General features: G+C 75.0%; 51 protein-coding genes (2 of these 51 running past the window's edge). 26 read left to right on the top strand and 25 right to left on the bottom strand.

Annotation, left to right across the window (positions count from 1 at the left end; genetic code table 11):
- A protein-coding gene (locus tag ACGF7U_RS03405) for an ABC transporter ATP-binding protein (RefSeq protein WP_393102461.1) crosses the window boundary here: on the top strand, positions 1-379 show its 3' end. The gene continues 1,628 nt to the left of window position 1, outside the view; only the last 379 of its 2,007 coding nucleotides appear in the window; its start codon lies beyond the left edge, outside the window; the stop codon is at positions 377-379.
- A gap of 74 nt (positions 380-453) precedes the next feature.
- Here ACGF7U_RS03405 and thrS read toward each other — a convergent pair whose 3' ends face one another.
- Complete coding sequence (gene thrS / locus ACGF7U_RS03400; protein ID WP_393102460.1) at positions 454-1,671, bottom strand: threonine--tRNA ligase; 1,218 nt, start codon at positions 1,669-1,671, stop codon at positions 454-456.
- A 538-nt stretch (positions 1,672-2,209) separates the two neighbouring features.
- Here thrS and ACGF7U_RS03395 point away from each other — a divergent pair.
- Positions 2,210-2,878 carry a DedA family protein gene (locus tag ACGF7U_RS03395; RefSeq protein ID WP_393102459.1) on the top strand — a complete coding sequence of 223 codons (669 nt, stop codon included), beginning with the start codon at positions 2,210-2,212 and terminating at the stop codon, positions 2,876-2,878.
- Positions 2,879-2,950: 72 nt separating this feature from the next.
- On the top strand, positions 2,951-3,646 hold the full coding sequence (locus ACGF7U_RS03390; protein ID WP_393102458.1) for a DUF998 domain-containing protein: 696 nt from the start codon (positions 2,951-2,953) through the stop codon (positions 3,644-3,646).
- Here ACGF7U_RS03390 and ACGF7U_RS03385 read toward each other — a convergent pair.
- Positions 3,624-5,027 carry an NAD(P)H-quinone dehydrogenase gene (locus ACGF7U_RS03385; RefSeq protein WP_393102457.1) on the bottom strand — a complete coding sequence of 468 codons (1,404 nt, stop codon included), beginning with the start codon at positions 5,025-5,027 and terminating at the stop codon, positions 3,624-3,626. The two genes, ACGF7U_RS03390 and ACGF7U_RS03385, sit on opposite strands and share 23 nt — an antisense overlap.
- A gap of 165 nt (positions 5,028-5,192) precedes the next feature.
- On the opposite strand from ACGF7U_RS03385, the gene ACGF7U_RS03380 reads away from it, so the two are divergent.
- Entirely contained in the window at positions 5,193-5,648 is a 456-nt protein-coding gene (locus ACGF7U_RS03380; protein ID WP_091097949.1) for a gamma-glutamylcyclotransferase, read from the top strand.
- Positions 5,649-5,739: 91 nt separating this feature from the next.
- Here ACGF7U_RS03380 and ACGF7U_RS03375 read toward each other — a convergent pair whose 3' ends face one another.
- From ACGF7U_RS03375 to ACGF7U_RS03360, 4 genes are all read right to left on the bottom strand, one after another.
- Positions 5,740-6,702, bottom strand: coding sequence for a GNAT family N-acetyltransferase (locus ACGF7U_RS03375; RefSeq protein ID WP_393102456.1), 963 nt, complete (start codon positions 6,700-6,702; stop codon positions 5,740-5,742).
- A gap of 188 nt (positions 6,703-6,890) precedes the next feature.
- Complete coding sequence (locus tag ACGF7U_RS03370) at positions 6,891-7,634, bottom strand: hypothetical protein (RefSeq protein WP_393102455.1); 744 nt, start codon at positions 7,632-7,634, stop codon at positions 6,891-6,893.
- Between the two features lie 37 nt (positions 7,635-7,671).
- Complete coding sequence (locus tag ACGF7U_RS03365) at positions 7,672-8,622, bottom strand: hypothetical protein (RefSeq protein WP_393102454.1); 951 nt, start codon at positions 8,620-8,622, stop codon at positions 7,672-7,674.
- A gap of 5 nt (positions 8,623-8,627) precedes the next feature.
- Complete coding sequence (locus ACGF7U_RS03360; protein WP_393102453.1) at positions 8,628-9,257, bottom strand: MBL fold metallo-hydrolase; 630 nt, start codon at positions 9,255-9,257, stop codon at positions 8,628-8,630.
- 117 nt (positions 9,258-9,374) lie between these two features.
- Here ACGF7U_RS03360 and ACGF7U_RS03355 point away from each other — a divergent pair, with 117 nt between their 5' ends.
- Positions 9,375-10,358: a DUF4349 domain-containing protein gene (locus tag ACGF7U_RS03355; protein WP_393102452.1), complete on the top strand. Its 984-nt coding sequence runs from the start codon at positions 9,375-9,377 to the stop codon at positions 10,356-10,358.
- Here ACGF7U_RS03355 and ACGF7U_RS03350 read toward each other — a convergent pair.
- Positions 10,315-11,574 carry an amidohydrolase gene (locus tag ACGF7U_RS03350; protein WP_393102451.1) on the bottom strand — a complete coding sequence of 420 codons (1,260 nt, stop codon included), beginning with the start codon at positions 11,572-11,574 and terminating at the stop codon, positions 10,315-10,317. The two genes, ACGF7U_RS03355 and ACGF7U_RS03350, sit on opposite strands and share 44 nt — an antisense overlap.
- A 664-nt stretch (positions 11,575-12,238) precedes the next feature.
- Positions 12,239-13,822 carry a methylmalonyl-CoA mutase gene (locus tag ACGF7U_RS03345; RefSeq protein ID WP_393102450.1) on the bottom strand — a complete coding sequence of 528 codons (1,584 nt, stop codon included), beginning with the start codon at positions 13,820-13,822 and terminating at the stop codon, positions 12,239-12,241.
- Between the two features lie 206 nt (positions 13,823-14,028).
- Here ACGF7U_RS03345 and ACGF7U_RS03340 point away from each other — a divergent pair, with 206 nt between their 5' ends.
- Positions 14,029-16,137 (top strand): protein kinase, encoded by a 2,109-nt coding sequence (locus ACGF7U_RS03340; RefSeq protein ID WP_393102449.1) that lies wholly within the window; start codon positions 14,029-14,031, stop codon positions 16,135-16,137.
- 48 nt (positions 16,138-16,185) lie between these two features.
- Entirely contained in the window at positions 16,186-17,910 is a 1,725-nt protein-coding gene (locus ACGF7U_RS03335) for a phospho-sugar mutase (protein WP_393102448.1), read from the top strand.
- Positions 17,911-18,011: 101 nt separating this feature from the next.
- Here the strand turns inward: ACGF7U_RS03335 and ACGF7U_RS03330 are convergent, their stop codons facing one another.
- The 4 genes from ACGF7U_RS03330 to upp form a co-directional block, all read right to left on the bottom strand.
- Complete coding sequence (locus ACGF7U_RS03330) at positions 18,012-18,689, bottom strand: GPP34 family phosphoprotein (protein WP_393102447.1); 678 nt, start codon at positions 18,687-18,689, stop codon at positions 18,012-18,014.
- 137 nt (positions 18,690-18,826) lie between these two features.
- Positions 18,827-19,870: a CU044_5270 family protein gene (locus ACGF7U_RS03325; protein WP_393102446.1), complete on the bottom strand. Its 1,044-nt coding sequence runs from the start codon at positions 19,868-19,870 to the stop codon at positions 18,827-18,829.
- 13 nt (positions 19,871-19,883) lie between these two features.
- Positions 19,884-20,423, bottom strand: coding sequence for an RNA polymerase sigma factor (locus tag ACGF7U_RS03320; RefSeq protein WP_393102445.1), 540 nt, complete (start codon positions 20,421-20,423; stop codon positions 19,884-19,886).
- Positions 20,424-20,697: 274 nt separating this feature from the next.
- The gene (upp, locus tag ACGF7U_RS03315) at positions 20,698-21,330 is read right to left on the bottom strand and encodes a uracil phosphoribosyltransferase (RefSeq protein ID WP_091097998.1); all 633 of its coding nucleotides are present in this window, start codon (positions 21,328-21,330) and stop codon (positions 20,698-20,700) included.
- 133 nt (positions 21,331-21,463) lie between these two features.
- Between upp and deoC the strand changes: the two genes are divergently transcribed.
- From deoC to ACGF7U_RS03265, 10 genes are all read left to right on the top strand, one after another.
- The gene (gene deoC, locus ACGF7U_RS03310) at positions 21,464-22,423 is read left to right on the top strand and encodes a deoxyribose-phosphate aldolase (RefSeq protein ID WP_393102444.1); all 960 of its coding nucleotides are present in this window, start codon (positions 21,464-21,466) and stop codon (positions 22,421-22,423) included.
- A gap of 6 nt (positions 22,424-22,429) precedes the next feature.
- Positions 22,430-23,860: an aldehyde dehydrogenase family protein gene (locus ACGF7U_RS03305; RefSeq protein WP_393102443.1), complete on the top strand. Its 1,431-nt coding sequence runs from the start codon at positions 22,430-22,432 to the stop codon at positions 23,858-23,860.
- Positions 23,853-24,677 (top strand): aldehyde dehydrogenase family protein, encoded by an 825-nt coding sequence (locus ACGF7U_RS03300; RefSeq protein ID WP_393102442.1) that lies wholly within the window; start codon positions 23,853-23,855, stop codon positions 24,675-24,677. The genes ACGF7U_RS03305 and ACGF7U_RS03300 overlap by 8 nt, the downstream gene beginning before the upstream one ends.
- Before the next feature lie 537 nt (positions 24,678-25,214).
- Positions 25,215-25,682, top strand: a complete 468-nt coding sequence (locus ACGF7U_RS03295; protein WP_393102441.1) for a BlaI/MecI/CopY family transcriptional regulator — start codon at positions 25,215-25,217, stop codon at positions 25,680-25,682.
- Positions 25,683-25,692: 10 nt separating this feature from the next.
- Positions 25,693-26,598, top strand: a complete 906-nt coding sequence (locus ACGF7U_RS03290) for a M56 family metallopeptidase (protein WP_393102440.1) — start codon at positions 25,693-25,695, stop codon at positions 26,596-26,598.
- Between the two features lie 149 nt (positions 26,599-26,747).
- Positions 26,748-27,998, top strand: a complete 1,251-nt coding sequence (locus ACGF7U_RS03285) for a cytochrome ubiquinol oxidase subunit I (RefSeq protein WP_393102439.1) — start codon at positions 26,748-26,750, stop codon at positions 27,996-27,998.
- Positions 27,999-28,007: 9 nt separating this feature from the next.
- Entirely contained in the window at positions 28,008-29,015 is a 1,008-nt protein-coding gene (gene cydB / locus ACGF7U_RS03280; protein WP_393102438.1) for a cytochrome d ubiquinol oxidase subunit II, read from the top strand.
- On the top strand, positions 29,012-30,691 hold the full coding sequence (cydD, locus tag ACGF7U_RS03275) for a thiol reductant ABC exporter subunit CydD (RefSeq protein ID WP_393102437.1): 1,680 nt from the start codon (positions 29,012-29,014) through the stop codon (positions 30,689-30,691). Before cydB ends, cydD begins: the two co-directional genes overlap by 4 nt.
- Positions 30,688-32,499, top strand: a complete 1,812-nt coding sequence (cydC, locus tag ACGF7U_RS03270) for a thiol reductant ABC exporter subunit CydC (protein WP_393102436.1) — start codon at positions 30,688-30,690, stop codon at positions 32,497-32,499. Before cydD ends, cydC begins: the two co-directional genes overlap by 4 nt.
- Positions 32,500-32,589: 90 nt before the next feature.
- Complete coding sequence (locus tag ACGF7U_RS03265; protein ID WP_393102435.1) at positions 32,590-33,258, top strand: permease prefix domain 1-containing protein; 669 nt, start codon at positions 32,590-32,592, stop codon at positions 33,256-33,258.
- A gap of 43 nt (positions 33,259-33,301) precedes the next feature.
- Here ACGF7U_RS03265 and ACGF7U_RS03260 read toward each other — a convergent pair whose 3' ends face one another.
- Positions 33,302-33,643, bottom strand: coding sequence for a PadR family transcriptional regulator (locus tag ACGF7U_RS03260; RefSeq protein WP_393102434.1), 342 nt, complete (start codon positions 33,641-33,643; stop codon positions 33,302-33,304).
- A 118-nt stretch (positions 33,644-33,761) separates the two neighbouring features.
- Here ACGF7U_RS03260 and ACGF7U_RS03255 point away from each other — a divergent pair, with 118 nt between their 5' ends.
- The 3 genes from ACGF7U_RS03255 to ACGF7U_RS03245 all read left to right on the top strand — a co-directional run bounded on the left by ACGF7U_RS03255 (position 33,762) and on the right by ACGF7U_RS03245 (position 38,440).
- Complete coding sequence (locus tag ACGF7U_RS03255) at positions 33,762-34,712, top strand: DNA primase (protein WP_393102433.1); 951 nt, start codon at positions 33,762-33,764, stop codon at positions 34,710-34,712.
- A 40-nt stretch (positions 34,713-34,752) separates the two neighbouring features.
- Positions 34,753-37,089: a transposase gene (locus ACGF7U_RS03250; protein WP_393102432.1), complete on the top strand. Its 2,337-nt coding sequence runs from the start codon at positions 34,753-34,755 to the stop codon at positions 37,087-37,089.
- Between the two features lie 127 nt (positions 37,090-37,216).
- Positions 37,217-38,440, top strand: a complete 1,224-nt coding sequence (locus tag ACGF7U_RS03245) for an ABC transporter substrate-binding protein (protein WP_393102431.1) — start codon at positions 37,217-37,219, stop codon at positions 38,438-38,440.
- 79 nt (positions 38,441-38,519) lie between these two features.
- Here the strand turns inward: ACGF7U_RS03245 and ACGF7U_RS03240 are convergent, their stop codons facing one another.
- From ACGF7U_RS03240 to ACGF7U_RS03225, 4 genes are all read right to left on the bottom strand, one after another.
- Positions 38,520-39,113, bottom strand: a complete 594-nt coding sequence (locus tag ACGF7U_RS03240; RefSeq protein WP_089011241.1) for an ATP/GTP-binding protein — start codon at positions 39,111-39,113, stop codon at positions 38,520-38,522.
- Between the two features lies 1 nt (position 39,114).
- A complete protein-coding gene (locus tag ACGF7U_RS03235) occupies positions 39,115-39,492 on the bottom strand; it encodes a DUF742 domain-containing protein (protein WP_350685443.1) in 378 nt (125 codons plus the stop codon).
- Positions 39,493-39,588: 96 nt separating this feature from the next.
- Complete coding sequence (locus ACGF7U_RS03230; protein ID WP_067370442.1) at positions 39,589-39,993, bottom strand: roadblock/LC7 domain-containing protein; 405 nt, start codon at positions 39,991-39,993, stop codon at positions 39,589-39,591.
- On the bottom strand, positions 39,990-43,601 hold the full coding sequence (locus ACGF7U_RS03225) for a nitrate- and nitrite sensing domain-containing protein (RefSeq protein WP_393102430.1): 3,612 nt from the start codon (positions 43,599-43,601) through the stop codon (positions 39,990-39,992). Before ACGF7U_RS03225 ends, ACGF7U_RS03230 begins: the two co-directional genes overlap by 4 nt.
- A 277-nt stretch (positions 43,602-43,878) precedes the next feature.
- Here ACGF7U_RS03225 and ACGF7U_RS03220 point away from each other — a divergent pair, with 277 nt between their 5' ends.
- Positions 43,879-44,400 carry an ATP-binding protein gene (locus ACGF7U_RS03220; protein WP_393102429.1) on the top strand — a complete coding sequence of 174 codons (522 nt, stop codon included), beginning with the start codon at positions 43,879-43,881 and terminating at the stop codon, positions 44,398-44,400.
- 20 nt (positions 44,401-44,420) lie between these two features.
- Here the strand turns inward: ACGF7U_RS03220 and ACGF7U_RS03215 are convergent, their stop codons facing one another.
- From ACGF7U_RS03215 to ACGF7U_RS03200, 4 genes are all read right to left on the bottom strand, one after another.
- On the bottom strand, positions 44,421-45,500 hold the full coding sequence (locus ACGF7U_RS03215; protein ID WP_393102428.1) for an adenosine deaminase: 1,080 nt from the start codon (positions 45,498-45,500) through the stop codon (positions 44,421-44,423).
- A gap of 114 nt (positions 45,501-45,614) precedes the next feature.
- Positions 45,615-46,028, bottom strand: a complete 414-nt coding sequence (locus ACGF7U_RS03210; protein WP_393102427.1) for a PPOX class F420-dependent oxidoreductase — start codon at positions 46,026-46,028, stop codon at positions 45,615-45,617.
- Positions 46,025-46,594 (bottom strand): NADPH-dependent FMN reductase, encoded by a 570-nt coding sequence (locus ACGF7U_RS03205; protein ID WP_393102426.1) that lies wholly within the window; start codon positions 46,592-46,594, stop codon positions 46,025-46,027. The genes ACGF7U_RS03210 and ACGF7U_RS03205 overlap by 4 nt, the downstream gene beginning before the upstream one ends.
- On the bottom strand, positions 46,582-47,211 hold the full coding sequence (locus tag ACGF7U_RS03200; protein ID WP_393102425.1) for a YitT family protein: 630 nt from the start codon (positions 47,209-47,211) through the stop codon (positions 46,582-46,584). The genes ACGF7U_RS03205 and ACGF7U_RS03200 overlap by 13 nt, the downstream gene beginning before the upstream one ends.
- A 59-nt stretch (positions 47,212-47,270) precedes the next feature.
- Between ACGF7U_RS03200 and ACGF7U_RS03195 the strand changes: the two genes are divergently transcribed.
- From ACGF7U_RS03195 to ACGF7U_RS03175, 5 genes are all read left to right on the top strand, one after another.
- A complete protein-coding gene (locus tag ACGF7U_RS03195) occupies positions 47,271-47,744 on the top strand; it encodes a MarR family winged helix-turn-helix transcriptional regulator (protein ID WP_393102424.1) in 474 nt (157 codons plus the stop codon).
- A 114-nt stretch (positions 47,745-47,858) separates the two neighbouring features.
- Positions 47,859-50,048 (top strand): MMPL family transporter, encoded by a 2,190-nt coding sequence (locus tag ACGF7U_RS03190; protein WP_393102423.1) that lies wholly within the window; start codon positions 47,859-47,861, stop codon positions 50,046-50,048.
- The gene (locus tag ACGF7U_RS03185) at positions 50,045-51,262 is read left to right on the top strand and encodes a sensor histidine kinase (RefSeq protein ID WP_393102422.1); all 1,218 of its coding nucleotides are present in this window, start codon (positions 50,045-50,047) and stop codon (positions 51,260-51,262) included. The genes ACGF7U_RS03190 and ACGF7U_RS03185 overlap by 4 nt, the downstream gene beginning before the upstream one ends.
- The gene (locus ACGF7U_RS03180) at positions 51,250-51,894 is read left to right on the top strand and encodes a LuxR C-terminal-related transcriptional regulator (protein WP_393102421.1); all 645 of its coding nucleotides are present in this window, start codon (positions 51,250-51,252) and stop codon (positions 51,892-51,894) included. Before ACGF7U_RS03185 ends, ACGF7U_RS03180 begins: the two co-directional genes overlap by 13 nt.
- 1 nt (position 51,895) lies before the next feature.
- On the top strand, positions 51,896-52,771 hold the full coding sequence (locus ACGF7U_RS03175) for a putative RNA methyltransferase (protein ID WP_393102420.1): 876 nt from the start codon (positions 51,896-51,898) through the stop codon (positions 52,769-52,771).
- Positions 52,772-52,831: 60 nt separating this feature from the next.
- Here ACGF7U_RS03175 and ACGF7U_RS03170 read toward each other — a convergent pair whose 3' ends face one another.
- The 4 genes from ACGF7U_RS03170 to ACGF7U_RS03155 form a co-directional block, all read right to left on the bottom strand.
- Positions 52,832-53,512, bottom strand: a complete 681-nt coding sequence (locus tag ACGF7U_RS03170; RefSeq protein WP_393102419.1) for a DUF4272 domain-containing protein — start codon at positions 53,510-53,512, stop codon at positions 52,832-52,834.
- Between the two features lie 111 nt (positions 53,513-53,623).
- Positions 53,624-54,904 carry a thymidine phosphorylase gene (locus ACGF7U_RS03165; RefSeq protein WP_393102418.1) on the bottom strand — a complete coding sequence of 427 codons (1,281 nt, stop codon included), beginning with the start codon at positions 54,902-54,904 and terminating at the stop codon, positions 53,624-53,626.
- 134 nt (positions 54,905-55,038) lie between these two features.
- Positions 55,039-55,740, bottom strand: a complete 702-nt coding sequence (locus ACGF7U_RS03160; RefSeq protein ID WP_393102417.1) for a cytidine deaminase — start codon at positions 55,738-55,740, stop codon at positions 55,039-55,041.
- Positions 55,741-55,753: 13 nt separating this feature from the next.
- Positions 55,754-57,019 carry the 3' portion of an ABC transporter permease gene (locus ACGF7U_RS03155; protein WP_393102416.1) on the bottom strand. It continues 15 nt past the right edge of the window, so only the last 1,266 of its 1,281 coding nucleotides appear in the window; the start codon falls outside the window, past its right edge; the stop codon is at positions 55,754-55,756.

Genomic DNA, 57,019 nt, shown 5'->3' with positions numbered 1-57,019 from the left:
CGGCTACGACACGGTGATCGACGAGGAGGGCAGCAACGTCAGCGCGGGCGAGAAGCAGCTCGTCACGATCGCCCGGGCGTTCCTCGCCGAGCCGTCACTGCTGATCCTGGACGAGGCGACCAGCTCGGTGGACACCCGCACGGAGGTGCTGCTCCAACGGGCGATGGCCGCCCTGCGCTCGGACCGCACCAGCTTCGTCATCGCGCACCGGCTCTCCACCATCCGCGACGCGGACCTGATCCTGATGATGGAGGACGGCCGGATCGTGGAGCAGGGCACGCACGACGAGCTGCTCGCCGCGCGGGGCGCGTACCACCGGCTGTACCGGTCGCAGTTCACCGCCGCGACCCGGCCCGACCCCGAGCCCGCGTCGATCTGACGGTGACCGCCATGACGACGCGGCCACCGGCCACGACAGGCGGCCGGCCGACGGGCCCGCGGCCGGACGGGGCCTCAGCCCGCCGGGAGGAGGGCCGCGCCGCGTGCGGAAACCACCGCGCCGATCAGCCGCAGGGCGTCGGCGGCGGGCATCGGGTCCAGGGCGCGGCCCCCGCGCAGGCGCAGCGAGACCGCGCCCTCGGCCGCCTCGCGGGGGCCGAGCACGGCGGCGTACGGGATCCGGGCGCGGGCGGCGTCACGGATGCGGACGCCCAGGGAACCGGACGACTCCACCTCGACCCGCAGCCCCGCGGCCATCGCGTCGCGGGCGAGCCGGGCCGCCGCCCCGGCCTGGGCGTCCCCGACCGGCAGCACGACCAGCTGCACCGGGGCGTACCAGGCGGGGAAGGCCCCCTCGTGCACCTCGATCAGGTACGCGAACAGCCGCTCCATGCTGCCGACGAGGCTGCGGTGCACCATCACCGGCCGACGCCGCGCCCCGGCCGGGTCGGTGTACGACAGGTCGAACCGCTCCGGCTTGTCGAAGTCGAGCTGGACGGTGGAGAGGGTGAACTCCCGCCCGGCGGCGTCACGCACCTGAATGTCGATCTTCGGCCCGTAGAACGCGGCCTCCCCCGGCGCCTCGGTGAACTCCACCCCGTGCAGCGCCGAGCGGAGCAGTTCCTCGGCCCGCGCCCACTGGGCGTCGTCCCCGACGTACTGCTGGCCGGGCCCCCGCAGCGACAACCGGAACCCCGCCGGCCGGACGCCGAGCGCGGCGTGCGCCTCGCCGATCAGCCGGAGGATCTCCGCCACCTCCTCGCCCACCTGCTCCAGTGCGCAGAAGTTGTGCGCGTCGTTGAGCGAGATGGCCCGCACCCGGGACAGCCCGCCGAGCACCCCGGAGCGCTCGGCGCGGTACATGCCGCCCAGCTCGGCGATCCGCAGCGGCAGCTCCCGGTAGGAGCGGCCCCGGGCCCGGTACACCAGGGCGTGGTGCGGGCAGAGCGCCGGCCGCAGCACGAACTCGTCGTCGGCGGAGAGCCGCAGCGGCGGGAACATGTCGTCGGCGAAGTAGCCGAGGTGGCCGGAGAGCTCGAACAGTTCCCGTTTGCCCAGCGGCGGGGTGTACACGTGCCGGTAGCCGGCCCGGCGCTCCAGATCCCGGACGTACTCCTCGACGGCGTGCCGGGCGGCGGCGCCGGCCGGCAGCCAGAGCGGCAGCCCGGCGCCGGCCAGCGGGTCGGAGTCGAACAGGTCCAGCTCCCGGCCGAGCCTGCGGTGGTCGATCATGTCGCGCTCCTTGATCGGGTACGACCCGGAGGCGACCCGGTCACCGGACGCCACGAGGCCCCGGGGCGGATCGCCCCGGGGCCTCGTCGACGGTCAGGTCAGTGCGGCGCGCCGGGGTCTCCCGGCGTCGTGGTCAGCACCGCACTGCTCATGCGGCGACGGTACGCCCGCCCGCGCGGGGGCCGCAGCCGGATTTTCCCCGGCGCGGCGCCGCGGGCGCTGCTCGTGGACCGGCACGGCCCGGAAATCGGGGGCGGGCCGCCGGCACGGGACCTGCCGGCGGCCCGCGGCGGCCCGGTCGTCAGGAACGGGGGACCCGACGGTTGGGGGGCCGCGCGCCGACAACGGTACGCCGACCGGCGCCGATCCGCCGACCCCCGGAAGCACGCGGTGGCGTCACCTTCGCCGGCGCCCGCTCGTTGGGCCCGGGTAGCCCTGCCGTGTCGGCGGTCACCACGAGCCGGGGCCGTGTCCGGTGACGCCGGACACGCCGTCAGGCTCGGTACACCGATCGGTCCCGTCCGGCGAGGTGGCAGTGGTGCCCGAACTACTCACTGAGGTCGCTTCGCCGACCTGGGCCTACCTCGCGCTGCTCGGGCTGCTGGTGGCCGACGCCTTCGTCCCGGTCATCCCCACCCAGGTCATCATGATCACCAGCGGCGCCCTGACCGTCTACGGCGGGCTGAACCTGCCGCTGACCATCGCCGTCGGCGCGCTCGGCGTCTTCGCCGGCGACCTCGCCTGCTACCTGCTCGGGCGGGGCGCGCCACACCGCCGGGCGCACCGCGACGCCGCGCCGGGCCGGGCCCGCCGGGTCGCCAGCCGGGTCACCCAGGGGCTGCGCCGGCCCGGCCCGCTCGTGATCCTGCTCTGCCGCTTCGTGCCCGGCGGCCGGATGGCGGCCTGCTTCTCCGCCGGCCGCAGCCGGTACCCGTACCGGCTGTTCCTGCTCTACGAGGGCCTGGCGGCGCTGGGCTGGGCGACGTACGGCGGGCTGGTCGGGCACCTGGGCGGGACGGCGCTGACCGAGTCGGCGTGGCGGCTGGCGGTGATCGCGGCGGTCGCGGCGGCCGGGTTCGGCGCGGCGGGCTGGGCCATGACCGTCGTCGGCGCCCGGCGGGCGGCCGTACCGGATCCGGCGGTGCCGGTCGTCGTCGCGGGCACGGACGCACCGGGGCGGACCGGCGGCGGCGCCCACGCCGCCTAGGGGTGGTCCCCGGGGCCGATCTCGGTGGACCGCCCGGATCCGTCTGGGGTGTCCCGCGCGACAGGCTGAGGCATGCCTGGAACCCGGAACAGTGGACTGCTGGCCCTCGGCGGGATCGCCGTGGCGGCGCTGCTCGCCGTGATCGGCCACGTCGAGGTGAACGACGACCTGAACCCCTGGGCACTTACCGTCAGCGACTTCGCCGTCTCCGACCGCGGGGGCGTGATCGACGCGGCCATGGTGGTGCTCGCCGTGGCCACCGCCGTGCTCCTGCCCGCCCTGCGCCGCGCCCACCGGTCCCCCGGGCGGACGGCCGAGGTGCTCCTGGCCGCCTGGGTCGGCGGGCTGCTGCTGGCCGCGGTCGTGCCGACGAACGAGCCCGGCTCGCCCATGGACACCGCCGCCTACGTCCACCGGTACGCCTCGGTGGTCGCCTTCCTGGCGCTGCCGGTCGCCGGCTGGCTGCTCGCGACCCGGCTGCCCGTCGGCGCCCGCGCGGTCCGCTGGCTCGTCCTGGCCAGCCTGGCCCTCGCCGCGGCGATGGTCTGGTCGGCCTACGCGGGCGACCGGCTGCTGATCGGCCTGATCGAGCGGCTGCTCATCCTCGCCGAGGTCGCCGTGCTCGCCGTCGTCGCCGGCACCCTCCTCCGCCGCCGGGCGGACCGCGCGGCGGCGGGGCCCGGCGGAACCCGCGAGGCGGGCCGGAACGCCCACCGCGCGTCCGTGGTCGGCGCGGCGGGGGCGGTCACTCCAGCTCGTGGAGCATGAGCTGGCGGGCGGCCTCCGTGATCGAGCCGGAGAGGCTCGGGTAGATCGTGATGGTCTGGGCCAGCTCGTTGACCGTGAGGTTGTTCTCCACCGCCATCGTGATCGGCAGGATCAGCTCGCTCGCCTTCGGCGCCACCACCACGCCGCCGATCACCTGGCCGCTCGCCGGCCGGCAGAAGAGCTTGACGAAGCCGTCGGCGAGGTCGTCCATCTTCGCGCGGGCATTGCCGTCCAGCGCCAGCATCACCTGCCGGGCCGGCACCTTGCCCGCGTCGACCTCGTCCTGGGAGACGCCGACGGTGGCCAACTCCGGGTCGGTGAAGACGTTCGCCGCGACCGTACGCAGCCGCAGCGGCCGGACCGCCTCGCCGAGCGCGTGCCACATCGCGATCCGGCCCTGCATCGCGGCGACGCTGGCCAGCGGCAGCACCCCGGTGCAGTCGCCCGCGGCGTAGATGCCGGGCACGTTGGTGCGGGAGACCCGGTCGACGGTGACGTAGCCGCCCCGGGCGAGCGCGACGCCGTACTCGGCGAGGCCCAGGTCGGCGGTGTTGGGGATCGAGCCGACCGCGATGAGCGCGTGCGAACCGGACACCTTCCGGCCGTCGGAGAGCTCGACCTCCACCCCGTCGGCGGTGCGGCGCACGGCGTCGGCCCGGGAGTTGTTGAGGATGCTCATGCCCCGGTTGCGGAAGACCCGCTCGATGGCCATCGCCGCGTCGGCGTCCTCGTGCGGCATCACCCGGTCGCGGCTGGAGACCAGGGTCACCTGGACGCCCATGGCGAGGTAGGCGCTGGCGAACTCGGCGCCGGTGACGCCGGAACCGACCACGATCAGGTGCTCGGGCAGCTCCGGCAGGTCGTACACCTGGCGCCAGGTCAGGATGCGCTCGCCGTCCGGTACGGCGGTGGGGAGCTGACGCGGGGTGGCGCCGGTGGCGACCAGCACGGTCGACGCGTCGATCGTGTGCTCCGCGCCGCCGTCGGCCGGGGTGACGATCACCCGGTGGGTGTGGCCGAGCGTGTCCTCGCCGAGCCGGGCGGTGCCCGCGACGAACGTCACCCCGGCCTTGACCAGCTTGGCGTGGATGTCGGCCGACTGGGCCAGCGCGAGGCGCTTGACCCGCCCGTGCACCGCCCGGGCGTCGACGGTGACCGCCTCCAGCCCGTCGGAGTGCACCCCGAACTCCTCGGTGTCCCGGTAGCCGGTCACCACCTCGGAGCTGGCGATGAAGGTCTTCGACGGTACGCAGTCGGACAGCACGCAGGCCCCGCCGGCACCCTCGGCCTCCACGACGGTGACGTCGGCGTCGAGCTGCGCGGCGACCAGGGCCGCCTCGTAGCCCGCCGGCCCGCCACCGATGATCACGATCCGGCTCACAGGGCCATCCTCTCGTTCGCGACTGCGGGGTTCCGCTCCGCTGCACTCCTCGCGCTCACCGTGCCCGCCCCCGACCCATGCTCACAGTGACTTTCTTCTCCCGAACGCGTCCGACACGCACCGTCGTATTCTCCCCCACCCGGCGGGCGGGCTATCGTCATCGCCGTGCGTCATTACGCCGCCTACGGCTCAAACCTCGATCCCGCCCGCATGCGCGCCTACTGCCCGCACTCGCCGATGGTGGGCACCGGCTGGCTGGAGGGCTGGCGGCTCACCTTCGCGGGCGAGGACGTGATCGGCTGGGAGGGCGCGGTCAGCACCGTCGTCGAGTCCCCCGGCGACCGGGTCTTCGTGGCGCTCTACGACATCCACCCCTACGACGCCGCCCAGCTCGACGAGATCGAGGGGGTGACCGCCGGCACGTACCGCAAGCTGCACGTGCGCGTCTCCACCCTCGACGGGGACGTGACCGCGTGGGTCTACGTCTTCGACGGCTACGAGGGCGGCCTGCCCACCTCGTGGTACCTGTCGGAGATCGCGAACGCCGCCGAGAAGGCGGGCGCCCCGGACGACTACGTCACCGAGCTGCGGTCCCGCCCCACCGGCACCGCGTCGGCCTAGCCCGTATCGTCGGCCCAGCGCGTATCCCACGGCCCCCAGTCTGCTCCGGAGCCGGGCGGGGCCTCCAGCCGGCCCCGGTCGGCGTCGTCAATCACACACCGGCGGCCGGGACGACCAACTCGTACAGGTCGACCCGGCGCACCTCGCGCAGCCCCACCGAGACGTAGAGCGACAGCGGGGCGGTCGGGTTGGCCAGGTCGACCCCGAGGCCGGCGGACTCCCGGCCCTTCGCGGCGTACCGGGCGAACGCGTGGCTCAGCAGCGCCGCGCCCACCCCCCGGCGCCGGTGACCGGGCAGCACGGCGAGGTTCCTGACCCAGCCCTCGTTGCGGTCGAGCGCCTGGTCGGAGGACTGGAGGACGCCCGCGGGCCGCCCGTCCACCTCGGCGACGAACCACTCGTCCCAGGCCGTGTCGGCCGCGATCCGAGCCCGCCAGCGGTCGTAGGCCAACGGCTCGTAGTCGGGGGTGTCGCGGAAGGCGGTGTCGTAGACCCGATGGAAGTCGCGCAGCTCCGACTCGTCGCCAGGACGCAGCGGACGGACCGTCACCCCGGGCGGCGGTGGCGGCGGCTCGCCGGGCACCCCCGCCAGCGACCGGCTCATCACCTGGTAGCGCTTGACGAAGCCGAATCCGGCGGCGACCAGCTCTTCGACCCACCGGCGTTCGCGCGGGTAGGCGGGACACCGCACGGTCAGGGCCGGCAGGCCACGCTCGGCGGCCCGCCCGGCCACCCGCTCCACCTGCCGGGCCAGCAGCGGCGCGCGCACCGACGCGCCCCGGTCCGGGTCGACGAACACGTCGACGAACTCCCGTCCCGCCCCGGTCGGGTTGTCCAGGATCGCCCAGGCGACCAGCGTGCCGTCGGGACCGGTCACCACCCAGGAGTCCCGCTCCGGGTCGACGTTGGGCGCGGTCAGCGCGCCGCGCACGTCGTCGGCGGCGAAGTCCGGGTGGCCGATCGCGAAGGTGTCGGCGGCGTGCACCACGGCCAGGATCGCCGGTACGTCGTCCAGGGTGGGGCGGCGGGCGTGCCAGCCGGCGGGGAGGGTCACGGGGGCGACCCTGACAGGCGGGCCACCGGGGCGCCACCGATTTTCGCGCGGCCCGGCCCGGCTCGCCCCCGCCGGCGGCGCCGGTGCCGGCGACCCGGCTGGCCGGGCACCTGACGGTCGGTGCCGGGACACCACCACCGGCTCACCGCGCGCCATTCGGGCGGCGGGCACCGGTGCGGCGTCCCGGCTCAGCCCTGGCCGCTCAGGTGGGCGCGGGTGGCGAAGAGCAGTTCCACCAGCTCGGCGCCGTCCGCCGGGCCGAGGGCCGCGAACGCCGGCGAGGCCAGCCGGTCGGTCACCGCCTCGGCCCAGAGCCGCCGCCGGACCAGCGGCCCGACCGCCGGGTACGGCGGGGGCCAGCCGCAGGCCACCGCGCCCGCCTCCCCCTCCGGCCCGGCGAGCACGGCCTCCAGCGGGGTCATCCCGCCGGCCCGGACCGCGAGCAGGTACGCCCCGGCGAAGTGCTCCCGGAGCAGGCGCAGGCCGACGGCGGCCCGGGCGCCGGCGGTGCGCTCCGGCACCGGCATCGCCCGCCAGGCGGCGAAGAGCGGCATGCCGCTGGCGTCCGCCGCCTCGACCGCGCGGCGCAGCAGCGCCGCGAGCCGCCCCGCCCCGGGGAGGGCGTCGAGGTGCTCGTCGCCCCACCGGCAGCACTCGGCGAGGGTGGCGGCGGCCACGTCGACCGGCCGGACGGTGCGCAGGGCCGCGTCCCACCCGTCGGCGACCGCGTCGGGGGCCAGGAAGCCGAGGGCGGCGGCGACCGTCTCGGCGCGGACGTCACCGAGGGCGCCGGCCCGGCCGGCGACGTAGAACGCCCAGCCCGAGATCCCGAGCAGCCGGGCCCGGCGCAGCGTGGTCGGGCAGCGGGTGTACGCGTCGCCGAGTTCGAGCACGACCGGCTTGCTGGCCGCGGCGACCTGTTCCGGCGTCATCCGCCCGCTCCCGGATCGACCCGTCCGTCCACAGGGGTCAGTCTGCCCCGCCGTCGCCCGCCTCGGCATCCCCCTCTTCGGCGTCGAGGGCCTCCACCGCCGCCTCGACCTCGCCGGCGCGGCGGCGGGCGGCGGTCACCGTCCGTTCCGCCCCGCGGCGGGCCAGCTTCGCCCGGCTCAGGTCCTGCTCGGCGACGGCCCGCCGCCGCTCCAGCTCGGCCAGCTCCGTCTCGATCGCGTCCAGGGCGGCGGCGCCGTCGCGCTCGGCCGCCGTCGCGTCGGCCAGCTCCGCCTCGGCCCGTTTTTGCTCGGTACGCGCCTTCGCCAGCTCCTTCTCCAGCGCCCGGCGGCGGCGGGCCCGCTCCGCGCGGGCGGCCCGCTCCGCCTGTTCGGCGCGGAGCGCGGCCCGGTCCACGCCGGCCCGCCGCTGGCCGGCCGGCTCCGGCCGGGGCTCCGGTTCCGGTTCCTCACCGCCGGTCACCAGGCGCAGCTGCGGGCGGGGCACCTCGCCGAACCCGGCGTAGTGGGCGGCCCGCAGCAGCCGGCCGGAGCGGACCTGCTCGGCGACCGCGGTGTCGGAGAGCGCGGCGTTGAGGGTGCCCTCCACCTCGGCCAGCGGCAGCTTCCCGGCCGGCGGGGCCCCCTCGGCCTCGGCGGCCAGCTTGCGCACCTCGGCGACGAGCGCGCCGACCACCGCCCGCCGCTGGGCGGACAGCTCCCGCAGCCGGGGCCCGCGCAGCTCCCGCTGGGCGGACCGCAGCGCCTCGGCGAGCTGGGCGAGGTCGGCGACCAGCTCGGGGCGGCGGATGGCCAGCAGGTTGACCAGCCAGGCGGCCACGGTGGGGCGGCGCAGCCGGGCGATCTCCCGCGCGGTCTTCGGGTCGCCGGCCCGGCGCGCCTCGGCGGCGGCCTCGTCGCGGATCGCGACGAACCGGTCCGGTGGGGTGGTGTAGAGCCGGTGCACCAGCTCTCGGGGCGGGCCGGGCATGACCGTCAGGCGTCGATTCGCGTGCCCGGTTCGAGCCGGCGGTAGTCGACTTCGGAGAGCCGGGTGAAGTTGCTGTTCAGCACGCCGAGCCCGTTGTCGTTGAGCAACCCGTCGTGCAGCGCGTACGCCCGGCGGGGGGCGACCGCGCGGAGGAAGTCCAGCGACTCGGAGAACTTCGTCCACGGGGCGTGGATCGGCAGGAAGAGCGTGTCGACCTGCGTGTCCTCGGGGACCACCAGGGAGTCCCCCGGGTGGTAGACCACGTCGTCGAGCAGGTAGGCCAGGTTGTCCACCACCGGGATGTCGGGGTGGATCACGGCGTGCCGGCCGCCGTATGCGCGCACCGGCACCCCGGCGGCCGTGAAGGACTGTCCGGGTTGGACCGGGTCGAGCGCCCCGGCCGCGTCGCCCAGGGTGCCCGCGAGCGAGGCCGGGCCGTGGATGGCGAACGGACGGCGGTCGAGCTGCCGGGTGACCGCCTCCACGTTCACGTGGTCGGGATGCTCGTGGGTGATCAGCACCGCGTCCGCCCCGTCGAGCGCCGCGGGCTCGCTGAACACGCCCGGGTCGATGACGAGCACTCCCCCGTCGTGCTCCACCCGGAGGCAGGAGTGGGCGTACTTGGTGATGCGCATCGTGACTCCAAGATTATCGAATCGTGATGTCCTGAGCGCAGTCTGCCGGAACCGGCGTGCTGGCGCGCCGCGTCTGACGTATCGCCCCGCACGGGGGCGACGACGAGGGGAGCCGGGATGGACGGACGGGAACGACGACGCCGGGGCGTACGGCTGACGGCTGCGGCGCTGATCGCGCTGCTGGGGCTGGCGGCGTGCGGCGGCGGCGACTCCGGCGGGAGCAAGGACTCGGCCGCCAGCGCGCCGGAGGCGGCTTCGGCGGACCGGGACCGGGCCGGCGGCGCGGCGGAGCAGCCCGGCGGAAAGGCCGAGCAGGGCGCCGGCGCGGGCGCGCCGGACCTGCGGGTCGACCAGCGGTCCATCATCTACACCGGCACGATGCGGGTGGAGGTGGACGATGTGGACGCCGCCGCGCGGAGCGCGATCGCCACCGTGACGGCGGCCGGCGGCTTCGTCGGCGGTGACCAGCGGCGCAGCGCCGACGCCGACGCGCGGGCCGAGCTGGAGCTGCGGGTGCCCGCCGCCAAGTTCTACGAGGTCGTCGACGAGCTGGCGAAGCTGGGCCGGCAGCAGCGGCGGGAGATCCACACCGAGGACGTCACCGAGCAGGTGGTCGACCTGGACGCCCGGATCACCACCCAGCGCGCCCGGGTGGAGAGCGCCCGGCGGCTGCTGGCCCGGGCCACCTCGATCAGCGACCTGGTGTCGCTGGAGAACGAGCTGTCCCGCCGGGAGGCCGACCTGGCCTCCCTGGAGGCGAAGAAGGAGCGGCTGACCGATCTGGCCAGTCTGTCGACGATCACCGTGTCGCTGGTCGGGCCGGACGCGAGCACCGCCGACGAGGAGACCGAGGTCGGCTTCCTGGTCGGGCTGAAGGGCGGCTGGAAGGTCTTCCTGGCCTCGATGACGATCCTGCTGACCGTGCTGGGCGCGGTGCTGCCGTGGCTGGTGGCGCTCGGCGTACCGCTGGCGGTGTTGCTGGTGGCGCTGCGCCGGCGGCGGCGGCGCGCCGGCCCGCCGCCGGTGCGACCGGTGGGACCGGGGGCGTCGCTGCCGCCTACCGCGCCGCCGCCAGTGCCCGCAGCGCGGTCTGAACCATGAGCCGCACGCCGACCGGGATGGCCCGTTCGTCGACGTCGAACGAGGCCCGGTGCAGGTCCACGTTCGGGCCGGAGCGGCCCACGCCGAGCCGGGCGAGCGCGCCGGGGACGTATTCCAGGTACCAGGAGAAGTCCTCGCCGCCCATGCTCTGCGGGGTCTCGGCGACGCCCTCCGGCCCGAGCGCGGCGGCGGTGGCGGCGGTCAGGACCTGGATGGCCCGCGAGTCGTTGCAGACCGGCGGACGGCCACGCAGGTATTCCAGGTCGACCGTGGCCCCGGTCGGCGCGATCACGTCGCGGACCACCTGACCCACGATCTTGGGGGCCAGTTCCCAGGTGTCGCGGTCCATCACCCGCAGGGTGCCGGAGGCGCACGCCTCGGAGGGGATGACGTTGTAACGGGTGCCGGCCGAGGCGTGGCCGAACACCAGCAGCAGCCCGCTGTTGGCCGGCACCCGGCGGCTCACCAGGGCCGGCACCTCGGTGATCAGGCGGCCCAGCGCGTCGACCAGGTCGACGGTCAGGTGCGGGCGGGCGGTGTGCCCGCCGGGGCCGGTCAGCCGGACGGTGACGTTGTCGGCGGCGGCGGTGATCGGGCCCACCCGCAGGCCGACCTTGCCGACCGGCTGGTTGGGGTCGCAGTGCAGCGCGAAGATCTGCACCACGTCGTCGAGGCCGCCGGCCTCGATGACCTCCAGCGAGCCGCAGGGCAGGATCTCCTCGGCCGGCTGGAAGATCAGCCGGACCCGGCCGGGCAGCTCGCCGAGGTCGGCGAGCTGGGCCAGCAGCATGCCGACGCCGAGCATGACGGTGGTGTGCACGTCGTGGCCGCAGGCGTGGCAGACGCCGTCCACGGTGGAGCGGTAGGGCACGTCCTTCGAGTCGGTCAGCGGCAGCGCGTCGATGTCGGCGCGCAGCGCAACCACCGGACCGTCGGGGCGGCCGTCGATGTCGCAGATGACCCCGTTGCCCTTGGGGAGCAGGCGCGGGCGCAGCCCGGCCAGGGAGAGCTCCCGGGCGATCAGGGCGGCCGTCTCGAACTCCTCGCCGGAGAGCTCCGGGTGCGAGTGGAGGTGGCGACGGGTGGCGATCAGCCCGGGCACCCGGAGGGCGAGCAGGTGGTCCAGCTCGAACGGCAGGGGCTCGGACCCGGGCGGCGTCTCCGGCCAGGACGACGCCAGCTGGCTGCCGGTCGGCAGCGTCAACGCACTCGTCACGTCGAATTCTCGTTCGCTAGAGATGGATGGATCATCAGGAACAGCAGACAGCCTAGACCTCCGGCGGTGACGCTGCGCAACCTCGTTCCCGTAGTGATCGGGACGCACAGTGTCACGAATGCCCTGCTGAGAGCGCTCGTGGATCTGCGGGACAGCAGGTAGATCGCGGTCGAACGCCGTCATCTGCCCCACACCTCCTACAACGCGTAACCGACTCGGTCGTCACCAAATCGACGCCGATCTCGGGGCCGTCGTTCCGAATTGTCGCATTAGTCGGTCCGATGAACCGACACTCCGACAATTACCCGACCTGTCGGCGACGGGCCCCGAAGACGGTCACACAGCAGGGCACGGAACGCCCGCACACCGTGTGCGTCCGAGTTCACCCGGTCGGGTTACCCCCAAACCCCTCCGGCACACGCCGCGGCCGGGTGGGCCGCACCACCCGCCGAGCGCGGGGGCCCCTCCGGCGACGTCGCCGGGCCTGCTCCCGCGGTCTGCGTCGCCCGATCGGCGACGGAGCTGTCTCGACTGTAGCGCTCGTCCGGCATGCGCCGCGAGCTGCGCAAACGTCCCGACCGACCGGCCCGTGGGGGCACCGGAACGGCCGACGGCCGCCCGCCCGCCGGCGTGGGCGGGGACGGACGGCCGTCGGCCGGAGCGGTCAGAAGCGGTCGGCGGGGCGGTAGAGCCCCCACACCTGGCGCAGGGTGCCGCAGACCTCGCCCACGGTGGCGCGGGCCCGCAGCGCCTCCTTCATCGGGTAGAGCACGTTCCCGGTGCCCTCGGCGGCGGCGCGCAGCTCCGCGAGGGACCGCTCGACCGCGCCGGCGTCCCGCTCGGCGCGCAGCCGGGTCAGCCGCTCGGCCTGCGCCGCCTCGATCGCCGGGTCGACCCGCAGCGGCTCGTACGGCTCCTCCTCGTCGATGGCGAACCGGTTGAGGCCCACCACCACCCGCTCGCCGGAGTCGATCTCCTGCGCGATCCGGTACGCCGACTGTTCGATCTCCCGCTTCTGGAAGCCCGCCTCGATGGCGTCGACCGCCGACCCGTGGTCGAAGACCCGCTCCATCAGCTCGGTCGCCGCCGCCTCGATCTCGGCGGTCATCGCCTCCACCACGTACGAGCCGGCGAACGGGTCGACGGTGGCGGTCAGGTCGGTCTCGTACGCCAGCACCTGCTGGGTCCGCAGCGCCAGCCGGGCCGCCTTCTCGGTGGGCAGCGCGATGGCCTCGTCGAAGCTGTTGGTGTGCAGCGACTGGGTGCCGCCGAGCACCGCGCCGAGCCCCTGCACCGCCACCCGGACCAGGTTCACCTCGGGCTGCTGGGCGGTGAGCTGCACGCCCGCGGTCTGGGTGTGGAAGCGCAGCATCATCGACTTCGGGTCCTTGGCGCCGAAGTCGTCGCGCATCAGCCGGGCCCAGATCCGCCGGGCGGCCCGGAACTTCGCCACCTCCTCGAGCAGCGTGGTGCGGGCGACGAAGAAGAACGACAGCCGGGGCGCGAAGTCGTCCACGGCCAGCCCGGCCGCCAGCGCGGCCCGGACGTACTCGACGCCGTTGGCCAGGGTGAACGCGATCTCCTGCGCGGGCGTCGCGCCGGCCTCGGCCATGTGGTAGCCGGAGATGGAGATGGTGTTCCACTTCGGCACCTCCTTGCGGCAGTAGCCGAAGGTGTCGGCGACCAGCCGCAGCGAGGGCTTCGGCGGGAAGATGTACGTGCCCCGGGCGATGTACTCCTTGAGGATGTCGTTCTGGATCGTGCCGTTCAGGGCCGAGCCGGGGACGCCGTTCTCCTCGGCCACCAGCTGGTAGAGCAGGAGCAGCACCGAGCCGGGCGCGTTGATGGTCATCGAGGTCGAGACCTTGTCCAGCGGGATGCCGTCGAAGAGCAGCCGCATGTCGTCGATCGAGTCGATGGCCACCCCGACCTTGCCCACCTCGCCGTGCGCGATCGGGTCGTCGGAGTCGTAGCCCATCTGGGTCGGCAGGTCGAAGGCGACCGAGAGGCCCATCGTGCCGGCCCGCAACAACTGGTGGTACCGCGCGTTGGACTCGGTGGCGGTGCCGAAGCCGGCGTACTGGCGCATCGTCCACGGACGGGAGGTGTACATGGTGGGGTAGACCCCGCGCGTGTACGGGAACTCGCCCGGCCCGCCGAGTCGGGAGCCCAGGTCCTCCGGAAGGTCGGCCGCCGTGTAGACGCCCTTGATCGGGAAACCGGACTCGCTTGACCGCCGTTCGCTCATTAGCGGATGGTAGGACGCGCGACGGCGTCGGCGGGTGAGGGATACCGCACACCACGTCGCCGGAGATCGACGAGAGGTGAACTTTCGGGCACGTACTGTCGAGTTAGGGAAACGTCCGTCGCGTCGGCTTTCGCATCGGGCGTCGGAACCAGCAAGATAGGGGGGTTGTGTCCCAGCCCCCCTCGATTTCCCCCGGTGGCTTTTCTGTGACTCAGATCCCGACGTGGAGCGGCGGACCAGTCAGTCCCCCCAACGGACGCGCGACACCCGGCACGACCATCGGTGGTCGCTACTCGCTGCGTTCCGCGGTGGGCAACGGCGGCATGGGCACGGTCTGGCGTGCCACAGACACGCTCCTGCGGCGGGACGTCGCCGTCAAGGAGGTCGTCCTGCCCCCGGGGCTGGCCCCCAGCGACCGCGACGCCATGTACGAACGCACCCTGCGCGAGGCCCGCGCGGCGGCCGCCATCCAGCACCCCGCCGTCGTCCAGGTCTACGACGTGGTCACCGAGGCCGGCCGGCCCTGGATCGTGATGGAGCTGCTCGACGCCCGCAGCCTCGCCGACATGGTGATCGAGGACGGGCCCGTCGCGCAGCGGGTGGTCGCCAAGATCGGCATCGCGCTGCTCGGCGCCCTGGAGGTGGCGCACGCGATCGGCGTGCTGCACCGCGACGTCAAGCCGGCCAACGTGCTGATCTGCGCCGACGGCCGCTGCGTGCTGACCGACTTCGGCGTGGCCCGGATGCCCACCGACGTGCAGCTCACCACCCCCGGGATGGTGCTGGGCTCGCCGCACTTCATCTCCCCCGAGCGGGCGATGGGCCAGGAGTTCGGCCCGCCGAGCGACCTCTTCTCGCTGGGCGTCACGCTCTACACGGCGGTGGAGGGGCGCCCCCCGTTCGACAAGGGCGACCCGATCGAGACCATGCACGCGGTGGTCGAGGACCCGCCCGCGCCGCCGCAGCGCAGCGGGCCGCTGACCCGGGTGCTGATGGGCCTGCTGGAGAAGGATCCGGCCCGCCGCCTCGATGTGCACACCGCCCGGGCCATGCTGCGCGAGCTGCTCGCCGGCCCGCTGACCAGCAACGCCGCCGCGGTGAACTCGGTGACCGACCCGTACTCGGTCGTCCCGGTGCAGCGGCCGGTGCCGGCCCCGCCCGCCGCCCAGCCGGAGCAGCCGAAGCCGAGCGGGCAGATCGGCGGGCGGGCGATGCTCGGCCCCGACGAGTCGCTCACCGACCGCCTGGCCGCGTTGCGCCGGGGCGAGCGCCCGGCCCCGGCCGCCCTCCCCGCCGGCTCCGCCGCCACGGAGGACACCAGCGCCGACGCGCTGGCCGGGCCGCTGAACACCCCCACCGGGGCGATGCCGGCCCCGGGCGCGACCGCGCCGGCCGGCCGCACCTACGGCGGCCCCGAGGCCACCCCGCACGCCGGCGCGGCCGACGCCACCCAGCAGCTACGGACCAACGCGGCCGGCCTGGTCGGCTTCGGCGGCCAGCCGGACACCACCCAGCGGATGGCAGCCGGCGCGCCCGTCTTCGGCAGCCCACCGCCCGAGGCCACCCAGCAGCTCGGCGGGACCTACGGCGGCGGCCAGTGGTCGGTGCCCGGCACCGGCCAGCCCTGGACCTCCCCGGCCACCGCGCCGGGCGCGGGCGACGCCGGCGGCGGGCTCCCCGGTCGCGTGCGCGCCGTCGGCGGCCAACTCGTCGGCACGGTCAAGGGCTGGCCCCGCAAGGTCCAGCTCGCCGCCGCCGGCGGCCTGGCCGTGCTGCTGCTGATCGGTGCGGTCGTCCTGTTCACCGGCGGCGACGACGCGGCGCCGACCGTCCCGCAGGCCGCCCCGACCTCGGCGGCCCCGGCCGGGGTGCCCGAGATGAAGGAGCACTCCGGCAAGGGCGTGCGGGTCCTGGTCCCACAGGGCTGGGAGCGTAAGAGCGCCGGCGACTGGGTCGACTACGTCGACCCGCAGGACGAGGGCCGCAAGGTGCGGATCCTGGTGGAGAACTTCCGCACCACCTCGATCCGCTGGGCGGAGGTCGCCGAGGAGGGCCTCAAGACCCGGTCGAAGTCGTGCGTCAAGCCGTACGCCCAGCTCGCCATGAACGAGATGGAGTGGGTCGGCAAGCCGGCGGCCGAGTTCGAGTACACCTGCGGCGAGGGCGAGACCAAGCGGCACGGCGTGTGGCGCGGCGTGGTCCACGAGGGCAAGGCCTACTCGTTCTACCTCACCTCGACCGACGCGAAGTTCGACGAGAGCAAGCCGATCTTCGACGAGATGGTCAAGTCGTTCCAACTCACCGACGCCGGCTGATCGCAGGGGAAGAAGAGGCGGTGATCCGCCGGCGTGCTATCAAGAGGCATGCCGGCGGAAACCACTGACATCGACGACATTCGCGAGCAAGCCCGGCGCTGGCTCGACGACGACCCCGACCCGGCCAGCCGGGAGGAACTGCGGGCGGTGCTCGACCGCCTGCCGGCGAGCGCCCCGGAGCTGGCCGACCGGTTCGCCGGCCCGCTGACCTTCGGCACCGCCGGGCTGCGCGGCCCGCTGCGCGCGGGCCCGAACGGGATGAACCTCGCGGTGGTCACCCAGGCCGCCGCCGGGCTCGTCGCCTGGCTCGCGGCCCAGGGCGGCTCCGGCCCGCTGGTGATCGGGTACGACGCCCGGCGCGGCTCCCGGCAGTTCGCCGAGCGGACCGCGCAGGTCGCCACCGGCGCGGGACGCGCCGCGCTGCTGCTCCCCCGCCCGCTGCCCACCCCGGTGCTCGCGTACGCAGTACGGCGCCTCGGGGCGGTCGCGGGGGTGATGGTGACCGCCAGCCACAACCCGCCGCAGGACAACGGCTACAAGGTCTACCTCGGCGCGGAGCTGGGCGGGGCGCTCGGGGCGGGCGCGCAGATCGTGCCGCCGGCCGACGCCGGCATCGAGACAGCGATCCGCGGGGTCGGCCCGCTGGCCGAGGTGCCGCTCGGTCCCGCCGGGCAGGTCCTCGGCGACGACCTCGTCGCCTCCTACGTCGAGCGGGCCACCGCCGTGATCGACCCGGACGGGCCGCGCGACCTGGCCGTGGCGTACACGCCGCTGCACGGGGTGGGGGCGGCGGTGCTCACGGCGGCCTTCGCCCGGGCCGGCTTCCCGGTGCCCGGGGTGGTGCCCGAGCAGGCCGAGCCGGACCCGGCGTTCCCGACCGTCTCCTTCCCCAACCCGGAGGAGCCGGGCGCGGTGGACCGGCTGATCGCCCTCGCCGAGTCGACCGGCGCGGACATCGCCATCGCCAACGACCCCGACGCGGACCGCTGCGCGGTGGTGGTCCGGGACACCGGCCGGGCGGCGAGCGACCACGGCGAGGTCGCCGGCCCCGCGGCGTCGGACGCCGACCGCCCCGGCTGGCGGATGCTGCGCGGCGACGAGGTGGGCGTGCTGCTGGCCGACCACCTCATGCGGCGCGGTGTCGAGGGCCTCTACGCCACCACGATCGTGTCGTCGTCCCTGCTGCGGGCCATGTGCGCCGCCCGGGGCCTGCCCTACGACGAGACGCTGACCGGGTTCAAGTGGATCGTGCGCGCCGGCGGCGGGGCCGAGCCGCTGGTCTTCGGCTACGAGGAGGCGCTCGGCTACTGCGTCGCCCCGGAGCACGTCCGCGACAAGGACGGCATCACCGCCGCGCTGACCGTGGCCGAGCTGGCCGCCGGGCTGAAGACGCAGGGCCGCACGCTGACCGACCGGCTGGACGAGCTGGCCGCCGAGTTCGGCGTGCACCACACCGACCAGCTCTCGGTGCGGGTGGACGACCTGCGGGTCATCGCCGACGCCATGGCCCGGATCCGCGCCGCGACCCCGACCGCGCTGCTCGGCCACCCGGTCACGCAGGCGCAGGACCTGCTCCCCGAGGCGGACGTGGTGATCCTGCGCACCGAGGCCGCCCGGGTGGTCATCCGGCCGTCCGGCACCGAGCCGAAGCTCAAGGCGTACCTGGAGGTGGTGGAGCCGGTGGCGGACGGCGACGTCGCCGCGGCCCGCACCCGGGCGCAGGCGGCGGTCGCCGCCCTCCGCACCGAGATCTCCGCCGCCCTCGCGCTCTGAGACCCGCCCCGTCCCACCCGCGTCGATCGTGAGGCCGTCGCCGGCCGGAACGCTCTCCGGGGCGGCGACCGCACGGTCGACGGGTGGACGGGGCCCGGGGGTCAGCGGCGAGGGCCGAGGGCGGCGTCCACGGCGCGGCCCAGGGCGGCGACGACGAGGCCCACCGAGGGGCGGACGACCGAGTCGTCGAGGCTGACGTTGCCGGAGAAGCCGGCACCGCCGGCGATCTCCTCCAGCCGGCGACGGGCGTCGCGGGCGGCGTCGCCGCTCAGGCCGAGGGCCGGTTCCATCCGCAGCACCGCGACCAGGGTGGCCAGGGCGGCGGTCCGCTCGTCGGGGAGCTGCCCGTCGGCCAGCGCCGCGGCCAGCCGGCGCCGGGTGTCCGCCTCCACGTCGGGATTCACGGTCGGGTAGCGGTGCACGTGGATGAAGCCCAGCTCGGTCTCGTCCACGTCCCGCACGACGCCCTCGGCGCACAGGTCGCCGAGGATCCTGTCCCGCAGGCCGTGCCGCAGCCGCTGCACCCAGGACGACGGGCTGTGCGGCGTGTCCTCGGCGATGCGGGCGAGCACCCCGTCGACGAGCGGCTCGCCGGTGGGCGTCGGGTCGACCACCGCCAGGGATCCGTCGGAATACACGATCCGCCCGGCCAGGGCCAGCTCGATCAGCACCGCGGCGGCCATCCCCAGGTCGAGGCTGATCCGCGGCATGGTCGCCTTGCCGGTCTCGTCGTCGTACGCGAGGAGAAGCAGCTCTTCGGCGAGCGCAACACCAGTCATGGGCGCAGACGCTAGCGGGTGCGCGCACCCCGCGCACCCACTGCGCGCCGACGACGCGCCGCCGTGGCCGTGCGCCCCGCCGTCGCCGCAGGCCGGGGCGGTCGGGGCACGCGCCCCGACCGCCCCGGCGCGCCCGGTCAGCCCACCGTGTCGGTGCGCCGGGCGTCGAGCACGAGCTCGTAGTGCAGCACGCGACGCTTCGGGGCCGTCTCCAGGTATTCGTACGCGAGCAGTTCACCGGTCGAGGGGTGGAAGACCAGCAGCATCTGCGCCCGCTCCGGGTGCTCCCCCGCCGGCGGGACGAGGTCGGCGGTGACGGCCACGCCCTGGCGGCCGGCCCGGTCGATGACCCGGCCACGCCACACGAAGCCGGGCTTGTCGGCCAGGATGGTGAGGAGGTCGGCCCGGATCCGCTTCGGCACCAGGTAGCTGCCGCTGTAGAGGTGGTACACGCGCATGGCCAGCTCGCCCGCCGGCTTCTCGACCCCGAGCCAGCGCGCGAGTTCCGCCCGGTCGGCCGGCAACGGCCTGCCCTCCGGCTCGCGCGGAATCTCCTGGATCCCTTGCGGCGGCCGGGTGCCCGAGGGGGTGGCGGCGCGCGTCTGCGGCCGCCTGGACCAGTATTCCCGGGACGCCGCGTCGGCGAACTCGACACCCAGAGTCTTGTCGTCCTGCCAGCGGCGACCGTCGTCCGCCGCCCAGTGGCGGCGTTCCCGCACGAAGCTCATCGTGTGGCCCTCCTGCGACGACATCACCGCGCCGCCCCAGGACTTGGTGTGGTGGTAGGAGTAGCGGCCACCGGTTGCGTCCTGCGGGCCGTCGACCAGGCGGGCGGCGAGCGCCCGCAGTTGCCGCCCGGCCGGCTCGCCCTCGACGACCTCGTAGGCCACCGGAACGAGCACGGTCCCAGCGACCGGCTGCGCGGGCACCGCACCGGTGGGCGCGCCGTCCCGGAGCACCTGCGCCACCCCGGCGGAGCCGAGCACGGCCAGCGCGGCGGCCGCGCCGACGAGCATGGCGCGCCGGGACGCGCCGCGCCGCGCCGGCCCGGCCGGGATCGCGGTCGCGTCCTCCGCGCGGAGGATCAGGTCGTGGGCGGTGAGGGGCGACGGGGGTACGACGGCGTGGCGCGCCGGGTCGGCTGGGCCCAGGAACTCCCGGACCTGCTGCTTGGTGTGCATGCTGCTGCTCCTCTCAGACATGGGCGGACGCCGGCCGGGCGCCGCGGGCGGGGGTGGGGGTGGCCAGGGCGGAGCGCAGTCGGCGCCGGGCCCGGTAGAGCCGCACGGCGGCGGCGGACCGGGTGCAGCCCAGGACGACGGCGGCGTCGCCGACGCTCAGGTCCTCCCAGCCGACCAGCCGGAGGATCTCCTGGTCGGCTTCGGGCAGCGTGCGCAGCGCCCGGTGCAGGTCGAGCACCGGCGCGACGGCATCGGGTCCGACGATTCGTGCCGGTACGTGGTCCGCCTCGGCGAGCGGAAGCAGGCTCGGACCGCCACGCCGGGACCGCCACCGGTTCGCCACGACGTGCCGCGCGACGGCGTAGAGCCACGGCAGGGCGCGTTCGGGCACCTCGCCGCGCCGCCGCCAGACGACGACGAACACGTCCTGGGCGAGTTCGGCCGCCGCGTCGGCATCGGGAAGCCGACGCATGCCATACCTGACGATGTCCGGGTAGTGCGCGGCGTAGAGGCTGGTGAACCAGCCCTCGCCCCGCTCACCCACGGGTTTCATCTATCGATCTCCCGACCGCAGTTCCTGACAGGGACACCACGTATGTGTCGCGGGCGGGGCGGATCGTTACCGGCGGCCGGGGCGGAACCCAACGGCCGGGGCGGAGACTGGCCGGCCGGGGCGGGACGGCCTGTCGGCCGAGCGGACGGTCGTGGCGGTCGGGGTGGAAGTCACCCGGCCGGGGCGGAAGTCACCGGCCGGGGCGGGACGTGGCCTGCCGGCCGGGGCCGCCCGCCCCGGCGGGCCGGGGCGGGCGGGATGGCGTGGGCGCCGCCTAGAAGCGGGGCATGCCGCCGAACTGGCGGTCGCCGGCGTCGCCGAGGCCCGGCACGATGAACTTCCGGTCGTTGAGGCCCTCGTCGATCGAGGCGGTGACCAGGCGCAGCGGCAGGCCGGAGCGCTCCAGCCGCTCGATGCCGACGGGCGCGGCGAGCACGCAGAGCACGGTGATGTCGGTGCAGCCCCGGTCGGCCAGCAGCCGGCAGCAGTGCTCCAGCGAGCCGCCGGTGGCGAGCATCGGGTCGAGCACCAGCACCGGCAGGCCGCTCAGGTCCCGGGGCAGCGACTCCATGTAGGCGCGCGGCTCGTACGTCTCCTCGTCGCGGGCCAGCCCGACGAAGCCCATCGACGACTCCGGCAGCAGGCCGAGCGCGGCGTCGGCCATGCCCAGGCCGGCCCGCAGCACCGGCACCAGCAGCGGCGGGTTCGCCAGCCGGGTGCCCTCGGTGCCGGTGACGGGGGTCTGCACCGGGTACTTCTCGACGGGGAACGAGCGCGCGGCCTCGTACACCAGCATGGTGGTGAGTTCGTGCAGCGCCGCCCGGAACGAGGAGGAGTCGGTGCGCGCGTCCCGCATGGCGGTCAGCCGCGACTGGGCGAGCGGATGGTCAATGACGTGTACGTCCACGATCGCTCAACCTACCGGTCCGCCGGCGCCCGCACCGCGGGTGCGGGCGGACCAGCGACGCCGCTCACCACCCGGCCGGCCGACCGCACCGTGACCAAGATCACACAATGGTCGGATGCGTAGACTTCGGGGCATGACGGCGACAGCGACGTCGGCCCGGTCGGAGCTCTCCGAGCTGGGACGATCCGAGACCGCTCTGCGGACCTTCCTGCACGGCCTGCCCGGCGTGGACCAGGTCGGCGCGGAGCAGCGGGCGGCACAGCTCGGCACCCGCTCCATCAAGACCACGGCCAAGGCGCAGGCGATCGACCTGGCGATCCGGATGGTCGACCTCACCACCCTGGAGGGGGCGGACACCCCCGGCAAGGTGCGGGCGCTGGCCGCCAAGGCGCTGCGCCCCGACCCGGCCGACCCGTCCTGCCCGCACGTCGGCGCGGTCTGCGTCTATCCCGCGATGGTCCCGCACGTGGCCGAGGTGCTGCGCGGCTCGGGCGTCCACCTGGCCAGCGTGGCGACCGCCTTCCCGTCCGGGCAGGCCCCGCTGGAGGTCAAGCTCGCCGACACGCGGGCCGCCGTCGCCGCCGGTGCCGACGAGATCGACATGGTGATCAACCGGGGCGCGTTCCTGGCCGGGCGTTACAAGGAGGTGTACGACGAGATCGTCGCCACCAAGGAGGCCTGCGGGGACGCCCACCTCAAGGTGATCCTGGAGACCGGCGAGCTGGCCACGTACGACAACGTGCGCCGTGCCTCCTGGCTGGCGATGCTGGCCGGCGGCGACTTCATCAAGACCTCCACCGGCAAGGTCCCGGTCGCGGCGACGCCGCCGGTGACGCTGGTGATGCTGGAGGCGGTGCGCGACTTCCGGGCCGCGACCGGCCGGCAGGTCGGCGTGAAGCCGGCCGGCGGCATCAAGACCACCAAGGACGCCATCAGGTACCTGGTGATGGTCAACGAGACCGTCGGCGCGGACTGGCTGGACCCGGACTGGTTCCGCTTCGGCGCGTCCAGCCTCCTCAACGACCTGCTCATGCAGCGCACCAAGCTGACGACCGGCACCTACTCCGGTCCCGACTACTTCACCCTGGACTGAGAGCCGATGTTCGAATACGCACCCGCCCCCGAGTCCCGCTCGGTGGTGGACATCAAGCCCGCGTACGGGCTCTTCGTCGACGGGACGTTCGTCGACCCGACCGACGGCGGCACCTTCAAGTCGGTCAACCCGGCCTCGGAGGAGGTGCTCGCCGAGATCGCCGAGGCCGGCGCGCAGGACGTGGACCGCGCGGTCCGCGCCGCCCGGCAGGCGTACGAGCGGGTGTGGGGACCGATGCCGGGCCGGGACCGGGCCAAGTACCTGTTCCGGATCGCCCGGATCATCCAGGAGCGCTCCCGCGAGCTGGCGGTGCTGGAGTCGCTGGACAACGGCAAGCCGATCAAGGAGTCCCGCGACGTCGACCTGCCCCTGGTCGCCGCGCACTTCTTCTACTACGCGGGCTGGGCCGACAAGCTGGAGCACGCCGGCTTCGGGCCGGACCCGAAGCCGGTCGGCGTGGCCGCGCAGGTCATCCCGTGGAACTTCCCGCTGCTGATGCTGGCGTGGAAGATCGCCCCGGCCCTGGCCGCCGGCAACACGGTGGTGCTCAAGCCGGCCGAGACGACCCCGCTGACCGCGCTGCTCTTCGCCGAGATCTGCCAGCAGGCCGACCTGCCGGCCGGCGTGGTCAACATCGTCACGGGCGCGGGCGACACCGGCCGGGCGCTGGTCGAGCACCCGGGCGTGGACAAGGTCGCCTTCACCGGCTCGACCGAGGTGGGGCGGGCCATCGCCCGCTCGGTGGCCGGCACCCGCAAGAAGCTCACCCTGGAGCTGGGCGGCAAGGCGGCCAACATCGTCTTCGACGACGCCCCGGTCGACCAGGCGGTCGAGGGGATCGTCAACGGCATCTTCTTCAACCAGGGGCACGTCTGCTGCGCCGGCTCCCGGCTGCTGGTCCAGGAGTCGGTCGCCGACCGGGTGCTGGAGTCGCTGAAGCGGCGGATGGCGCAGCTCCGGGTCGGCGACCCGTTGGACAAGAACACCGACATCGGCGCGATCAACTCCGCCGCCCAGTTGGCCCGGATCCGCGAGCTGTCCGACGCGGGGTCCGCCGAGGGCGCCGAGCGCTGGTCGCCGCCGTGCGAGCTGCCCGAGCGCGGCTTCTGGTTCGCGCCGACGATCTTCACCGGGGTCACCCAGGCGCACCGGATCGCCCGCGAGGAGATCTTCGGGCCGGTGCTGTCCGTGCTGACCTTCCGCACCCCGGCCGAGGCCGTCGAGAAGGCCAACAACACGCCGTACGGGCTGTCGGCCGGAATCTGGACCGACAAGGGCTCCCGGATCCTGTGGATGGCCGACCGGCTGCGCGCCGGGGTGGTCTGGGCCAACACGTTCAACAAGTTCGACCCCACCTCGCCGTTCGGCGGCTACAAGGAGTCGGGCTACGGTCGCGAGGGCGGCCGGCACGGGCTGGAGGGCTACCTCAATGTCTGAGCGGGTCGCGGTACGCAAGACGTACAAGCTCTTCATCGGCGGGAAGTTCCCGCGCAGCGAGTCGGGACGGTCGTATCTCGTGCAGGACGCCAACGTTTCCCTCGCCTCCCGCAAGGACGCGCGGGACGCCGTGGTCGCCGCCCGCGCCGCCGTGAAGGGCTGGGCCGGGGCGACCGCGTACAACCGGGGTCAGATCCTCTACCGGGTCGCCGAGATGCTGGAGGGCCGGCGCGAGCAGTTCGTCGCCCTGGGCGTGCCGGGCGACGAGGTGGACGCGGCCGTCGACCGCTGGGTCTGGTACGCGGGCTGGTCCGACAAGCTCCCCCAGGTGTACGGCGGGGCCAACCCGGTCGCCGGTCCCTACTTCAACCTGTCGGCGCCCGAGCCGACCGGCGTGGTGGCCGTGGTGGCCCCGGAGTCCCCGGCGCTGCTCGGACTGGTCAGTGTGATCGCCCCGGCGATCGTCAGCGGCAACACGGTGGTGGTGGCGACCTCGCCGACGCAGCCGCTGGCGGCGGTGACCCTGGCCGAGGTGCTCGCCACCTCCGACCTGCCCGGCGGAGTGGTGAACCTGCTCACCGGCCGGATCACCGAGACGGTGCCGACGTTGGCCGCCCACATGGACGTCAACGCCATCGACCTCACCGGGGTGACGGACGCCGAGCTGGCCGCGGAGCTGGAGGTCAAGGCGGCGGAGAACCTCAAGCGGGTGCTCCGGCCGGCCCCGGCCGACCACGACTGGTCCGCCGACCCGGGCATCACCCGGATGACCACGCTGCTGGAGACCAAGACCGTCTGGCACCCCAAGGGGGTGTGACCGGCTCGGTCGGTCTCGTGGCCGGGCCTGCCCGGGTCTCCGCGAAGTCGCGGGCCATCGTGCCGGCGGTCTCGACGGTGTCGGTGTGGGTAGCCCCGAGCGGCACCAGCAGTCCGTCCGGTCCGCGGTGGGTGGGGTTTCGGGGAGCGCCGCCCGCTCCGGGACCAACCCCTCCACTGACCGCTACTCCCCCGACCACCCGTCCAGCCGGCCCGGTCGCCCCCGCCACCGACCGCTCCCTTGCTGACCACCCCGTTCGGCCGGTCCGGCATCCCGCTGCCTCCCTGTCCGCCCCTCAGAATCCGGACGCCGGCAAGGCGTGCTTGTCGGTGCGACATGGACGCCTTCGCAACTTCCGTGAAGTAGTGGCCTCGGCGCCGCCCAGAGGCCACTACTTCACGGAAGTCGCGCGGATCTTGGCGGGGCCGCGCGAAGGTTTGCGGGGTCTGCTCCGGGGTGCCGGCGGGCCGGAAGGGTTTGGCCGAGGTAGGGGACGTGCTCGACGTCACGTCGTACTACGGGGGGTAGGATTGCGGCGTGACTCGGCTCGGTGATCTCGAACGTGCGGTGATGGACGTGCTGTGGGACTCGGTCCCCGCCACGTCGAACGGGATCACCGTGCGCGAGGTGGCCGACGCGCTGGACGGCCGCGAGCTGGCGTACACGACGGTGATGACCGTGCTGGACCGGCTCGCCGGCAAGGGCATGGTGCAGCGCGAGCGGGAGGGGCGGGCCTGGCGTTACCGGGCCGCCGCCAGCCGCGAGGCGCACATCGCCCAGCTCATGCTCGACGCCCTCGACCTCGGCGGCAGCCGGGACGCCGCGCTGGTGCGCTTCGCCCGCTCGGTGACCGGCACCGAGGCCGAGGTGCTGCGCGCCGCCCTCGGCGCCGAGGCCGCCGTCGGGCCGGCGGGGCGCGGCGAGGGCGGCCTGACCGGCCGGATCGAGGCGCCGACCGACCCGGCCGGCCGACCGGCCCGGGCCGACGAGGCAGCGGACCGGTAGGGCGGCGGCCGTGACGTACGCCCTGCACTTCGCCGCGTCGATGCTGGCCTGCTGGCTGACCGCGCAGGTGCTGGCGCGCTCCACCTGGACGTGGCGCAGCCCCCGGGTGGCGATCATCTGTTGGCAGGCGGTCGGGCTGGCGCTCGGCCTCTCCGCGATGGGCCTGCCGATGGCGTGGGGCCTGGCGGCCTACGAACGGCCGACCGGCAGCGCGCTGGTCGCCCTGGCCAGCGACCTGAGCCACGGCACGCTGCTCGTCGGGGTGGGCGCGCCGCAGCTGGCCGCCGTCGGGGTGGGCTTCGGCATCGGCGCGGTGCTGCTGACCACGACCGTGCGCAGCATCCACGGCACCGTACGCGCCCAGCGCCGACACCGGCACCTGCTCACCCTGGTCGCCCGGCGGGACCCGACGGTGCCCGGCGCGCTGGTGCTGGACCATCCGAGCGCGGCGGCGTACTGCCTGCCGGGGGTGAAGCCGCGGGTGGTGGTCAGCGCGGGCACGCTCGACCTGCTGGACCGCGAGGAGCTGGCGGCCGTGCTCGCCCACGAGCGGGCGCACGCCCAGGAGCGGCACGACCTGGTGCTGCTGCCGTTCACCGCGCTCTGCCGGGCGCTGCCCTGGTTCGCCTGGGTCCGCGCGGCGCACGAGCGGGTCGCCCTGCTCGTGGAGATGCGGGCCGACGACAAGGCCCGCCAGGCGCACACCGACGCCCCGCTGGCCGGCGCGCTGCGCCGGTTCGCCGCCGCCGGCAACCGGATCACCCCGGCCGGCGCCCTCGGGATGGGCGAGGGGGACCTCGACGCCCGGGTGCAGCGGCTGCTGGTCGCCGATCGGCCGCCCCGGCTGATCGGGGCCGCCGCGCTGGCGGTGGCGACCACCGTGGCCGCGCTGCCCATCTCGCTCTTCCTCAGCTGAGCAACGGCCCGGATCCGGGCGCGACACCCGCTCCCACGACTACTACGTATCGTCGTACTCTTTCCTACGACACGACGTAGTAGTCATAGGTAGAGAATCTACGTGTAGGCTCGCTACGACAAGTGAGCCAACCCTACGGAGAGCCGGCCATGGACACGCTGCTCCTCGCCCGACTGCAGTTCGCCACCACCACCTCGATCCACTTCCTCTTCGTGGTGGTCACCCTCGGCCTGGTGACACTGCTCGTCGGTCTGCAGACCGCCTGGGTGCTCACCGACAAGCCGATCTACGAGCGGCTGACCCGCTTCTGGGGCCAGCTCTACGTGATCAACTATGTGCTCGGCATCGCCACCGGCATCGTGATGGAGTTCCAGTTCGGGCTGAACTGGAGCGGCCTGTCGCGCTACGTCGGCAACGTCTTCGGCGCGCCGCTGGCCATCGAGACGCTGGTCGCCTTCTTCCTGGAGTCGACGTTCCTCGGCATGTGGATCTTCGGCTGGCACCGGCTGCGCAGGGGCGTCCACCTCGCCCTGCTCTGGGGCGTCGCGCTCACGGCGTACGCCTCGGCGTTCTGGATCATGGTGGCCAACTCCTGGCTGCAGAACCCGGTCGGCTACGAGGTGCGCGACGGCGTCGCCCACCTCACCGACTTCTCCGCGTTGCTGACCAACCCCAGCCTCGGCATGGCGTTCGGCCACGTGGTCTTCGCCGCGCTGCTGGTGGGCGGGATGCTGATGGCCGCGGTCAGCGCGTGGCACCTGATCCGGCGCACCCCGGACTTCGCGCTGTTCCGCACCTCGCTGCGGATCGGCCTGGTCACCGCGGCGCTGTCGATCACCATGGTGCAGGGCTTCGGCTTCGCCCAGTTCGGCCCGGTCGGGCAGGTGCAGCCCACCAAGTTCGGCGGGAGTCCCGCGGCGGACGAGCTGGTCGCCGACTGGACGGCGCGGTTCGGCCCCGGCGACTACACCCCGCCGGTGCTGGCCAGTGTCGGCCTCGGCTTCATGATCCTCATCGGCTTCGGCCTCGGCCTGCTCTGGCTGCTGCTCCCGCTGCTCTGGCGGGACTGGGTCATCCGGCTGCGCTTCCCCCTCTGGCTGGTCCTGCTCGCCCTGCCGCTGCCGTTCGTCGCGGTGATCCTCGGCTGGATCTCCCGCGAGGTCGGTCGCCAGCCCTGGGTCGCGTACGGGCTGCTGCCGGTGGACCGGGCCGTGTCGCCGGTCAGCCCGTGGCTGATGCTCGCCTCGCTCGTCGGCTTCAGCCTGCTGCTCGGCGCCCTGGCCGTCACCAACTGGGTGCTGCTGGCCCGGCACGCCGCCCGGGGCGCGGCCGATCCCGCCCTGGGCCGCCCGCCGCAGCAGCCGCCGGCCGACCCCCGCCCCGAGCCCGCCTTCGCCTGAGGAGACGACGTGGAACTCGCCTGGTACGCCCTGCTCGGCCTCTTCTTCGCCACCTACCTGGTGCTCGGCGGCTACGACTACGGCGTCGGCCTGCTGCTCGCCCGGGGCGCCGACCCCGCCCGCCGTCGCGCCGCGCTGAACGCCGTCGGCCCGTTCTTCCTCGGCAACGAGGTCTGGCTGGTGGCCGCCGTCGGCATCCTGTTCGGCGCCTTCCCCGTGCTGGAGGGGGAGCTGCTCTCCGGTTTCTACCCGGCCGTGGTCGGCGCGCTGACCGGGGTGATCCTGGTGACCGCCGGGGTGCAACTGCGCAGCCGCCCGGCCGGGTCGCGGGCCCGCGCCCGGTGGGACCGGGTGGTGGTGGTCGGCAGCGTGCTCGCCGCGCTCGGCTGGGGCGCGGTGCTGGCCGGGCTGCTCCAGGGCGTGCCGCTGCACGCCGACGGCCACGTCGCCGGGGCGAGCCACCTGTTCACCCCGTTCGTGGCCGCCGCCGGGCTCGCCGTCGTCTCGCTCGTCGCGCTGCACGGTGCGACCTTCCTCACCCTCCGGCTGCCGGCCGCCGAGGCGGCGTCGGTCGGGCGGCTGGCCCGCCGGCTCGTCCCGGTGGCGCTCGTCGCCGTCGGCGCGGCCACCGCGCTCGGCCTGCTCTCCGCCGACGTACGCGCCGCCGCGGGGCAGCCGGTGGTGGCCGTACTGCTGCTGTCCCTGCTGGTCGCGGCGCTGCTGGCGGCCCGGGTGGCCCTCGCCCGGCGGCGGCCGGGGCTGGCCTTCGCCGCCACCGGGGCGGCCCTGGCGCTGCCGGTGGCGCTGGTCGGCGCGACCCTCTGGCCCTACGCGCTGGTCTCCACGATCGACCCCGGCGCGTCCCTGACGGTGGCCGACGCGGCGGCGAGCACGCCCACGCTGCGGCTGCTGGGCTGGCTGACGGTGCCGCTCCTGCCGGCCCTACTAGGCTTTCAGGCGATGTGCTGGTGGGTTTTCCGGGGACGGACCGACGGCAGGGCACCGGTGTACTGGTGAACCGCCGTCCCTTCGACCCGCGTCTGCTGCGCCGGGTCCCCGCGGCCCGGCGCGACCTCGCCGTGCTCGCGCTGCTCGGCGTGCTGGCCGCGGGGGTGGTCGTCGCGCAGGCCACCGCGCTGGCCGCGCTGCTGGCGACGGCGTTCGACGGGCGGCTGGACCGGCCCGCCCTGGCCGGGTTCGTCGCCGCCGTGGCCGCCCGCTCGGTCCTGGTCTGGGCGCAGGGAACGGTGTCCGCGCGGGTCGCGGCGACGGTCAAGGCGGCGCTGCGCGCGGAGCTGCTCGGCGCGGTCGGGCGGCAGGGCCCCGGCTGGGTCGCCGGCCAGCGCGCCGGGCAGCTCGCCACGCTCGTCGGGCGCGGGCTGGACGCGCTGGACGCCTACTTCACCGGCTACCTCCCGCAGCTCGTGCTGAGCGTCACCGTGCCGGTCGCCGTGCTGGCCCGGATCTTCGTCGCCGACTGGAGCTCGGCGCTGATCATCGCGGCCACCCTGCCGCTGATCCCGATCTTCGGTGCGCTGCTCGGCTGGCAGGCGCAGGCCGCCACCGAGCGGCAGTGGCGACGGCTCTCCCTGCTCGGCGGGCACTTCCTCGACATGGTCGCCGGGCTGCCCACGCTGCGCGCGTTCGGCCGGGCCGGGGCGCAGACCGAGGTGGTCCGCCGGATGGCCGACGGGCACCGGGTGGCGACCATGAAGACCCTGCGGATCGCGTTCCTCTCCGCCCTGGTGCTGGAGCTGGTGGCCACCCTCTCGGTGGCGCTGGTCGCCGTGCCGGTGGGCGTACGGCTGCTCGGCGGCGGGCTGACCCTGCAGACCGCGCTGCTCGTGCTGCTGCTCACGCCGGAGGCGTACCTGCCGCTACGGGCGGCCGGCAGCCGCTTCCACGCCAGCATGGAGGGGCTGACCGCGCTGGACGAGGCGCTCACCCTCTCGGCCGGCGCCCCCGCGCCGGCCGCGGCGGGCGGGGCCGCCGCGACACCGGACGGTCGGGGGGTGATCCGGTTCGAGTCGGTGACCGTCGAGTACGAGCGGACCACCGCCCTGCGCGACGTCACGCTGACCATCCGGCCGGGCGAGCGCGTCGCGGTCATCGGCCCGAGCGGCGCCGGCAAGAGCACCCTGCTCGGCCTGCTGCTCGGCTTCGTCGCCCCGACCGCCGGCCGGGTGACCGTCGGCGGGGTGGACCTGGCCGGCACGGACCTGGACGCCTGGCGCCGCCAGGTGGCCTGGGTGCCGCAGCGGGCCCACCTCTTCGCCACGTCGCTGGCGGACAACATCCGGCTCGGCGCCCCCGACACTCCGGACGCGGCCCTCGGCGCCGCCGTCCACGACGCCGCCCTGGACGACGTCGTCGCCGGCCTGCCCGAGGGGCTCGCCACCGTGCTCGGCGAGCGCGGGCACGGCCTGTCCAGCGGGCAGCGGCAGCGCGTCGCGCTGGCCCGCGCGTTCCTGCGCGACGCCCCGGTGGTGCTGCTCGACGAGCCGACCGCCCGGCTGGACACCGCGAGCGAGGCGGTCGTCCTCGACGCCACCCGCCGGCTGGTGGCCGGGCGGACGGCCGTGCTGGTGGCGCACCGGCCGGCGCTGCTCGCCGACGCGGACCGGATCCTGCGGATCGAGGACGGCCGGGTCACGGAGCTGACCCCGGCGGCGGCCGGGGAGGCGACCCGATGACCGACGAGCCGAGGCCGGCCGGCGACGCCGGCACGCGACCGGACGCGGGTGCCGCCGGCGGGCCGGGGCGCGTCCGCTCCCCCGAGCGGACCGTCCTGCGGCTGGCCCGGCCCTACCTGGACCGGCTGCTCGGCGCGGGGCTGCTCGCCGCCGCCACCGAGTTCGCCGGCCTGGCCCTGATGGCCACCGCGACCTGGCTGCTGATGAGCGCCGCCGGCCGGCCCCCGCTGGACCGCCTCACCGTGGCGATCGTCGCGGTCCGGGCGCTGGCGGTCGGCCGGGGCGTGCTCCGCTACACCGAGCGGCTCGCCGGGCACGACGCCGTGCTGCGGCTGATCACCGACGTCCGGGCCCGGGTCTTCGCCACCCTCGCCGCCCGCCCGACGCCGCGGCAGCGCTCGGGGGACGCGCTGAGCCGGCTCGTCTCCGACGTGGAGGCCGTGCAGGACCTGCTGCTGCGGGTGCTGGTGCCAGCCTCGGCGGCGGCCCTGGTCAGCGTGGTCGCGGTCGGCGCCGCGGCGCTGATCTCGCCGGCCGCCGCCGGGGCGCTCGCCGTCGGGCTGCTGGTCGCCGGGGTCGCGCTGCCCGCGCTGGCCACCGCGCTGACCCGGCGCGCCGCCGCCGAGCTGGCCCCCCTGCGCGGCGCGCTCGCCACCGACGCGGTCGACCTCACCCACGGCGCCGCCGACCTCGCCGCGTTCGGCGCCACCGGGCACGCGCTGGACGCGGCCGACCGACGCGCCCGGCGCCTGGCCCGGCTGGAGCGGCGGCTCGCCGCCACCGGCTTCGCCGTCGACGCGGCCGGGGTGCTGGTGGCCGGGCTGACCGCCGGCGCGGTGGTGCTCGCCGCCCTGGCCGCGGACGTGGCCGGGGTGCTGGTCGGCGTGCTGGCGGTCGGCACCCTCGCGGCCGTCGAGATCGCGCTGGCGCTGGTCGGGGCCGCCCGGCAGTGGACCCAGCTCCGCACCGGCCTGACCCGGGTGGCCGCCCTGCTGGACCCCCCGGCCGCGCCGGCCGCGCCCGGCGACGCGCCGGTCGGCCCCGGGCCGTACGACGTGCGGTTGGCGGAGGTGACCGTGCGGTACCGGGAGGGCGCCGCGCCCGCCCTGGACGGGTTCAGCCTCCAGCTGCCGCCCGGGCGCCGGGTGGCCGTGGTCGGCCCGAGCGGCGCCGGCAAGAGCACCCTCGCGGCCGTCCTCACCGGGTCGGTACGCCCGGAGCGCGGGCGGGTCACCCTGGACGGGCGGGACCTGTCGGCGTACCGGTCCGGGGAACTGCCCCGCGCGGTCGGCGGGCTGCTCGCCGAGGCGTACGTCTTCCACGCCACCGTGCGGGAGAACCTGCTGCTCGGGCGGCCCGGCGCCGGCGAGGACGAGCTGGCGGCGGCGACCGCGACGGCCGGCCTGCTGGACTGGGTACGCGAGCAGCCGGACGGCTGGGACACCGTGGTCGGCGAGGAGGGCGGTCAGCTCTCCGGCGGCCAGCGGCAGCGACTCGCGCTGGCCCGGGCACTGCTCGCGGCGCCGGGCGTGCTGGTGCTCGACGAGCCGACCGAGGGTCTCGACCCCGCCGCCGCCGACGCGGTTCTCGCCGCCACGCTGGCGGCCACCCCGGCCGGGCACTCCGTGCTGCTGATCAGCCACCGGCTCAGCGGGCTGGCCGACCTCGACGAGATCGTGGTGCTGGACGCCGGCCGGGTGGCGCAGCGCGGCCGGCACGCCGACCTGGTGGCGGCCCCCGGCTGGTACCGGGACCAGTGGCTGCTCCAGGAGGCGGCCGAACGCGGGTACCTGGCGCTGCGCCCCTGATCGCGGCGCCCTTCCCGCATCCCGCACCTCCGGGTCGGGCCAGGGATGTCCCGGACGACGTCCGGCTGCCGCCCGTGACAGGGTGGTGCCATGCGGGGCGACGACGCGACGATGGTGGAGGAGCGGCTGCGGGAGCTGGACAAGCGCCTGCGCGGGCCGCGCCGGTTGAAGTCCGACCTGCTGACCGAGGCGCGGCACGGCCTGCTGGACGCCGTCGAGGCGTACCGGGAGGACGGGCTGCCGGCGGCGGAGGCCCAGCGTCGGGCGGTGGTGGAGTTCGGCTCACCGGCGCAGCTGGTCCCGGCCTGGCAGGCGGAGCTGGCGGTGGCCGCGCTGCGCGGGCTGTCGCTACGGGTCATCGGGCTGGCCGTGGTCGCGTTCGTCGCCGGGGACCTGACCTGGCAGGGGGCGAGCTGGAGCGACGGGCCCCGCCCGCCGGCCGGCTACGTGCTCCTGTCGACCTCGGTCAACTGGATCTGGGGAGCCGCGTTCGCGCTGGCGGCGGCCGGGCTGCTGCTGGCCGGGGCGGGCCGGTGGGCGCTGCGCGGCGACGGCGTCGTCGGCCGGGTGGTGGGCGCGGCCCTGACCGGCGTCCTCGCCCTCGGCGTGCTGGCCGGCGCGGCCCTCTTCGCGTGGTCGGTCGGCCTGTGGGAGGCCGCGCTCACCTGGCCGCCGATGCTCGTCGGCGCGGTGGTGGCCGCCGCCGGCTACCTGTGTCTGGGCCGGGCCGCCCGCACCTGGCTGCTCGCCGTCCGCTGACCGCGCGCCCCGACCTCCCCGGCGGGGACCGGCCACGGTGGCGTCAGGCGGGCGCGGTGGGCGGGGTGTCCGTGTCGAGGAACCGGCCGACCGTGGTGCTGAACTCGCGCCACCCGGACCGCTCCCCGGCCAGCGCCCGCCGCCCCGCGTCGGTGAGTTGGTACGTCCGCCGCTCGCGACCGTTGACGGTGCTCCAGGTACTGGCCACGTGGCCGGCCCGCTCCAGGCGGCGCAGCGCCGGGTAGATGGTGCCGGTGGGCAGGTCGAGCTGGCCGTCGCTGCGGGCCCGCAGCGCCTCGATGATCGCGTAGCCGTGCAGCGAGCCCTGCTCCAGCACCGCGAGCAGCAGCGCGTCGAGGTGTCCGTGCAGCGCCTGGGCCTTCATAAGTAGGAAGCCTACTTGTTGGCGAGCCGCTCCGCCACCGGGGTGCGGGCACCGGTCCCCCGGAGCCGCCCACTAGGGTATGTGCCCAGAGTCACTCGTCGGCGGCGGACGCCGGCGGGTGGGCAACCCGAAGCACACGGAGGTCAGCGTGGCCCGCCAGTCGCCCCAACGGCCCGACGCCGACGAACCCGAGCTCGAGCTCGACGACGCGGACGGCCCGGCCGAGTCCGGCACCGCACCCGTCTCGGCCGACGCCGCCCGCGCCCTCTGGGACGAGCTGCGGATCGACCCGGTGGAGATCGCGCTGCCCGCCGGCACCGGCTACACGCTGCGGGCGTACCGGCCGGCGCGCGAGCTGACCCCGACCGACGTGGCCGAGCGCGACCAGGACGACCCCTTCCTGGCCCGCCGCCAGGCCGTCGAGGAGGACGAGGACGAGGACGACGAGACCGTCGTCATCCTCGACGAGGAGGTCGCGCAGGAGTTCGCCGAGAGCGACGAGGAGGACGGCAAGACCCGTCGCGACGCGGCCGACGACGAGGACGCCGAGGCGGCCGTCGACGCCGAGGACGAGGCGGGCGACGAGGAGGTCCCGGTCTTCCTCAGCCACCGGGGCAGGCTGCTGCTCTTCAAGACGCCCGAGTCGCTGGTGAGTTTCATCCGTTCCGGCGCGCCCAACGACCTGTCCCAACTGGACAGCTGGAGCGAACTGTCCGAACGGGTGGAACCGGCCGACATCGCGCCGCTGGACGAGGACATCTACGAACTCGACCTGGTGGTGGAGAACCTCCGCGGCGGGCACGACACCTGGGACCCGACGCTGCTCATCGAGGCCGGCGAGGTGGCCCGCGACCTGGCGTACGCACTGCGGCTGCCCGCGGTGCTGGACATGCTCTCCGCCGGCTCCAGCCTCGACGACCTGGACGAGGCGCTGCGCGCCACGGTCAACGGCGGCGTCGGCGCGTTCTTCGGTCGGCGACGGCTGAAGAAAATCGGGGCACAAACCGCAAGTCTGGGTTGGCGCACCATTGTCGGCAAGATCTCTGCGGTCGTGGACTGGCGCGACTGACCCTTTACGGGGAGCATCAGTCTCTGGCAGAGAAAGCCTTGTGTCCCGGGAGGAGGACGACGCCGTGGCGCTCGTGCGCGTGTACTGCGGTCTGGCCTCGGCGGATCCGGCCGACCGATCGGCTTCGGCCGGTTCGGCGCTGACGTCCGCTGTGGTCGACGACGCAGGCCGTCTGCTGCATGTCTGCGAGGTCGGCGACGACCCGGCTGGCTACGCCCAGCTGGTCGCGCTGCTCGTGGAGCGGTCGGGCGGGCCGAGCGGTGCGGCGATCGCCGCCGACAGCGACGACCACACGGTCACCTCGCTGCTCAGCGCCGCGGGTCGCCCCCTGGCGATCGCCGACGACGACTCCGTCGACGACTTCGCCGAGCGGTTCGCCGACGACGACTCCCTGGAGGAGATGCAGTCGCCCCCGGCCGAGCGGCGTGCCGTCGGCCTGGCCCGCGCCCTGCAGGCCGGCGCGCTCTCCGCCGTCACCCTCCCCGCGCCCCGGGACCTCGCCGGATACAAGCAGGTGCTCGCCGCGCACGCCGCGCTGGCCAGCGGCCGGCACTCCGCCGCCGTCGCGCTGCGCGAGGTGCTCCGCGAGCTCTACCCCGCCGCCCTGCGCGCGTACCCGGACCCGGCCGAGCCGGTCTCGCTGGCGGTGCTGGACGCGCTGCCCGAGCCGGGGATGCTGGGCGGTCGCGAGGTCTCGGTCGCCGCCGACGCGGTCGCGGCGCACCTCGTGGCCGACGGGGTCGCCGGCGCCGACGAGCTCACCGACGCGGTGACCGCCCTGCGGGTCGCCATCAGCGAGACGCCACGACGCGCCACGGTCAACCGCGCGCTCACCTCCGCCGTGGCGGAGACCGTGCGGCAGGCCGTCGCCGCCGTCCGGGCCTGCGACGCCGGCTGCGAGGCCCTGGTCGGCGCGCTCAGCTCCCGGGTCGGCACGCCCGCCGCGCCGGCCCCCGGACGCCGGGCCGCAGCCCGGCGCGGCGAGCCGGTCGGTGACCTGCCCGGCCTCGCCCCCACCGGAGCCGGCCTGCGCCCCGTGCGACCCACGGAACCCGAGCCGACCCCGACCGGCGGTCGGCGGAGCCGCCCGGAACCGGTCTCCGGCGCGACGCCGCCCCCCGCGCCCCGGCCGCTCGGCCCGCCGCCGGTCGCTCCCGCGCCGGTCACCCCGCCGCCGGTCGCCCCGGCACCGGTGACCCCGGCCGCGGTCGCCGGTCCCCCGGCCTCCGCGCCGCCCGCGCGGCCCGCCGCGGCGCCGAGCCGGATCGACGGCCCCACCAACCGACCGGTCTCCGCGCCGCCGCCCCCGCCGCCCGGCATCACCCCGATCGCCCCGGCGCAGCGCGGCACCGTCCCCCCGGCCGAGGCCGGGGAGCCGTTCCGGCCGACGTTGACCACCGCGGCGATCCAGAGCGCCCGCGCCGAGCGGCAGCGCACCGTGATCCCGCCCCGACCCAAGACCAACGGCGAGCCCCCGGCGCCCACGGGCGGCTTCAGCGCCACCGACCTGAGCGTGCCCGTGCCCACCCCGCGGCCCGACCAGGAGTCGGCTCCCCCCGGCTCCCGGGCCAACTGGCCGCTGGTCAACAACCCGGAGGACCCGGCCGACAGCTCGGCCAAGAGCCCGGCCGGCGGCTCCTACGGCGGGCGCGGCGTCGACGCGCCGACCGACCCGGGCGCCGAGCGCCGGGTCACCCCGCCCTGGCTGGCCGACGACCTGCCCCAGGAACCCCCGATGCTGCGCCTCGTCGAGCCGCCGCCCCTGGCCGACCGCGCGCTGCGCGGCGGGCCGGGCGAGACCGCCGAGCCGGAGACGCCGCCGCTGCGGCTCGTCGACCGCGAGGAGCCCGGACGCACCGGCCGGCCGGCCCCCCGCGCCGAACGCCCGGCGGCCGAGCACCGCCCGGCGCCCCCCGTGGAGCGGCGGCCCCCGCCGGTCTCCGACGAGGGCGACGGCGATCTGCTGATCTTCGCCCAGGCCAAGTCCGCCTGGTTCGTCGGGCACGCCGAGGAGTCCGACCTGGACTGGTCGACCACGGCCGACACCGGCTGGCAGGCGGCCGAGCAGGCCGCCCGCCCGGCGGTCGGCGCCGAGACCCCGGCCGGGCTGCCCAAGCGGGTACCGCAGGCCAACCTCGTCCCCGGGTCACCACTGCGGGACGAGCGTCCACTGCGGATCGTCCGGGACGCGGCGAGCCTGGCCGAGAACACCACCGGCTACTTCCGCGGCTGGCGTCGCGGGCAGGAGATCGGCGGGTTCGCGGTCGGCGGGCGACCGGGCCGGGAGGCCGCGGGCGGCTGGGACTTCAGCCGCGACACCGGCGACCGCGACGACGACCGGGAATACGAGTACCGCTCCGCCGGCTACCGCTCCTGACCGCCTGGAAACCGCCGTCCACCTGCGTGTTCCTGCCCACACCCCGATGATTTGACGCCGGGCTGCGGCGGCCGGGAGCATACCGGCGGGACAGCCGGCGGCAGGGGTCGCCGGGGGAAGGCGACTCGTGGCGACATCGGCAACCGGCCCCGCTGTGCTCACCCGTCGCGGCCTGCTGGCCGCGACGGCGGGCACTCTGCTGCTCAGCGCCTGCGGGCGCGGCGAGGCGGGCGAGGGGGATCCGGTCAGGACGGTCGCGCCGGGCGGTCAGGAACTGCTGATCGGGGTCAGCCTGGAGCTGACCGGTCCCGGCGCGGCGCTCGGCGTGCTCCAGCAGCGGGCGCTGGAGATCACCATCGAAGCGCTCAACGACAAGGGCGTGCCGGTCGGCAACCTGCGCCGCACCGTACGGCTGGAGGTGCGCGACAACGTCGGCGACCCGCGGCTGGCGGCCCGGCAGGCGACCGAGCTGGCACGCAAGGCCGGCGTACACGCCCTGCTGGGCGGGATCATGGCCGAGACCTCTGTCGCCCTGGCCACCGTGGCGCAGCGGGAGCGGGTGCCGTTCCTGTCGCTCGGCTTCGGCGACGGGATCGTGCTGCCGCTGGCCCAGCGCACGTACGTCTTCAAGCTGACCCCGGACGCCGGCGACATGGCCCGGCGGCTGGCCCGGCTGATCGCCTCGCAGCGGCTGCGCCGGGTGGCGGTGCTGGCCGCGCACGGGCTGCACGGCGACTCCGGCGTACGGGCCATGACGGGGGCCCTGCGGACGGCCGGGGCGGAGCTGGCGGCCAGCACCCGGCTGCCCCGCACCGGCGAGGACTTCCGCGGGGCGGCCAGGTCGACGGCAGCCGCCCGCCCGGACGGCGTGGTGGTCTGGGCGACCGCCCCGGACTCCGCCGCCGCCGTCGGGGCGCTGCGCCGGGCCGGGTACGACGGGCCGGTGTTCCTCGACGCCGGCGCGGTGGCCGAGGAGACCCTCCAGGGTGGAAACGGGGCCCTGATGGAGGGCGCGTACGCCGTCCACCCGGTCTCGCTGGGCGGGGCGATGCTCGCCAACACCACCATGTCGGCGCTGCTGCGCAAGGACTTCGTCTACCGCTACGTGCAGCTGCACGGCGGGTTCAGCGGCTTCGCCCCGTACGCGTCCGACGCGGTGCAACTGATCGCCGACGCGGCGCGGCTCTCCACCAGCGTCGACCGTGGACGGTTGCGGGCGTTCCTGCAAAACCAGGTCACCGAGGGGATGGTGGGGATGTACTCCTTCACCCCCATCCGGCACGGCGGCATGGACCAGGGGTCGCTGGGCCTCTACACCGTCAGCTCGGGCGCCTGGACGCGGGTGTCCTGACCACGGCGCCCGGACCGGGCGCGGGCAGCGACGAGCGCCCGGTGTCGGCCTGGGCCGATACCGGGCGCTCGTCTGTGGATCAGGCCGGGGCGACGGCGCGCGAACGGCGCATGGTGAGCACGTACTCGACCAGCGAGATCAGCACGTGCTTCGTCGACTCCCGGTTGCGGGCGTCGCAGGCCACCACCGGCACGTCGCTGGAGATCGCGAGCGCGTCCCGGACGTCCTGCGGGTCGTGGTACTGCATCCCGTCGAAGCAGTTGATGGCCACCAGGTACGGCAGCCGCCGGTGCTCGAAGAAGTCGATCGCCGCGAAGCAGTCGGCCAACCGGCGGGTGTCCACCAGCACGACCGCGCCGATCGCGCCGCGCACCAGTTCGTCCCACATGAACCAGAACCGGGTCTGACCCGGCGTACCGAACAGGTACAGGATCAGGTCGCGGTCGATCGAGATGCGGCCGAAGTCCATCGCCACCGTGGTCGTCGTCTTGCCCGGCACCTGCCGGGTGTCGTCGACGCCCACGCCGGCGGAGGTCATGATGGCCTCGGTCGTCAGCGGCGTGATCTCCGAGACCGAGCCGACCAGCGTCGTCTTGCCGACGCCGAATCCACCAGCGATAACGATCTTCGCCGACGTCACGCGCCCGCTCGGGGTCGGCGGCCGGTGCGACATGTCAGAGCCTGCGAAGTCCACTCAGCACCCTCTCCAGCAGTTCAGTGCCCACCGCGTCGTCCGAGTCGTCCAGGATGGTCGGCTCGTGGACCGCGACCAGGCCGTCCGTCGCCATGTCGGCGATGAGCACCCGGGCCACACCGAGCGGGAGCTGCATCCGCGCCGCGATCTCGGCGAGCGACTGCACACGTCCGTCACACAGCGCGGCGATGTACTGGTGCTCGCGGCCCTGGCCGCCGTTGCCATTGGCAGCGGCCCGGCCGCGCACCGTCGTCTCGACGAGCGCCTCCAGCGCGATGTCGAGACGGGGGCGGGTACGACCACGGGTCACGGCGTATGGACGGACCAACGCTCCGGTCGGTTCGTCACGATCGACCATGTCGCCGCTCACCTCCTTCGTACCCGGCACCGGCTCCCGAGGGAGCCCGTCGTCGTTGTCGTTGTCGCCCCGCCGACCTCACCGGTCAGCAGGTCGTCAGCCCAGCATGCCCGCTGCCGCGCGCGGCTGCGGGGTCAGCGCGTCGCCCACCCGGTCGACCAGCAGGGCCATCTCGTAGCCGACCTGCCCGACGTCACAGCTGCGGGCGGCGAGCACCGCGAACGACGAGCCGTCCGAGATGGACATCAGGAACAGGAAGCCATTGTCCATCTCCACCACTGTCTGCAGCACCGCGCCTCCCTCGAAGCAGCGGGCCGCACCCTGGGTGAGGCTGACCAGGCCGGACGCGATCGCGGCCAGCTGGTCGGCCCGGTCACGCGGGAGGTCCCGTGACGACGCGAGGAGCAGGCCGTCCGCGGAGACGGCGACCGCGTGCGCGACACCGGGTACCCGGTCGGCGAAGTTGGCCAGCAGCCAACCGAGATCCTGCGTAGTTGTCATCGTTCTTGCTCCTTCTGCCCGCTCCCGGCCACCGGGCCTGAGCCAGACTGCGAGGATTGCTGCCCTCCCGGAGTCGCCTCCGGGTTGGTCGGGTTGTCCGACGGATGCGTGCGCCCCCGCTGCACGCCCCGGTGGTACGCCGAGAGCAGGCCCCGGACGCCCTCCGGCGTACGCCGCTGCACCGAGGTGGTGGGCTTCTCCACCGCGCCCGGCACGAGCTGCGCCATCGGGGTGCGCTTGGGCAGCCCCGTCGAGGTGGTCGCCGCGACCGGGACCTCGCTCGCAGCCGAAGCCGCGCGCCACCCGTCGTCGGCGGCGGTCTGCCAGCCGCTGCCCTGCTGCTGCTGAGGCCGGCGGTGACCGAAACTGTCGGCGACACCGGGGCGGGCACCCCCGTTGACCGTCGATCCGTTCTCGCGCGGCGCTCCTCCGGCCGTCGGCTTCTCTGCCATCGGTGCGTTACCTGTCCCGGGTGGTGTCTGCTGCACGGCGCGACCGCTGGCGTCGACCCGGGCGAACTGCTGGGTCGCGGCACCGTTGGCCGCCGTCTTCGCGGCGGGCGCTGCCGCCTCCTCCGGGCCCGGCCGACGGGTACGGAACCAGGCCGACTCGAGCTCCCGGAAGATCGGCAGCTCCATCGTCTCGTCCGCGTACCGCTGGCGGTTCTGGGCCTGCTGCGGGGTGCTCGGCCGCGCCGGCGGGGCGGCCGGCGCCGGGGCGGCGGCCGGCGCGGGAGCCTGGGCGGTCGGGGTCTCCGCGCCGGGGCGCGGCACCCGCGGCAGTTCGGTGGTCATGTCCAGCGCGGCGGCGAGGCGCTCGGGCACCGGCGGGGTCACCGGGTCGCGCTCCGCGCCGGCGACCGGCGGCCAGGCCGGCGGCGCCGGCGTGCTCGGGCCGGACGTGCCGGGGACCGGACGCTGCGGCAGCGCACCGGCCGGCGGCGCCGAGACCGGCGGGCCGGAGGACGGCGCGGCCGAGATCGGGTGACCGGAGACGGGCGACGCAGAGACCGGCATGCCGGAGACCGGCGGGCCGGACACCGGGGGGGCGGAGTACGGGACCGGCGGGGTCGAGACCGGCGGGCCCGCGTAGGGCACCGGCGGCGCGGAGACCGGCGGGGCCGAGTACGGCCGGGCCTCGGGGCTGCTGGGCACCTGCCGCGGAACGGCGGGCTGCTGGCCGGTCGTGTCCGGGTCGTCGCCGGAGCGCCGCTGCGGCAGCGGATCGATCGGCTGGCCGTTGGACGTGCGCGGCCGGAAGGACTCGCCGTTGGTGGTCCCGGTGGCGCCGGTCAGGTCGGACCAGGCCGGCATGGAGCGCGTCGAGGCCGGCGTGCCGGCGCCGTTGCGCGGCGCCGGGTCGAACGGCCGGCCGCCCAGGGTGACCTGGTTGCCGGACTCGCCGGGGCGCTGGGTCGGCATCGGGTTTGCGGGGCGGCTGCCGAGCGCCGGCAGCGCGCCGAAGGTCGGGGCGGGCCCGGAGGACGGCCCGCCGAACGCGGGGGCGGGGCCGGAGGACGCCCCGCCGAACGCCGAGGACGGCCCGCCGAACGCCGGCGCGGGGCCGGACGACTGGGCGCCCGGCGCGGGCAGCGCGGGCGAGGACTGCACACGGCCGGAGAGCGCCCGGGGCACGAGCACCGACGTGGGCATGACCACCTCGGCGACGGTACCCCGGTCGGTGCCGGGCCGCAGCTCGACCTTGACGCCGTGTCGGGACGCCAGCCGGGCGACCACGACCAGGCCCATCATCCGCGAGACGGCGACATCCACCTGCGGCGGCGTGGCGAGCCGCTCGTTGAGATCGTGGAGCTGCTCGGGGCTGATGCCGATGCCCCGGTCCTCCACGTACAGCGACGCGCGGTCGCCGACCCGGCGGGCCTCGACCATGACGTGCGAGTCGGGCGGCGAGAACGCGGTGGCGTTGTCGAACAGCTCGGCGACCAGGTGCACCAGGTCGTTGACGGCGTGCGCGGCGACCTCGATGTCGCGGTCGATCACCCCGAACTCGATCCGGGTGTAGTGCTCGACCTCGGACTGGGCCGCCCGGAGCACGTCGATCAGGGCGGCGGGCTCCCGCTGCACGCGGGTGGAGTCGGCGCCGGCGAGCACCAGGAGGTTCTCGTCGTTGCGGCGCATCCGGGTGGCCAGGTGGTCGAGCTGGAACAGCTCGGCCAGCCGGTCCGGGTCCTCCTCGCCGCGCTCCAGCCGGTCCAGGTGACCGATCAGGCGGTCGACCAGGATCTGCGACCGGCGGGCCAGGTTGACGAACATCGTCGCGACGGACGCGCGCAGCGCGGCCTGCTCGGCGGCGGTGCGGACCGCCTCCAGGTGGACCGCGTTGAACGCCTCGGTCACCTGGCCGAACTCGTCCTTGCTGCGCACCGGCAGCGGCTCGGCGATCTGGTTGGCGAGCTGCACCGGGGAGAGCTGGCCGGTGACCTGGGGGTCGCGCAGTCGGGCCACGGCCTGGGGCAGACCGTACTGGGCGATGGAGAGGGCGCCCTGCCGCAGGTCGCGCAGCGAGCGGGCCATCGAGCGGGCGACCAGGTAGGCGAAGAGGATGGCCAGCAGCAGCATGCTGAGCAGCAGGCCGGTCTCCAGGAACACCTGGCGCTGCACGTCGGAGCGCAGGTCGTCGGCGACCGCGACGACGTCGCTGTCGATCTTCGACTCGACCGTGCGGATGAGCTTGGCGTTGGCCACCATGGCCGCGTCCCACTCGTCCGCGTTGAACGGCGCGCCGGTCAGGCTGTCGGCTGTGGTGATGCCGTTGAGCCAACTGTTGTAGGTGTTCGCCTCGCGCAGGTCGGGGCCGGCGACCACCTGCGCGTAGTACTCCTGCTCGGGCTGGCTGGCCACCACCCGGAAGCTCTGCAGCCACTGGCTGGAGCCGGTGCTGGCGGCGATGTACTCGTTGCGCAGGTTCGGGGTGAGGCGCTGCTGGATGAACGCGCGGTGCACGACGTCCCGGCGGCGGGACAGGAACTCCTTGTTCCGGGCGGTGGCGGTCGCGGCGCGCATCTGGTCGCTCAGCTCGTTGTCGCCGGCGAGTTGGGTGGCGGAGTCGCGGACGCTGAGCAGGTTGTCGATGAGGCCGTCGTACGCCTGCATCGCCGGGACGAGCCCGAGCTTGCCGTTGAAGACCTGGCTGCGGGTGCCGGGGAGGTCGGTCAGGGTCTGGTCGATCTCGCGCAGCAGGCTCTCGAAGTTGGCCGGGAGGTCCTCGACCTCGCCGCGCTGCTGGGAGTACGGCCCCTTGGCCTTGTCGACCCGGCCGTTGGCCTGCTCGTACGCCTGCTTGAAACGGGCCGCGTCCTGGCCCTTCGGCACGCCCAGCAGGCGCAGCGCGTTGGTCCGCTCGTCCTGGAGTGTGTCGACCAGGTCACCCGAGTAGCCGACGAGATTGGCCAGATCACCGGCCCGGTTGGCATTGTTGAGCGTCTCCAGGTGGTCCACCAGGCCGCTGGTGCCCACGACGACCGTGGCGATGGTCGGCACGATCATGATGAGACCGAGCTTGGACCAGATCGGCATGTCGCGGAGCCGGCCGGCCGGCCGGCGCAGACGCGACAGGAAGGAGCCCGCCGTCTTTGGCCGTTTGCTCACGTCACCGCCCTCGACATTCCAGCGCCCGCGTTGCCCCTGGACAACGCCCAGCGGCCGACCCGGCGGGTCGGACCATCCGAGATTCCATCACGCCACCCCTAAAAGAGAAAGCCCAGGTTGGCCGTCACGCGGGGTGTGATGAGATGTTGATGCAATTTGATCGCAGTCCGTCTGGCCGGAGTCACTGAAGGTAATGAATCACCCTCACCGCGTTGTCCTCCTCGCCGGCCCCTCCGGCTCGGGAAAGTCGTACATAGCGCAACGAACCGGCCTTCCGGTGCTGTGTCTGGACGACTTCTACAAGGACGGCGACGACCCTACGTTGCCGCGCCGGAACGGCCTGGTGGACTGGGAGTCGCCCCGGTCCTGGGACGCCGAGGCGGCCGTGGCGACGATTGCCCGACTGGCCAGGGATGGCAAGGCCGATGTGCCGGTTTATGCGATCGGTGAGGACCGCCGGGTGACCACCCGGTCATTCGACGTCGCCGGTTCGCCACTTTTCGTGGCCGAAGGGATTTTCGCCGCCGAGATCGTCGAGGAGTGCCGCCGCCGCGGGGTGCTCGCCGGCGCGTACGCCCTGCGCCGCCCGCGCGGCGCGACCTTCGTCCGCCGGCTGGCCCGCGACCTCTCGGAGCAGCGCAAGGCGCCCCGGGTGCTGGTCCGCCGGGGGTTGACGCTGCTGCGCGCCGAGCCGGCCGTGCTGCGCCGGCAGACCGGCCTCGGCGCCGAGGCCGCCCGGGCGGGTGAGGTGCTGCGCCGGGTGGCCGGCCTGCTCGCCGGCCACCCGCATCGCCCCTGACCGCGGCGGCCCGCCGGCGCTCAGCCCAGCAGCTTGGCGTACGCCGGCTTGATCACCTCGTCGATGATCTTCAGGCGCTCGTCGAACGGGATGAAGGCGCTCTTCATCGCGTTGATGGTGAACCACTGGAGTTCCTTCCAGCCATAGCCGAAGGCGTCCACCAGCAGGGCCATCTCCCGCGACATCGAGGTGCCGCTCATCAGCCGGTTGTCGGTGTTGACCGTGACCCGGAACCGCAGGTCCCGCAGCAGCCCGATCGGGTGGTCGGCGATCGAGGCGGCGGCGCCGGTCTGCACGTTCGACGACGGGCAGAGCTCCAGCGGGATGCGCTTGTCCCGCACGTACGCGGCCAGCCGGCCGAGCACCGGCTCCGGGCCGGGCGTGATGTCGTCCACGATCCGCACCCCGTGGCCGAGCCGGTCGGCCCCGCACCACTGGATCGCCTGCCAGATCGAGGGCAGGCCGAACGCCTCGCCGGCGTGGATGGTGAAGTGGAAGTTCTCCCGCTGGAGGTACTCGAAGGCGTCCAGGTGCCGGGTGGGCGGGAAGCCCGCCTCGGCGCCGGCGATGTCGAAGCCGACCACCCCGGAGTCCCGGTGCCGTACGGCCAGCTCGGCGATCTCCTGCGACCGGGCGGCGTGCCGCATCGCGGTGAGCAGCGTGCCGACCCGGATCGGGGTGCCCGCCTCGGCGGCCAGCGCGCTGCCCTCCACGAAGCCGGCCAGCACCGCCTCGACCACCTCGTCCAGGGTCAGGTCCCGCTCCAGGTGCTGCTCGGGGGCGAACCGCACCTCGGCGTAGACCACCCCGTCGGCGGCCAGGTCCTGGGCGCACTCGCGGGCCACCCGGCGCAGCGCCGACGCGGTCTGCATGACGGCGACGGTGTGCGCGAACGTCTCCAGGTAGCGCTCCAGCGAACCGGAGTCGGCCGCCTCGACGAACCACCGGCCGAGCGCCTCGGCGTCGGTGGTGGGCAGCTCGTGGTCCGCCTCGGCGGCCAGCTCGACGATCGTCGCCGGCCGCAGGCCGCCGTCGAGGTGATCGTGCAGCAGCGCCTTCGGGACCTTGACGATGTCCTCGTAACGGATAGTCGCGACCATGCCCAGACCCTAGTCGGCCCCGATCCGCCCGCCGACGCGACCGGCGGAGACCGACGGCACGCGCCCCCGGTCGGCCGCCCGCGGCGCCGGCCGGTCGGGCCGGCGCCGCGGGCGTCAGGGACGCCAGCCGTACACCCGGTCGACGGCGAGCCGGAGCACCAACCGCCCGTCGGCGACCATCGCCGCCCGGTAGTCGGCCCAGTCGGGGTGCTCGCCGCGGATCCGCCGGTAGACCTCGACCAGTTCCTCGACGGTGGCGTCGTCGGGGGCCGCCGCCGGCGGCGTGAGGATCGCCGTCCCCTCCGCCACGGCGTACGCCCCGCCGTCGGCGGTGGTGACGTGGAAGCTGACCCGGGGGTCGCGTCGCAGGTTGCGCACCTTGGCCCGGCCGGCGGCCGTGGAGCACCGGATGAGGCCGGGCTCGGCCAGGTAGTCGACGTTGGAGAGCTGGGGCCGGCCGTCCCGGCGCAGCGTGACCAGGACGCCCCGGCCGCGCTCGCCGAACAGCTCCCACAGCCGCGCGGTCACGCCGGCACCCGCAGCGGGGCGAGGGCGGCGGCCAGCCGGGCGACCTCGTCGAGCATCACCGTGGCGGCGGCGTCGCGCGCCGGGTCCGGCACCAGCTCCCCGGTGTCGTCGAGTGCCTGCCGCAGGAACACGGTCACCGCCTCGTTGGCCGGCATCATCTTGAGGGTGGTCACCACCTGCTTGATCATCTGGACCGCGCGCAGGCCGCCGGAGCTCATGCCGTAGCTGACGAAGCCGACCGGCTTGTACTGCCACTCGGTGTAGAGGTAGTCGATCGCGTTCTTCAACGGCGCGCTGAAGCCGTAGTTGTACTCCGGCATCACGAAGACGAAGGCGTCCCCGGCGGCGACGGTGGCGCTCCACTCCCGGGTGTGCCGGTGCAGGTAACGCCCCTCGGACGGGTGGTGCGGCTCGTCGTGGAAGGGCAGGGCCACCTCGGCGAGGTCGACGAGGCGTACGTCATCGAAGGCGTCGTGCGCGGTGGCGACGGCGGTGAACCAGTCGCCGATCCGGCGGCCCACGCGGCCCGGTCGGGTGCTGGCGACGATGACGTTCAGACGAGGCATGGCGGTGTCGCTCCTGTGGTGGCGGGCCGGCTCTGGGCCGGCACGGTGAACTTCGGGATGAGGTGCTGCGCCAGCGGCCCGATGCTGACGGCGAAGAGGAGGGTGCCGGGACCGACGGTGCCGCCGAGCGCCCAGCCCAGCGCGAGTACGCCGAGCTCGATGGCCGTGCGTACCCGCCCGATCGGCAGGCCGCGGGCGGCCAGTCCGGTCATCAGACCGTCGCGCGGCCCGGGCCCGAGTCGTGCCCCGAGGTAGAGGGCCGTGGCGAGCCCGTTGAGCAGGATGCCGGCGACCAGCAGGCCGATCCGGCCGGCGACCGGGAGCACCGGCGGCAGGAGGACGAGCGCGGCGTCGGCGGCGAACCCGACCACCACCACGTTCGCGAGGGTGCCGAAGCCGGGGCGCTGCCGCAGCGGGATCCAGAGCAGCAGCACGACCACGGCGACCAGGTTGACCACCTGGCCGAGGGGTAGCCCGGTCCGCTCGGCGAGCCCCTGGTGCAGCACGTCCCAGGACGCGAGGCCAAGGTCGGCGCGGACCATCAGGGCCACGCTGACGCCGAACAGCACGAGGCCGCTCAGCAGACGGGCCAGCCGGCCCGGCAATCTGGTTGACATGTCACTCACCCTAGGAGGCCCGTTGATGACATGTCAACCAGATGGCTACGATGGTCGGCATGGAGCAACCACGCTGGCTCGACGAGCGGGAGCAGCGCGCCTGGCGGGGGTACCGGCGGATGCGCCGCCTCCTCGACCTGGAGCTGGCCCGCGAACTCGCGCGGGACGCCGGCCTGTCCGAGCCGGACTACGACGTCCTGTCCGACCTCTCCGAGACTCCCGACCAGCGGCTGCGCCTCAGCGAGCTGGCCGACCGGATGCTGTGGTCCCGCAGCCGGCTCTCCCACCACCTGACCCGGATGCAGCAGCGCGGCCTGGTCACCCGCGAGGAGTGCGCGACCGACGGTCGGGGCGCGGTCGTCGTGCTCACCGCCGAGGGCCGGCGTGCGATCGAGGCCGCCGCCCCCGGCCACGTGGCGGCGGTCCGCCGGCACCTGATCGACCTGCTGACCCCCGACGAGGTCGCCGCGCTGGACGCGCTGACCCACCGCGTCGTCGACCACCTCACCGGCCTGGACGGCGCGCGAGGCTGACCGATGGTGGTGCGGGCACCACCATCGGACTGGCGTGCGCGCACCATCGAATCGACCCGTCCGGCTGCCTAGCGTCAGCGGCGACAAGGAAAGCCGACGCGGGGAGAGTTGCACGTGTTCACGACATTGGCCACAGCGGTGGTCCGCCGTCCGGGGCGGGTGATCGCCGGCTGGCTGCTCGCCATCGCCGCACTGACCGCCGCCACCTTCGCCGTCTACGGGCCGGCGGGCCCACGCCCCGCCGACAGCCAGGCCGACTTCCTGCCGGCCCGCTACGAGTCCGCGCGGGCCGCCGGCATCGCCGCCCGGATCTTCCCCGACCAGCCGGGCACCAGCGCGGTGCTGGTCGTCCGCCGGGCCGACGGGGCGCCGTTGACCCCCGACGACAGCGCCCGGATCGACGGGCTGCCGCAGGAACTGCGGGTCGCCGGCGTCACCGGAGTGACCCCGGGCGCGACCGCCCCCGACGGGCGGCTGCGGCTGGCCGAGGCGCGCCTGACCGGCGACGCGCACGACGAGGCCACCATCCAGGCCGTCGGGAAGCTGCGGGACGCCACCGACGACGCGCTGGCCGGCAGCGGCCTGGTCGCCGGCTGGACCGGCGAGGCCGCCGGCGCCGCCGACAGCTTCCTCCTCGACATGATCGTCAACGGCGCCATGATGCTGGTGATCCTGGTCCTGCTGCTCGTCGTCTTCCGCAGCCCGACGATCGCGCTGCTCAACCTGTTCCTGGTGCTGCTGGTCGCGCAGGCCGCCACCGGCCTGCTCGCCCTCGGCGGGAAGGTCTTCGGGTACGCCCTGGACGCCTCCACCACGGGCCTGCTCCCGGTCGTCCTGCTCGGCATCGGCACCGACTACGCGGTCTTCCTGCTCTTCCGCTACCGGGAACGGCTCCGGGCCGGCGAGGACCGGCGCGCCGCGATGGTCCACGCGGTCGGCCGGATCGGCGGCGCGGTCACCGTGTCCGCGCTGGTCGTGGCGGTGGCGTTCGGCGCGCTGGTGCTCTCCCGGCTCGCCTCCTTCCGGGTGCTCGGGCCGGCCCTGGCTGTCGCCGTCCTGCTCATGGTGGCCGCCGCGCTGACCCTCTTCCCCGCGGTCTACTCGCTGCTCGGGCGGCGGGCGTACTGGCCGGCGAAGCTCGTCGCGCCGGGCGACGGCCGGACGCCGGGGCACGGCGCCGCCGCGCCGACGGGCCTGGCGGCCCGCGCCGGCCGGCTGGTCGCCCGCCGGCCCGCCCGGGTCGTGCTGACCACGGTCGCCGCGCTCGCGCTGCTCGGCCTCGGCGCGCTGCACCACCGGCCGAGCTACGAACTCGACGCGCTGCCGACCGGCTCCGAGTCGGCCGAGGCCCTGGACTGGCTCCGCTCGGGGCTGCCCGCCGGGACCCTCTCCCCCACCGACGTCTACCTCACCGGCGCCGGGGTGGACGCGGCCGGCGCCGAGCGGTTTGCCGAACGGCTCGGCGAGGTGCCGATCGTGGCGGCCCCGGCCGGCGTCGAGATCGTCGACGGCGTGGCGCGGGTGCGGCTGCTGCTCGCCGAGCCGCCGTACTCGCAACGGGCGATCGACGCCGTGGAGGCCCAGTTGCGGCCGGCGGCGCACGCCGCGGCGCCGCCCGGCACCCGCGCGTACGTCGGCGGGGAGACCGCCACCTTCGCCGACGTCCGCGCCGTGCTCGACGAGGACCTGCGGCTGGTGTTCCCCGTGGCCGCCGGGCTGATCGGCCTGCTCCTGCTGCTCATGCTGCGCGGGCTGCTCGCCTCGCTGGGCCTGCTCGCCGCCGTCGCGCTCGGCTTCGCGGCCACCCTCGGCACCAGCGTGCTGGCGTTCCAGGTCGTCGGCGGCCAGGCCGGGCTCAACTTCCAACTGCCGCTTGTCGTGTTCCTCTTCGTCACCGCGATCGGCACCGACTACAACATCCTGATGATCGCCCGGCTGCGGGAGGAACTGCGCGCCGGCCGCTCGCCCCGGCAGGCCGCCGAGGAGGCCGTACGCCGGGCCGGACCGGCGGTCGCGGCGGCCGGGGTGATCCTGGCGGGCAGCTTCGGGGTGCTCGTGGCGTCGCCGATGATGGCCCAGATCGGGTTCGCCGTCGCCGTCGGCGTGCTGATCGCCACCTTCGGCCTGTCCTGGCTGCTGGTGCCGGCGGCGGCCGCCCTCACCGGCCGGGCGGCCTTCTGGCCGGCGCGGACCCGCCCCGAGCCCGGAGCGGCGCTCCTGCCGCCGGCGGGCGTCGCGCCCGGGACCGCCTTGGCACCCACGCCGCCGGAGCAGGCCGCGACGGCTGGGACAATGGCCCGATGAGCGGGGTGCGGCGGGCATGGCGCGAGCTGAACCGGCTGGCTGTCGCGGCGGGGCTGGCCTGCGTGGGCATCGGATTCGCACTGACCACGCTCCTCACCGCCGGGCTCAGCCTGCTCTGGGTCGGCCTGCCCCTGCTCGACCGCACCCTCACCGGCACCCGGGCGCTGCTGGACCGGCAGCGCCACCGGGTGCCGGGCCCGCCGGTCCGGTCCCCGTACCGGCCGGTGGACGGCGGGCTGGCTGCCCGGCTGCGAACGATGGCCGGCGACCCGGCCACCTATCGGGATCTCGCGTTCCTGTTCGCGCACTTCTGCTTCGCCCCGGCCGCCCTGGTGCTGGCGGTGGGGCTCTGGCTCGGCGCCGCGCAGGGCCTCGCCCTGCCGCTGATCCACGCGGTGGCGCCCGGCGCGGTCGACAACTACCTGGGCGTGCCGATCGACTCCCTCCGCAACGCCGGGCTGGCAGTGGTGGCCGGGCTGCTGGTGGCGGTCGGCGCGTACTGGCTGCCCCGAGGGCTGCTCCACCTGGACGACCGGCTGACCCGGGCCCTGCTCGCGCCGACCGCCCGCGCGGCCCTCGCCGAGCGGGTGGAGGAGCTGACCGACACCCGGGCGCAGACCGTCGACGCGCAGGCGGCCGAGCTGCGCCGGATCGAGCGGGACCTGCACGACGGCGCGCAGGCGCGGCTGGTGGCGATGGCGATGAACCTCGGTCTCGCCGAGGAGCTGCTGGCGCGGGACCCGGAGGCGGCCCGCGGGCTGGTCACCGAGGCCCGCTCGGCCGCCGGCACCGCCCTGGCCGAGCTGCGCGACGTGGTCCGCGGCATCCATCCGCCGGTGCTGGCCGACCGGGGGCTGGCCGGGGGCGTCGCCGCCCTCGCCCTCGGCGCGGCCCTCCCGGTCGACCTGGACGTCGACCTGCCCGAGCGGCTGCCGCCGCCGCTGGAGTCGGCGCTCTACTTCACCGTTGCGGAGCTGATCACCAACGCCGCCCGGCACAGCGGGGCGGACCGGGTGGCGGTGCGGCTGCGCCGGGCGGACGCCACGGTCCGGCTGACCGTCTCCGACGACGGCCGGGGCGGCGCCGACCCGGCGCGGGGCACCGGGCTGGCCGGCATCCGGCGGCGCCTCGCCGTCTTCGACGGCCGGGTCCGGATCACCTCCCCGGACGGTGGGCCTACCGTGGTCGACGTGGAGCTGCCGTGCGGATCGTGATCGCCGAGGACCTGGTGCTGCTGCGCGACGGGCTGATCCGGCTGCTCACCGCGTACGGCGACGAGGTGGTGGCCGCCGTGGAGACCGGCGACGAGCTGCTCGCCGCCCTGCTGGAGCACCGCCCCGACGTGGCCGTGGTGGATGTCCGCCTGCCGCCGACCCACACCGACGAGGGGCTGCGGGCCGCGCTGGCCGCCCGGGCACGGATTCCCGGCCTGCCGGTGCTGGTCCTCTCCCAGTACGTCGAGCAGCTCTACGCCCGGGAGCTGCTCTCCGACGGCGCGGGCGCGGTGGGTTACCTGCTCAAGGACCGGGTGGCCGACGTCGCGCAGTTCGTCGCCGCCGTACACCGGGTGGCCGGGGGCGGGATGGCGATGGACCCGGAGGTGGTCGCACAGCTGCTCGCCCGGCCGACCCGCGCCGCGCCACTGCGCCGGCTGACCCCGCGCGAGCACGAGGTGCTGGCGCTGATGGCCGAGGGCCGCTCGAACGGGGCGATCGCGCAGCGCCTGGTGATCACCGAGAAGGCGGTCAGCAAGCACATCAACTCGATCTTCGCGAAGCTCGACCTGCGCGACTGCGACGACGACCACCGCCGGGTCCGCGCCGTGCTGACCTACCTGGACGCCTGACGTGGACACCCGCATCGTCGACCGGCTCCGATGCCCGGTGTGCGGCCAGCCGCTGGCCGAGGCCACCGCCGGCACCGCCCGCGCGCTGCGCTGCCCGCGCCGGCACAGCTTCGACGTCGCCCGGCAGGGCTACGTCAACCTCCTCGCCGGCCGTGCCCCGCACGCCGGGGACACCGCCGAGATGGTGGCCGCCCGCGCCGATTTCCTGGCCGCCGGGCACTACGACCTGATCTCGGCGGCCCTCGCCGCGGCCGCGACGGACGCCGTCGGCCGGGTCCGCGCGGCGCGGCCGGAGGCGTACCCCCTGGTGGTGGACGCCGGGGCGGGGACGGGCCGGCACCTCGCGGCGGTGCTGGCGGCCCTGCCGGACGCCATGGGCCTGGCCCTGGACGTGTCGAAGCCGGCACTGCGTCGGGCCGCGCGGGCGCACCCCCGCGCCGCGGCGGCGCTGGCCGACACCTGGCAGCGGCTGCCGCTGGCCGACGCCGGCACCGCCGTGCTGCTGAACGTCTTCGCCCCGCGCAACGGCGCGGAGTTCCACCGGGTCCTCGACCCGGACGGGTCCCTGCTGGTGGTGACGCCGGCCGAGGACCACCTCGCCGAGCTGGTCGGCGCGCTCGGCCTGCTCCGCGTCGACCCGGACAAGGCGGACCGGGTCGCCGAGAGCCTCGGCGGGCGCTTCACCGAGGTGGCGACGGCCGAGCACCGGCGGGCGCTGGCGCTGACCGGGCCGGAGGTCGCCACGCTGGTCGGGATGGGCCCCAGCGCCTGGCACACCGACCCGGCCGGGCTCGCCGCCCGTCTCACCGCGCTCCCCGAGCCGGTCCGGGTGAGCGTCGCGGTGCGGCTCACGGTCTGGCGGCCGGCCCCCCGCTGACCCGGCCGCGGCCCGCCGCCCGGCGCCGGCCCGGCCGCGGCCAACGCCGGGCGGGCGGGCTCAGGTGGAGAGGTCGACCTCTTCCCAGCCCGGGGGCTCGTCATGGTAGGGCCCCCGCAGGATCACCGCCCACTCCAGCGCCCAGCGGCGCTGGCCGATCGCGTTGGCGTCCACCAGGCCGGGCGGCGTCCGGCCGGCCCGCTCCGTCTCCAGGTACGCCCAGTCCAGGCAGTAGTGCAGGTCGAGCAGCGCCGCCGCGTCGGCGGGGTGCTGCGGGGCGGCGAGGATCCGGGCGCGCCACTGGCCGAAGGTCTCCCCGCCCGGGATGTGCGGCATCCGCTCCACCAGCCGCTCGTCCACCGGCAGCGTCGGGTCGAGCTGCTTGGTCAGGCCGAGCACCCAGGCCAGCGCGAAGAGCGCGTCGTGGTGCAGCACGAACGACCGGTGGTCGCCCTTGCCGCCGGTCACGAACTGCCACTCCGGCGGCGTGACCATGTCGACGAGGTGCGAGGCGAGCAGCCAGCTCATCGCCGCCTGCGGCGGCATCCCGAAGCAGCGCGCCAGGATCAGGTGCAGCACGGCGATCCGGGCCTCGATCTCGGCCGTCGGGCGCAGCTCGATCTGGTCGCCGGGCTCCCACACGAGCGGGAACTGGGGTGGCGGCAGCGGGAGACGCAGCCGGGACAACTCGTCCAGGCTCGCCTCACGCACCTCCCGTGGATCGGGGGCAGGTACGGTCACGGCGGAAATGTCCTGTCTGCTCGCGACGACTCGGCGCCGGTTGTCCCCCCTGGCCAGGGAGGATAGCGGTCCGAGCCGGGCGGCACCACGCCGCCCCGACGACCGCCGGGCTCAGCCGATCCGCTCGATGACCAGCGGCGTCGCGGCGGGCGCGACCGGCGAGATCCGCACCGCGCGCGCGGCGTCGTCCCGCGCCGCGAGGATCCGGGCGGCGTGCTCCGCGCGCAGCTCGTACAGGGGGTCGCCGGCGCGCACCGGGTCGCCCGGGCGCTTGTGCAGCACGACCCCCGCCGGCACGCTGACCGGGTCCTCCTTGCGGGCCCGCCCGGCGCCGAGCCGCCAGGCGGCGATGCCCATGTCGTACGCGTCGATCGCGGCGACGAAGCCGTCCGCGTCCGCGCGGACCACCTCCACCTCGTTCGCGGTCGGCATCGGGGCGTCCGGGTCGCCGCCCTGGGCGCGGATCATCGCGCGCCACGAGTCCATCGCCCGGCCGTCGCGCAAGGCGGCCGCCGGGTCGGCGTCGGGCAGCCCGGCCGCGTCGAGCATCTCGCGGGCCAGCGCCAGGGTCAGCTCGACCACGTCGGCGGGGCCGCCCCCCGCCAGCACCTCGACCGACTCGGTCACCTCGACGGCGTTGCCGATGGCCAGGCCGAGCGGGGTGGACATGTCGGTGAGCAGGGCGACGGTGCGCACACCGTGCGCGCCACCCAGCTCGACCATCGTCCGGGCCAGCTCACGGGCGTGCTCCACGGACTTCATGAACGCGCCGGAGCCGACCTTCACGTCGAGCACGAGCGCGCCGGTGCCCTCGGCGATCTTCTTGCTCATGATGGAGCTGGCGATCAGCGGAATGGCCTCGACGGTGCCGGTCACGTCGCGCAGCGCGTACAGCTTGCGGTCGGCGGGGGCGAGCCCCGCACCGGCCGCGCAGATCACCGCGCCCACGTCCTGGAGCTGGGCGATGAACTCGTCGTTGCGCAGCGCCGCCCGCCAGCCGGGGATGGACTCCAGCTTGTCCAGCGTGCCGCCGGTGTGCCCGAGGCCGCGCCCGCTGAGCTGCGGCACGGCCGCGCCGCACGCCGCCACGAGCGGGGTCAGCGGAAGGGTGATCTTGTCACCGACGCCGCCGGTGGAGTGCTTGTCGACGGTCGGCCGGTCGACCGCGGAGAGGTCGAGCCGCTCCCCGCTGGCGATCATCGCGGCGGTCCACCGGGCGATCTCCGGCCCGGTCATGCCGCGCAGCAGGATCGCCATGGCCAGCGCCGACATCTGCTCGTCGGCGACCAGCCCCCGGGTGTACGCGTCCACCACCCAGTCGATCTGCGCGTCGGAGAGCACACCCCCGTCCCGCTTCGCCCGAATGACGTCAACCGCCGCAAAACCATTCATCACAAAGATCTTCCTCGTCGTTATGGCGATACCGGTTCGCGGACCGCGCCCACCAGGGATGGGCCGACCGTGCCCCGGCGGAGGGATCAAGCCTGACCGCCCGGAGCCGGGCACGGTCGGCCCGTCCCCGAAGCTCAGCCCCAGCGAACCGGGATCTCCATCGGCGGCTCACCCTCGCCGGCCCAGAAGATCGTGCCCGAGGCGTCCACGACCACGACCCGGGGCGTGCGGGCCAGTCCCCAGGTGATCGCCTCCGCCGGGTCGTCCCAGCTCGGGCCCTCCTCCAGCACGCCGGTCTCGGCACCCTCGCTGTCCCCCGCGGACCGCTCCCAGTAGGCCGTCCAGACCTGCTGGCCGGCGGACAGGTCGGGGTGCACGAAGACCGTGCCCCGGCCGCGCCAGGCGGCCAGCCGCTCCGGCACCACCGGCACCGGCGTCTCGCCGGTCACGGCCTCCAGGTCGGCCACGTCGAAGGCGTGCGGCAACAGCTCGGCCATCCGCAGCGGGCCGCCCTTGCTCTCGATCAGGCACTCCGGGCCGCCCTGCTCCCAGAGCAGCTGGCGGCAGCGGCCGCACGGCATCAGCGGCTCGCCGGTGGCGTCGACGCAGGACAGGGCCACGATCCGGCCGCCGCCGGTGGCGTGCAGCGAGGAGACCACGCCGCACTCGGCGCAGAGCACCACGCCGTACGCGGCGTTCTCCACGTTGCAGCCGACCACCACCCGGCCGTCGTCGACCAGCGCGGCGGCGCCGACCGGGAACTTCGAGTACGGCACGTACGCGTGCCGCATCACCTCGGTGGCGGCGGCCCGCAGCCGCTCCCAGTCGATCTCCATGTCGCGTCCCCCGTCAGCCCTTGATGTACGGCTTGCCGTCGGCGGCCGGCGCCCGGACCCGGCCGACCAGCCCGGCCACCGCCAGGATCGTCGCCAGGTAGGGCAGCATGGCCAGGAACTGGCTCGGGATCACGCTGTTGATGGCGCCCAGGTACGTGGCGAGCTGGTCGGCGAAGCCGAAGAAGAGCGCCGCGAGCAGCGCCCCCGTCGGGCTCCACCGGCCGAAGATCAGTGCGGCGAGGGCGATGAAGCCCTTCCCGCCGATCATGTTCTTCGTGAAGGAGTAGAGCGCCAGCGTGTACGAGGCGCCGCCGATGCCGGCGACCACCCCGGCGAGCAGCACGTTGCGGTAGCGCAGCCCGAGCACGCGGACGCCCAGGGTGTCGGCGGCGGTCGGGTGCTCGCCGACCGAGCGGGTCCGCAGGCCCCACCGGGTGCGGAACAGCGCGATGTGGATGACCAGCACCAGCAGCAGGCCGAGGTAGAGGAAGATGTTGCCCCGGAACAGCGCCGGCCCGAGCAGCGGGATGTCCGACAGCAGCGGGATCTCCCAGTTGCTGAACCGGGGGGCGCTGTTGTATTTCTGCGCGTCGGTCTGCATCAGCCGCTCGTAGAGGAAGCCGGTGACGCCGACCGCCAGCAGGTTGAGCACGATGCCCATGACCACCTGGTCGACCAGGTAGCGGATCGAGAAGACGGCCAGCAGCAGCGAGATGAACGCGCCGCCGATCGCCGCCGCGACCAGGCCCACCCAGACGTTGCCGGAGAGGCTGCCGAAGAGCGCGCCGCTGAAGGCGCCCATCAGCAACTGCCCCTCGATGGCCACGTTGACCACGCCGGAGCGCTCGCAGAGCACGCCGGCCAGGGCGCCGAAGACCAGCGGCAGGGCCAGGATGAACGTGCCCCGGACGATGTTGACCAGCGGCATGAAGTTCTGCCCGGCCGGCGCGGCGGAGACCTGCCAGCAGAGGAACGACAGCACGAAGCCGAGCAGGCCGACGCCGAGCACCAGGGTGAACCAGCGCTTCGGCAGCCCGGCGAGCATCGCGCCGCCGGCGGCCACCGCGACGAGCCCGAAGAGGATCGCGCCCAGCGTGCCGTCGATCTTCAGCGCGGCGCCGGCGGCGTCCTCGCTGAGGGTGAAGCGGGCCAGCTCGCCGGTGGCGAGCGCCCCGAACAGCACCGTCGCCAGCAGGCCGAGGGCGAGCAGCACGGCGCCGACCTTGCGGGTACGGGTCCAGAAGCCCTGGTCGACGGGGGCGACCGCGACGTCTTCGAC

Origin of the sequence: Micromonospora sp. NPDC047670, from assembly GCF_043204915.1 — a bacterium.
Taxonomy (GTDB): Bacteria; Actinomycetota; Actinomycetes; order Mycobacteriales; family Micromonosporaceae; genus Micromonospora.
This window is presented reverse-complemented; position numbering and strand designations above follow the sequence as displayed.

What these genes read in the sequence shown, in the direction of transcription:
- cydC (WP_393102436.1), top strand. Translation starts at nt 30,688, where the DNA reads ATGACCGACGAGCCGAGGCCGGCCGGCGACGCCGGCACGCGACCGGAC.
- ACGF7U_RS03330 (WP_393102447.1), bottom strand. Translation starts at nt 18,689, where the DNA reads ATGACTGGTGTTGCGCTCGCCGAAGAGCTGCTTCTCCTCGCGTACGAC.
- ACGF7U_RS03260 (WP_393102434.1), bottom strand. Translation starts at nt 33,643, where the DNA reads ATGAAGGCCCAGGCGCTGCACGGACACCTCGACGCGCTGCTGCTCGCG.
- ACGF7U_RS03300 (WP_393102442.1), top strand. Translation starts at nt 23,853, where the DNA reads ATGTCTGAGCGGGTCGCGGTACGCAAGACGTACAAGCTCTTCATCGGC.
- ACGF7U_RS03230 (WP_067370442.1), bottom strand. Translation starts at nt 39,993, where the DNA reads ATGACAACTACGCAGGATCTCGGTTGGCTGCTGGCCAACTTCGCCGAC.
- ACGF7U_RS03365 (WP_393102454.1), bottom strand. Translation starts at nt 8,622, where the DNA reads ATGCCCGGCCCGCCCCGAGAGCTGGTGCACCGGCTCTACACCACCCCA.
- ACGF7U_RS03325 (WP_393102446.1), bottom strand. Translation starts at nt 19,870, where the DNA reads ATGCACACCAAGCAGCAGGTCCGGGAGTTCCTGGGCCCAGCCGACCCG.
- ACGF7U_RS03345 (WP_393102450.1), bottom strand. Translation starts at nt 13,822, where the DNA reads ATGAGCGAACGGCGGTCAAGCGAGTCCGGTTTCCCGATCAAGGGCGTC.
- ACGF7U_RS03165 (WP_393102418.1), bottom strand. Translation starts at nt 54,904, where the DNA reads ATGAATGGTTTTGCGGCGGTTGACGTCATTCGGGCGAAGCGGGACGGG.
- ACGF7U_RS03240 (WP_089011241.1), bottom strand. Translation starts at nt 39,113, where the DNA reads ATGTCGCACCGGCCGCCGACCCCGAGCGGGCGCGTGACGTCGGCGAAG.
- ACGF7U_RS03200 (WP_393102425.1), bottom strand. Translation starts at nt 47,211, where the DNA reads ATGTCAACCAGATTGCCGGGCCGGCTGGCCCGTCTGCTGAGCGGCCTC.
- thrS (WP_393102460.1), bottom strand. Translation starts at nt 1,671, where the DNA reads ATGATCGACCACCGCAGGCTCGGCCGGGAGCTGGACCTGTTCGACTCC.
- ACGF7U_RS03305 (WP_393102443.1), top strand. Translation starts at nt 22,430, where the DNA reads ATGTTCGAATACGCACCCGCCCCCGAGTCCCGCTCGGTGGTGGACATC.
- ACGF7U_RS03390 (WP_393102458.1), top strand. Translation starts at nt 2,951, where the DNA reads ATGCCTGGAACCCGGAACAGTGGACTGCTGGCCCTCGGCGGGATCGCC.
- ACGF7U_RS03215 (WP_393102428.1), bottom strand. Translation starts at nt 45,500, where the DNA reads ATGGTCGCGACTATCCGTTACGAGGACATCGTCAAGGTCCCGAAGGCG.
- ACGF7U_RS03355 (WP_393102452.1), top strand. Translation starts at nt 9,375, where the DNA reads ATGGACGGACGGGAACGACGACGCCGGGGCGTACGGCTGACGGCTGCG.
- deoC (WP_393102444.1), top strand. Translation starts at nt 21,464, where the DNA reads ATGACGGCGACAGCGACGTCGGCCCGGTCGGAGCTCTCCGAGCTGGGA.
- ACGF7U_RS03185 (WP_393102422.1), top strand. Translation starts at nt 50,045, where the DNA reads ATGAGCGGGGTGCGGCGGGCATGGCGCGAGCTGAACCGGCTGGCTGTC.
- ACGF7U_RS03235 (WP_350685443.1), bottom strand. Translation starts at nt 39,492, where the DNA reads ATGGTCGATCGTGACGAACCGACCGGAGCGTTGGTCCGTCCATACGCC.
- ACGF7U_RS03360 (WP_393102453.1), bottom strand. Translation starts at nt 9,257, where the DNA reads ATGCGCATCACCAAGTACGCCCACTCCTGCCTCCGGGTGGAGCACGAC.
- ACGF7U_RS03160 (WP_393102417.1), bottom strand. Translation starts at nt 55,740, where the DNA reads ATGGAGATCGACTGGGAGCGGCTGCGGGCCGCCGCCACCGAGGTGATG.
- ACGF7U_RS03320 (WP_393102445.1), bottom strand. Translation starts at nt 20,423, where the DNA reads ATGAAACCCGTGGGTGAGCGGGGCGAGGGCTGGTTCACCAGCCTCTAC.
- ACGF7U_RS03205 (WP_393102426.1), bottom strand. Translation starts at nt 46,594, where the DNA reads ATGCCTCGTCTGAACGTCATCGTCGCCAGCACCCGACCGGGCCGCGTG.
- ACGF7U_RS03265 (WP_393102435.1), top strand. Translation starts at nt 32,590, where the DNA reads ATGCGGGGCGACGACGCGACGATGGTGGAGGAGCGGCTGCGGGAGCTG.
- ACGF7U_RS03285 (WP_393102439.1), top strand. Translation starts at nt 26,748, where the DNA reads ATGGACACGCTGCTCCTCGCCCGACTGCAGTTCGCCACCACCACCTCG.
- ACGF7U_RS03335 (WP_393102448.1), top strand. Translation starts at nt 16,186, where the DNA reads ATGCCGGCGGAAACCACTGACATCGACGACATTCGCGAGCAAGCCCGG.
- ACGF7U_RS03370 (WP_393102455.1), bottom strand. Translation starts at nt 7,634, where the DNA reads ATGACGCCGGAACAGGTCGCCGCGGCCAGCAAGCCGGTCGTGCTCGAA.
- ACGF7U_RS03195 (WP_393102424.1), top strand. Translation starts at nt 47,271, where the DNA reads ATGGAGCAACCACGCTGGCTCGACGAGCGGGAGCAGCGCGCCTGGCGG.